The sequence below is a fragment of the Microcoleus sp. T3_A4 genome, assembly GCF_036700465.1.
Lineage (GTDB): Bacteria > Cyanobacteriota > Cyanobacteriia > Cyanobacteriales > Microcoleaceae > Microcoleus.
Map to the genome: position 1 here is coordinate 1 of NZ_JAUBOY010000050.1, position 50,838 is coordinate 50,838.

Sequence of the window (50,838 nt, forward strand, 5' to 3'; positions counted from 1 at the left end):
CGTGCTTGGATGGCTCCGACAGACCAACCCCACGAAAACTTCATCTTCCCTGAAGAAGTTCTGCCTCGCGGTAACGCTCTGTAATCAGCGCGAAATATCAAAATTTCCAACATTTTAAAAGGGTAAGATAAAGCAGTTTAGGCTTTACCCTTAATGCTCAAAAAGCTCCCGCCACCAGGCAGGAGCTTTTTGTTTCCAGGATTCGATCGAATTAGCGCCCTAAAAAAAGTTGATTTTGTACAAAAACCAACTCTGCCTGTAGCTAGAACAACTTGTGTCTTTATATCTGGCGAACTCTCCTATCTGGCAAGAAATCGATCGACCTTTCCCCGCCGCCAGAGTTGCCATGCGCCTAATAACCGCACAGCCCGGATTCTGAAGAAAATATAAACAAATGGCGGAAAGTGCGATCGTCCGCTTGCTGTAGAGATCGATCAAAGAGCTTGCAGCAGCAGTAAATTCCCCCAATCTTGCAAAAATATCAATTTCCATCCCCCCACTTCTAATTCCTTGTGTTATTCTAATAATTGTGAATACTAGAACGATACTCAGAACGCAAGTTCTTCTGGTAACGCTGGCAATGGCTAGCGCACAAATCATCACCTTAAATCTTGTATTTAGGTGATGTGCGTTCCAATATTAAGCCATTTAGCTAAACCTGGAGGTGATGCCCATGATAGAAAGTAGTAAACGCATGGGTCATCAGATTGGAAACTACCGGCTGTGCGCCGGGGCCGCTCACTAGCAGTCAGCCGTCGTCTCCAACGGGAAACGACTTCCACGGGGAACCAGGCTGAGCTAGGGATTCTCCCGGCAGTCAGGTTCTAATCTGAAGACCCGCTAGACCGCTCTCACCTCAAATAGTGTTAAATCTTAAGTATTAAAACTTGAGACAAAACGCTATTGGTGAGAGCGGATAGTTTTTGGTCAGGGTTTCTAAACGTTGGCAGTTAATCTGCCATTGCTAATCCCAAAGAAAAAAAATTATGGCTGAGCTAATTAATAATACTGAAATTCAAGAGCGCGCCAGTCAATTGTCAGGTTGGACAATTGAAGGTAAACAACTGCGCTCTACCCGTTTATTTAAAGATTTTATCGAAGCGATCGCCTTTGTAAATAAGTTGGTCGCTCCCTCAGAAGCCGCAGGACATCACCCCGACATAGAAATCTCCTACAACAAAGTTACAGTTAACTTAACAACCCACGATGCCGGAGGCTTAACTGAGAAAGACTTTGCGTTAGCCCAAGAGATTTCTGCGCTAGATTAAAAGAGTGCCCGTTGACCCAACAAGAGTCCTGCATCTAGCTACAGTCCCCGATCGCGGAAAGCTCGCAAATAAAAAATCAACTTGGGGTTAAAATCAGGTGTGAAAAAGTCGAGAGGCCAAACGTTCAATCTATAAAAGGCTATTCCCCATCATCCGAACATGATCGTATTTGAAAAGCCAGAGTTCAAGAACGAGTCGGCAGCAGAAAAAACCGATCTGATAGAAAAGCTTTTAGATATTGGCGCAGCTCTGTCGAGCGCCCAAGATTTGGGCGACTTGTTAAACTTAATTTTATCCAAAAGTAGGGAAATTACCTACAGCGATGCTGGCAGCGTTTACTTAGTAGATCACAGCGACGAAACATCTAAGCTGCTGTTCAAGGTAGCCCAAAATGCTTCTAAACCGAGCCTGTCATTTAAAGAGTTTGCTCTGCCGCTGACAGACAAAAGTTTGGCGGGATACGTGGCAATTACAGGTCAAAGTTTGAACCTGTCTGATGCCTACGACTTACCCCCCGGCGTACCCTATCGGCTAGATACCAGTTTTGACAGGGATATTGATTACCGCACTTGCTCGGTAATGGTACTGCCGATGCAAAACCGACAGGGGGAGACAATAGGTGTACTGCAACTAATCAACCGCAAAACAAAGGCAGATACGGTGCTGACAGCAGACAATGCCTGGGAATCGACGCAGCAGTATTCGGAGTGGGAAGAAAGGATAGTTCGCTCGCTCGCTTCTCAAGCAGCAATCTCGATCGAGCGCAATCAACTCCAAGACAGCATAGAACATTTGTTCGAGGGCTTCGTCAAAGCCTCGGTGCAAGTCATAGAAGCTAGAGACCCCTGTACCTACGGCCATTCAGAACGAGTAGCAGCCCTCACAGTACGCCTTTGTGAAGAAGTAAACACCGTCAGCAGCGGAGAACTGCGCTCTATTTACTTTAACAACCGCCAAATTCAAGAACTTCGCTACGCCGCCCTGCTGCACGATTTTGGCAAAATTGGAGTCCCCGAAGCAGTTTTGACCAAACAGAAAAAGCTCTACCCCGCACAGCTAGAAATCATTCGCCATCGCTTTGGCTTAGCTCAACGGACAATGGAAATGGAATGCGTCCAGTCTAAATATAAATACTTGCTGGAGCATTCAGCCTACCGAAAACACCCGACCCAGGAGCCAGAGTGCGCTCAGTGCCAGGAAATCGAACAGCTAGACACTAAGCTAGCAGAGGCAAAAACCAGATTAGCAGAATACTGGGAAGTGCTGCTAGAGGCAAACGAGCCTCACATTTTGGCAGCAGAACCCCTAGCTCAACTGCGAGAGATTTCTCGACAAACTTACAGAGATATAGATGGGGCAAAGAAACCCCTGCTGAACCCAGACGAGATCTTGCAATTGATGGTGTCGAGGGGCAACCTGACGCCGGAAGAACGCTCTGAAATAGAATCTCATGTAACTCACACTTACGAGTTTCTCAAACAAATTCCTTGGACAAAGGATTTGAAAAATGTTCCAGACATTGCCTACGGACATCACGAAAAACTCGACGGCACAGGCTATCCGCGAGGTTTAAACAAGTCAGAAATTCCAATTCAAGCACAATTGATGACGATCGCCGATATTTACGACGCCCTGACAGCAGGCGATCGCCCCTACAAGCGAGCTCTGCGAACAGAGGCAGCGATGAAAATTTTGCGGCAAGAAGCAGCTCACAACAAAATCAACGCTGATTTGTTAGAATTGTTCGATCATCGCCAAGTCTTTAGCGTCCTCGGGCACAGCTTGGAGGTTAAAGTCGAATCAGCCTAGACGAGTCGGGCGTGCTGTGCTAAAAAGTAAATAAGGCGATCGGGCGCTATCTAGTGTCAGTAGTCAAATCAATCCACAACCCAAGCAGGGTCGGGTTTTGACGCACTTGACTACAGGTTAAAAAACAGGCTCTCTGCAGCCGTCAGTCACATCTATATACTTGGTCAGCCCGAAAGAATCAAAAGAAAAAGTGAATTTTAGGTCTCTTTTTAGAGTATGCTAGTTGAGCAACAACTGACCACATAGAAGACTAGAAAAGTTTCTCTGTAATCGGTGTGAGGATGAGAGTGAATATGTCGAAATTTTTGTGGAGTTACCTATTAATCAGCCCAGCAGTCTTAGGAGCTACCCTAGTAGTTTCTTCGAGCGCGATGGCAGCAGACGCTCAGCAGGCTGCTGATGCGCTCCAGCCCGCTGCCGCCAAAGCTGAAACCGCTGAAACCTCAGAAGCGAAACTCAATGCTTTAGCTGCTGTTTCCGAAACAATCGCAGCCTCCGAGCCAGTAGAAGAAATTTCCCAAGTCGCTGGCAGCGAAACCCACGCAGCGATTGGAGATTCGGCCACGGCTGCAACTGAAAGTGCGATCGTCGGAGCCAACACAGCCCCTGCAGACGCAAATCCCCAAGCAGCATCACAACCTACAAGTGAATCTTTAGCCGCAGTTGAGCCAACAGTCGCTCAACCAGTAGAAAATTCTGCCCCGGCAGCCCAACTAGAAACTCCAGCCCCGGCAGCTACCGCTCTCCCAGAGCAAATCGGTGCAGTTCAATTAGAAACTCCAGCCCCGGCAGTGGCAGAGTCGGCAGAACAAAGTTTGCCACAACCGGCTGAATCTTTAGCCCAAACTGCCGCACCACAAGAGCAAAACCCAGCCGCCACATTAGAACAGCTTAACCAGTACAGCAGCGAAGGTGCTGCCGGCGGCGAAACTCAAGGTCAAGTTACCTCTGTTTCCCAACTTTCCGACGTGCGGCCCACAGACTGGGCCTTCCAAGCACTGCAATCCCTAGTCGAGCGCTACGGCTGTATTGCCGGTTATCCCGACGGAACTTTCCGCGGCAACCGGGCAATGACTCGCTACGAATTCGCAGCCGGTTTAAATGCTTGCTTAGACAAGGTGAGCGAGCTAATTAGAGGTGGCACTGGCAACTTCGCTACGAGAGATGACTTGGCAGCCCTCCAACGGCTCCAAGAAGAATTTGCAGCGGAACTGGCAACCCTGCGCGGTCGCGTCGATGCTCTGGAAGCTCGGACATCCGAACTCGAAGCCAACCAATTCTCCACCACTACTAAGCTGACTGGGGAAGCTATTTTCGCTCTCAGCGATGACTTTGGTGGCAACGTTGGCTTGTTTGGCACAGACAACAGAAGAGTAGGCAGCGACAACAACGAAGCTGTCTTCCAACAACGGGTGCGCCTGAATTTAAATACGAGCTTCACAGGCAGAGACTTACTGCTGACACGGCTTCAAGTCGGCAATGGTCGCAACTTCAACCTTGGTGCTACCAGCGAAGGCACTCAAACTTGGAATTTTGTCGGCAGAACCGACAACGTTGTTGCCCTGGATACCTTGCTGTACAAGTTCCCCGTCGGTCAGCGACTGAACGTTAGCCTGATAGCCAACGCTGGCGTTTGGGACGACATTATGCCGACTGTCAACCCTTATTTTGAAGACTTTGACGGCGGCAACGGGTCATTGAGCACCTTTGGACAGCGGAACCCGATTTATCGTTTGGGCGGTGGCTCAGGTATCGGCTTTGACTATGCCTTCGGTGGCAGGGGCTTGCTGGGCGGCGTGTTCGGCCCGACTTCTCTGTCATTTGGTTATTTGGCGTCAAATGCAGCCAGTCCAGCTAGGGGTGCAGGCTTGACGAACGGCGACTACGCGGCGATGGGTCAGTTGACTTTTACCCCCGGACGCAACTTGCAAGTTGCATTCAACTACAACCACGGTTACTTTAGCAGAGGTAACTTTGGGTTTGACAATGCTTTATCGAATGGGCCAGGCAGTCTCGGCGGTTTCACAGGTACCGGCGTGGCTAATTCTCTCAACGGTTTAAGCGAAGGCTTTGAGGGCTTCAATGCTCGCAAAGTTGTCAGCAACTCCTACGGGGCTCAGGCTTCGTTGCGGCTGAGCCCGAGATTTATCCTTGGTGGCTGGGCTGGTTTAACCAATGCCCGCATTCTCGGCATCGGCGATGCGAAAATCTGGAACTACGCTGTCACCTTGGCTTTGCCTGATTTAGGGAAAGAAGGCAACTTGCTAGGGCTCGTGGTAGGTCGTGAGCCTTACTTGGATAAACTTGAAGCTTCGAGGAGTTTGCGGAGCTTCCGCAACGATGATTCCTATCACGTTGAAGGTTTCTACAAGTTTCAGCTCTCGGACAACATTTCTGTTACTCCGGGCGTGATTTGGGTGACTAATCCTAATCAAGATGACCGTAATGATGACATCATCATTGGTACTCTGAGAACGACTTTCACCTTCTAAGAGCGGGTTAGAGGAGGCAGGTGGAGGGGGGTCATACCCTCTCTGCTGGCAACTCTAAAGGCCCAGTTTAGCCCTGCCTACTGCAGGGCTTTTTTGTTTACGGGACAAAGGGGCGCCGAGAATCTATTAAAAATTAAAAATTATTAGTCATAGACGCAGAAACCCGGTTTCTTGAGGTAATGCCGTCGTGGAAGCGGAGATAGAGTCGAAACTAGCAACTGGGTTTCACAGAAGCGAGAGTGCGGATCGTTCCAACGATGAAGTGATGAAAGTCGATTAAGTTCAGTGGAAAACCGGGGTATAATAAAAGGTAAAGTTAGGAGTTAGAATTGGGAGCTCAACATTGAGGAGAATTTTAACATCTGACTTCGGAGTTGATAATTCTGGTATTGGAAGCAATTATGGTAGAACTCTCCTGTAAAAGCGAATACGCAATCTTAGCTTTGCTGGAGCTTGCCGATTGCTACGAAGAAGGCGAGCCTCTGCAAATTCGCCAGATAGCGGCTCAGCAAAATATTCCCGATCGATATTTAGAGCAGTTGCTCGCTACTATGAGACGCTGCGGGCTGATTCGCAGCCAGCGAGGAGCTAAGGGAGGTTATATCTTGGCGAGGGAACCCTGGAAAATTACCCTCCTAGAAATTATCAACTGTCTCGAAGGCTCAGATTTCGATCGCTCTGAAAAAGACTCGCCTGCTCAAACTGTAGAAAGTGCGGTAATTTGGGAAGTTTGGCAAGAAGCTCGATCGATTGCCAACTCAGTTTTGCAAAAATACACGCTACAGGATCTGCGCGAAAAGCGCAATGGCAGACGGCAGCTCGATATCATGTATTACATCTAGTTAAGATTGCCAACTAGGAATTAACATTTACTTTCAACCACAAACTGACAAAGATTATGCGTATTGCTGGCGACATTACAGAATTGGTAGGGCGGACGCCCCTAGTGCAACTCAACCGCATTCCCCAAGCTGAAGGCTGCTTGGCTCGGATTGTGGTAAAACTCGAAGGCATGAATCCGGCAGCATCGGTGAAAGACCGCATCGGTGTCAATATGGTCAATCAAGCCGAGGCCGAAGGGCTGATCAGTCCAGGCAAAACGGTTTTAGTGGAACCAACTTCTGGCAATACCGGAATTGCTCTGGCAATGGTGGCGGCGGCTAAGGGCTACCAGTTGATTTTGACCATGCCGGATACGATGAGCACGGAACGCCGATCGATGTTGCGCGCTTACGGGGCCCAACTAGAACTGACTCCCGGAATTGAGGGCATGAGCGGCTGCATCCGCCGCGCTCAAGAGATTGTGGACAAAACTCCCAATGCGTATATGTTGCAGCAGTTTCGGAATCCAGCGAACCCGCAGGTTCACCGTTCGACCACGGCTGAGGAAATTTGGGAAGATACAGACGGCGAGGTGGATTTCCTGATTTCGGGAGTCGGCACGGGCGGTACGATTACGGGTGTCGCAGAGGTGATTAAGTCGCGGAAACCCGAGTTTAAGGCGATCGCCGTTGAGCCGGCCAATAGTCAGATACTGTCGGGCGGAAAGCCTGGGCCTCACAAAATTCAAGGTATCGGTGCTGGTTTTGTGCCGCCGGTGCTGAATGTCGATTCGATCGACGAAATTATAGTTGTTACGGATGACGAGGCGATCGCCTATGGCCGCCGCTTGGCCAGAGAAGAAGGACTTTTGTCCGGTATTTCCAGCGGTGCGGCACTATGTGCGGCGGTGAAAGTCGGCAAGCGCCCCGAAAATGCAGGGAAATTGATTGTGATGATTCAGCCTAGCTTCGGCGAACGCTATCTCAGCACTCCCTTGTTCCAAGATCCAGAACTCAATCTGGCGATGGCCATCAACTAGGCTAGCCTCCAGCCCAAGTAGCAGCAACACAGAGCATAGGGCGTACAGTGTACGCCCTGCTTTGCTTTTTAGTTTAAAGAATTGGCATAGGTTGTAAATCCCTCGATCGCGAATGATGCCGAATTTCTGAAGGCGCTTTTTTTTGAACTGCTTTTGGCGTGTTAGCGAAGCGGGCGTTGAGCTCTCTTGTGGCGAAGGAAGAGAAAAGAAAAGAAGCAGCTAACTGTTGGCGGGAGCAGGGCTATAGGAGTCCTCAATGTCGATCGGCTTACCACTTCCAAAGCCTCAATGTTTTTCTAAAATAGATTTATGATAAGTTGAAAACTGAGGTTTTTTACTGACAATTTTTGACATTTATATCAGATAAATAATTAAAAAATTAGCAAATAATGATATTTTTGTCAAGGACTTTTTCATAGCTCATCCAGATTTCAAGGAAATAACAGCGTGTCTTCCGTTATCAATCACTATAAAACCCTAAAGATTAGCCCAACCGCAACACAAGCCGAGATTAAACAAGCATACCGCCGTTTAGTCAAATTATTTCATCCAGACAGCCGCAGCGACACAGCGGGTCACGAAGAAATTGTCCGCCTCAATGCAGCCTATGAAATATTAGGAGACGCCCAGCACAGACAATCTTACGATCGCCAACTGTCCCAGGAAAGTGAACAGCAATCACCCAGCGCACCAAACGTCAGCCGCCAGCAAAAACAAACAGCAAGGGAGGCGGATGAACTAATGGAACAGTGGCTAATTAAAGTATACAAACCAGTCAATAGAATGCTCAACAGCATCTTGAAGCCACTTAAAAAAGAAATAGACGAATTGTCAGCAGATCCGTTTGATGACGAACTGATAGAAAAGTTTCAACTTTATATCGAAACCAGCCGCGAGTTCCTCAAAAAAGCTCATAACTTTCTTACATCAATGCCCAATCCATCTAATGTAGCCGGAGTTGCCGCCCATCTCTACTACTGTATCAATCAAGTCGGAGACGGCATAGAAGAATTGTATTTATTTACCCTCAATTATGACGATCGCCACTTGCACACCGGTCAAGAACTGTTTAGAATTGCCGCTAGACTGCGGCGGGAAGCGCAGGATGAATTAAAAATTAAAAGTTAAAAAAGCAGATTGTTCCCTCTTCCCTCTTCCTTATTCCTGACATCCGTTACATCCGTGGAGCGAATCCGTTGCCGAACTTCCTTCTTTCAAATTCCAAAAAGGACTTGAATTCGCTTGCGAATTTTAATAAAAGGAGTTTGTTCCAGAGAGTCACCATCTAACAATCCCAAATCTCTCAAAGCTTGCTGGCGTTCCGACAATTTTTGAGCAATCTGATCTGCTAAATTGGGTTGTTCTCTTAAAAGTTTTTGCAAATCGTGGCGTTCCACCACAAACAAAATTGCATCTTCGCTAGTTTTAACAGTCGCCGTTCTCGGAGTACCCAACAGCAAAGATATTTCCCCAAAAAACTCGCCCTCGTGAAGTGTAGCAATATACTGACCGGCTTTTTGAGAAAGAACTTCTACAGTCCCCGAAAGAATAATATAAAAAGAATCGCCAGGGTCATTCTCTTTACATACAACCTGTCCTGCTGGAAACAGTTGTCGGTAGCCGTATTCAATCAACTGTCGCAGTTCTAAATCCGTACACTGTTCAAAATAAGTTACTCGCCGCAACAAATCTCGCAGCGTCCAATTATTGGGGGATTTAGGTACTGAATTTTTAGGTTCAGAAAGGGTGGAATTAGATTGTAAATCTGCTGAATGTTTGGCATCCTGCGGAAAAACTTTCCCGTTGGAATTATCATCTTTGTTATTGTGAAAAAGTTGAGTTAACTCTTGCGGGTTTCGCAGCCACAAATCCCGTTGGGGAAAGGGAATTTCGATATTTCGGTGGCGCAATTCGTAATCTATTAAAAAATTTACCGCGCTTTTAATAGCATCGCTTTCCTGTGGCTGGTCAATCCAAACCAAAAGTTCAAAATTTAAAGCATTATCTCCAAAACCGTGAAACCATACTTTAGGAGAAGGATGGGACAGAACATTCGATTCCATCCGCGCCGCAATTAACAGCGCTTCCGTAACTATTACGGGGTCAGATCCGTAAGCAACGCCGATGGGGATATGGAGGCGACATCTGGGGTCTCTGTAACTCCAGTTAATAATATTAGTTTCGACAAACTTAATATTTGGTATGATTACAAATAGACCGTCAATTGTTTTAATAATGGTAGAGCGGATAGAAATTGTTTCTACTGTTCCTAATAACTTGTCTATTTCAATAAAGTCTCCGACTCTAATTTGGTGCTCGAATAGCAGGGTGAGCCCGCTGATAAAGTTACTGGCGAGATTTTGCAAGCCGAAGCCGAAACCAATGCCGACAACCCCAGCTAAGACGGTGAGAGAAGTGAGGTTGATGCCGGAACCTTGCAGGACGAATATACAGCCAATAGTGGCTAAAATATAGCTAATGATCGTAGAAATTGCTTCTCGACTGCCGCGATCCAATCTCATCCGAACTAGCACGCTGCGCTTGATTCCTTCACTGATAATCTTAGCTATAATCAAGGCAAATATAGCTAAGATTATCAGTTTGACGATCGCACTGATGGACAGATGAGTGTCCCCGATATAGAATAGCGGGGTTGTCATCGCACCCGATAAATGGTCAAAAAAGCGATCGGCTCGTGCAGTAATCGAATTCATTAATATTGGGTAATGGGTAATTGGTGATTAGTTTTGAGCGCAACTGAACTGCCAACGGCTAACTATTGCAGAGCTTAGGCGAAAAACTCGAACTGTGGAGTGTCCTGTGTGGCAAAAAAGTCGGTTCCCTTGGGAATAGCTCAGCTTCACCCACTCTCTCAAAGACTCGTAACTGATGGGTTAGTAACTGATGGCGAAAAACTATTTTGTAGCGGTATTTTCTGCCGGATATCTGTGTTGTGGCGTAAAATGGGCCCGGCAGCGCGATCGGCGACTTGTGGCCAATATTTGGAAAATTGGTAGAAATTCATTTACAGCACCCTCAAATAATCGAAAAATTCCAGCAAAAATTAGTTTATCCTTAAGAAGTAAGTCCTTTACAGAACTTAACAAGCTTACCCTACTTGACTTTTATGCAGTGCATCATCAATCGTCGGGCACAGTTTTCGGCGAGTCACCGGTACTGGCTGCCGGAGTTAAGCGAAGCCGAGAACTTTGAGCGGTTTGGTCCAACTGCCCGCGCACCGGGACACGGACACAATTACGTCCTTTACGTTTCCATGATAGGCGAACTCGACGAGTACGGCATGGTGCTCAACCTGTCTGATGTCAAGCACGTCATCAAGCGGGAAGTTATCAAGGATCTCGATTTTTCCTTTCTCAACGAAGCGTGGCCGGAATTTGAGCAGACTCTGCCAACTACCGAAAACATAGCACGGCAAATTTGGCTGCGGCTAGCCCCTCATTTACCTCTGAGCAAAATTCAATTGTTTGAACATCCCGAACTTTGGGCTGAATATTTAGGAAACGGAATGGAAGCTTATTTAACTTTGTCCACTCATTTTAGCGCCGCCCATCGGTTGGCTCGTCCCGATTTGAGCTTTGAAGAAAACTCGGAAGTTTACGGCAAATGTGCTCGTCCCAACGGTCACGGTCACAATTATCATTTAGAGGTGACTGTTAAAGGGGAAATTGATGCGCGGACTGGCATGATTGCTGATTTGGGAGCTTTGCAAAAAGCTATTGACGATTATGTTGTTGAACCGTTCGATCACACTTTTTTAAATAAGGATATTGCTTATTTTGAGAATGTTGTGCCGACTGCGGAGAATATTGCTGTTCGGATCGGGCAATTATTGCGATCGCCCGTTCGGGAATTGGGCGCAGAGTTGCACAAAATTAAGCTGATTGAAAGTCCGAATAATAGCTGTGAAATTTTCGGCGCTGATTTAGAAGAAGTGGCGGTTGAACATCAGCAGCCGGAAGCGGTTTTAGCTGGGGTTTAGAGTTAAAAATCGGGTCGGTTGGGGCGGGTTCACCCGGATAGTTGGCTAATTGTGCAGATTGGTGAAGCCACCCCTACCAGCCTAATGATGATTCCGAGAGTTATCCAACCGCATCAGGCCGGAGAATATATTCTTTCACCAAAGTTCCCCAGCCAGAATTACTGGCAGTTTTCCTGAAAAGTCAGACTCCGCGCGTATTTTGGAGATAGTAAGTCAGCATTCCTCATGTCAGCTATTCTAACTGCTGAGACGATGAGGTCGATCGCCCGATCGCTGACAATCAAGCACTAATTTCTCCTAAATGAGTTGACGTTTATGCGCGTCTCTAATCTAGCTCTCTTGACTCTGGCTGCCCTCGCATCCCACAATTTAACTGCTAATACTAGCGCCAATCCTGCTGCACATCCTATTTCTCCTGAGACACCGCAGGCTAGCAACTTTGTTGATGCGGTAAATAATACTGAATCGCGTCCGGCTGAGTCAATTAGTGAGCCTGAGACGATCACCCACGAACAATTTTCCCCAAATACTACCGCATCGCGTCCGGCTGAGTCAATTAGTGAGCCTGAGACGATCGCCCACGAACAATTTTTCCCAAATACTACCGCATCCCGTCGGGCTGAGCCAATTAGTGAGCCTGAGACGATCGCCTACGAACAATTTTCCCCGCGAATTGCTGTAAAATCGCCGACAGGTTTGCTGGTAGCGGCCGCTCAACCCGATGTATCTGCTACTGCAAAAACCAAGGCGAATACTCCTGCTGCATCCGGCGATGAACTAACAAAATCTTTACAAGAAACCTGGCTGTCTAAATTAATCGAAACTGGGGTTGAAAGCAATCCTCAAGTTCGCGATGTTTTCGCTTTTATTTCCCCGTCTGGTGCCAGTTCTGAATCTGGATATGGTTTTAATACTACCATAACTCTGCTGAATATTTTACTAATTCTTGGTACCGTATTTCCACCAGTAACAATTGCCTTTTTTTGGATGATGCGACGGCTGATCATCAAACAGTTGGTTGCTGATGCCAATAAACGATTGCAGGGCATTGGTGTATTGGAATCCGAACTCAGAAATTCTAGCCAACTGACTCAAAAGTTGAAGGATGAATTAGAAGCGCAAATGGGTGCAGCTAAACAATCCCTTGATTTTTTAACTAGAGAAACTGAACTTTCCAAATCTTCCGTCGAGCAAATTGAGACTCTCAAATCTCAATTTATCATGCACCTGCAAGTTTTGCTGAAAGAAGTTGACGAGAAAAAATATCAAATTGTTCAAGAAATTTCCCAAGTTCCCGCAGTTGTTGCCAAAGAAGCTCTCAAAATCGCACCTCAACCGGCCTTAAACAATTCCCAAAAATCGCAAACTGCACCTGCTAACGACGAAAAATTGATTGCTGACGATTATATCAAGCAAGCCGAAGGGCTTTATTTCCAAGGCAATTATGATGAAGCATTAGTTTGCTTGGAAAAAGCTGTTTTAGCGAATAAATTTTTGAATGAGGCTTGGTATTGGCGCGGAAATGTGTTAGTAAAATTGCAGCGCATGGAAGAAGCACTCGCCTGTTACGACCAAGCAATATTAATTAAACCGGATAACTACGAAGCATGGTATAGTAAAGCGAGTTTGCTGGCAAAATTGCAGAAGTACGAAGAGGCGATCGCCTGTTACGAACGAGCAAGTTCGAGCGAATCCCGAAAATACGCTTGTTGGCACAGTATAGCGGCTTTGTTGGGTCAATTGCAGCATTACGAAGAAGCGATCGCCAGTTACGATCGCGCCCTCGCTATCAAAGCAACCGACAGCGAAATTTGGCACAACCGAGGTGCGATGCTGGCCAAAGTACAGCAGTACGCAGCAGCAGTTGATTCTTACGATCGCGCTCTTGAACTCAATTCCAAGAGATATGAAACTTGGTACAATCGAGGCAATATGCTGTGGAGACTGCTCCGCTACAGTGATGCTATTGATTCTTACGATCGGGCGATCGGCATCCGGCCCGACAAATACGAAGTTTGGTACAATAGAGCCGCTGTGCTCGGAAAAATGCAGCGATATCAAGAATCGATCGAATCCTACGACAAAGCAATAGCGATTAAACCGCAGGATTTTGAAGTGTGGCACAACCGAGGTGCAGCTTTCGACAAACTGTCGCAGCATGAAGCAGCAATTGCCTCTTACGAATCCGCAATTACCCTTAATTCCGAGTGTTACGAAGCTTGGTTTTGTAAAGGTGAATCATTGGCAAAATTGCAGCGCCATGAAGAAGCGATCGCAGCTTATGAGAAAGCGATTGCTATTAAGCCAGACTCCTACGATGCTTGGCGTCATGTGGGGATAGCTTTGTCCGAATTAAAGCGGTATGAGGAAGCAATGGCAGCTTACGATCGAGCTATTGCCATCAAACCCGAAAATGCGGAAGCTTGGCGCGATCGAGGCGCACTTGTATCAGAATTAAAGCAGGATACAGAAGGATTTAGTGCCGGGGAAAAAGATACTCAAAAACAGCCACAATCCGATGATTCTTCGGACAGTTAGTTATATCAATTCCGGTTGCGCCGGAATAGTAAATTCGAGTTCACTGTTGACTGTTGACGGTTGACGGTTGACAGTCAACAGTCAACCGTCAACAGTCAACATCATAAGGAGTGTAACCGGAAATGATATTAGGTGTAGCCTACACCGCTACGTACACACCCGAATTTTCTTGTTGGTAATTGTGCGCGGTGATGGGCAATCGCAGAAACCCCGCGATTGCCCATCACCGCGCACAATTATGGATGAAGATACCCGAAATTATATCAAGCTGACAGCGACAAGACAGGAGACTCCTGCCGAATCGGAATCTCAATAATAAACTCTGTTCCCCCGCCTGGTGCAGAAATACACTCCAATCTTCCCCGGTGTTTTTCCACTACAATTTGCCAGCTAATCGACAGCCCAATCCCTGTGCCCTTACCGGGGGGTTTTGTCGTAAAAAACGGGTTAAATACGTGGCGACGAACCTCTTCCGAGATCCCTGGCCCATTGTCCACAATTCGGACAGCTAAGCAATTGCTGCTGGTTATTTCTGTGCTAATCCGAATCACGCTAGGATTCGCTTTAATTTCTTCTAGCGCTCTCTGCGTGTTCCACTCGTCAATAGCATCGATCGCATTTGCAAGTACATTCATAAATACCTGATTCATTTCTCCCCCATAACAGTCCACTTCGGGCAGGTTTGGGCAATAGTCCCGCACCACTTCTATCGAGGGGCGGTCTGAGTTAAATTTTAGTCGGCTCTGTAAAATCATCAGCGTGCTGTCCATGCCTTCGTGAAGGTTGACCGCTCTCATTTCATATCCTTCTTGCCGTGCGAAGAGGCGCAAAGATAAAACAATTTCGCGGATGCGATCGGCTCCTAAGTACATAGATTTGAACAATTTAGGCAAGTCGTCTTTGAGATAATTTAGCTCGCTTGCCACGATTTCTGCTTGTATATCTTGAGGCGGATGAGGATAGTGCTTTTCGTAGAGGTCAAGGATAGTGACCAAAGCTTTTGAATATTCCAGAGCATAGGAAAGATTTCCATAAATAAAATTAATTGGATTATTGATTTCATGAGCTACGCCAGCCACGAGTTGGCCTAGCCCGGACATTTTTTCGCTCTGAATGAGCTGGCTTTGCACGTGCTTGAGTTCGTGCAGGGAATTTTCGAGCTGTAGGGCTTTGTGCCGCTCTCGCGCTTCCGATGCTTGCAAAGCTGCTTCTGCAAGCTTGCGTTCAGCAGCCTCCTGCTTGAGGCGTTCATTCGTTTGGGAAAGTTCAGCGGTGCGCTGTTCTACTCGCGTCTCTAGCTCTTGTGCTAAAACTTGTAGGTCGGCTTGCGCTCGCTCGCGCTCGACAATTTGCGCCTGAAGCTTTTTAGTTAGATTTCGCAGATTCAGGTGCGTGATTGCGCGAGCTAAAACTTCTTCGTGTTGAAGGGGCTTAGTGATATAATCAACTCCCCCCACATTAAAGCCTTGGACTTTGCTTTCTGTATCGTCCAGCGCGGTCATAAAAATGACTGGGATATCTTTAGTTAAGTCATTCGCTTTCAGATTTTGACAGGTTTTAAATCCGTCCATTTCTGGCATCAGCACATCCAACAAAATTAAATCCGGCTGGGAATATTGCACTTTTTTGAGAGCGCTAGACCCACTGCGAGCTACCCAAACAGTGAAGCCAGATGCGGTCAAAAAATCCAATACTGAACCCAGATTAGTGGGCGTATCATCCACAATTAAAATGGTGCCTCTGTCTAAAGATTCCCTAGTCATTTTTAGTCCTCATCTAAACTGTTGAACAAATTCTACTAATTTGTCTTCTTCAAAGTTTTTGCTTAATTCAAGCAACTGATTGGCAAAAGGTGCATAACGCATATCTATTGCCTTCAGCTTGCTGGCTCGCTGCTCAATACTGAGGAGTTCACCTTTCATGGCTAAATCGAACAGTACTGCAACTTCTTCAGAAGGGGGAGCAATCAGTTGTTGGTCTTGGATTTGGGAAGGGAGTTCGGTGAAGATACCTTCTGAACTGAAAGTTGTTCGCTCCTCATAAATCCATTCTAAACTTAAATGGTTGCCCAAGCATTCTAATAACTTTTCTGCCCGAATTGGTTTGAGGAGAAAAGCGTTGCAACCAGCCTGGAAAATACTGTCGGGATCGCCAGATAAAATGCTAGCAGAAGTTCCGATCGCGATTACATCCTTCAATGGAGGGATTTTTCTGAGCCGCCTCACCGCTTCAAAGCCGTCCATGACTGGCATTACTAAGTCAATAATAATACAGTCCGGTTGAAATAACAGCGCTTTATTCACGCAGTCTTGACCGTCCGTTGCCTCCATTAATTCAAACCCAATGGGAGCTAAAAGATTAACGAGTACAGAACGATTTTCCCAGCGATCGTCAACGACTAAAATTTTCCGTCGCTCGCCTGAGAAACCCCTGATAATTTTTTCAGGTTCTTTTTGACACCCTTCCCAGCGTTCGGTAATAGGCAACTCTAACTCAAACCAGAAAATACTGCCTTTACCTAAAGAGCTTTGTACTTTCAGTTCGCCACCCATCATTTCCACTAATTGGCGACTAATTGGCAGTCCTAATCCTGTCCCCTCTATCTGGCGAACTGAACCGCTGGCTTGCTCAAAGGGCAAAAATATTTTTGAGAGCTCGTCCGGCGCGATGCCAATGCCTGTATCTTCTACTTGGAAAATAAATTTCGCTGTTAGGGATTGGGAATTGGCGATCGGTGATGACAAAGATTGCTGAATATCCAGTCTGTCTACTTTAAAACTAACGCCTCCTTTTTCGGTGAATTTTATGGCATTGCCGAGTAAGTTGATGAGAATTTGCCGCAACCTTTTTTCATCGGCTTGGACGCAAGTGGAAAGTTGAGTTAGCGGTTCGTAAATCAAAGAGATTCCCTTCTGGTGGGCGCGAATCTGGCAAATTTCAGTAATGCCTTGGAGAAAGTCTGACAGGTGAAACTCGGTGAGGTAGAGTTCCATTTTTCCGGCTTCGATTTTGGAGAGGTCTAAAACGTCATTGATCAGAGTTAGGAGGTGTTCGCCACACTGATGAATGATATTAATACCAGAAATTTGCTGACTGGTTAAATCTATGTCTCGTTTGAGGATTTGGGTATAACCTAAAATGCCGTTGAGTGGCGTGCGAAGTTCGTGGCTCATGTTGGCGAGAAATTGGCTCTTGGCGCGGTTTGCGGCTTCTGCTGCTTGCTCGGCTCGCTGTCTCTCTTGAACTTCTACTTCGAGGCGCGTATTTTTGGCTTTTAATTCCTCGGTTCGCTCTTCTACTTTGACTTCTAAAGTGTGATAGAGGTTGGCATTTTCTAAGGCGATCGCAGCTTGTCCCGATAGCATCCGCAACACTTCTACCCGCTTCGGCGTGAAAGCGCCAGCAATCACGTTGTTTTCTAGGTACAGGATGGCACTTAACTTACCTTGATATAGGATAGGCGCACACAAAATTGATTGTGGTTTGTGGTGGGTAATATAGGGGTCGGCGTTAAAGATTTCCTCGTTGCTGGCATCATTTAAAACCACATCTTTCTGAGTTCTGGTGACGTAATTAAGTACCGATATAGGCACTTGCCCAAAAGTTGATACTGGTAAAGATTCCAGCACTCGGACTTCATCTTTAGTCCCCGCCGCTTCTATAACAAGTTGACCCTGTTTTGAGAGAATAAGCGATCCAGTTTCAGCGCCTGCGTTTTCTATCAAAATTTTCATTAACTTGTTGAGCAAGTTAGGTAGAACAATTTCGCTAGAAATGGCACTCGATGCTTTCATTACAGTTGCCAAGTCTAGCAACTCTGGTTGACCGCCTGTAATGGTCAAAGGAGGAATTGTCATCGTAGGGTTGAAAGGGGTTTCGGTGAGCGCAGGCGATCGCGCTATTAATTGCGGGTATTTTTCTTCGAGATGTTTAACTTTAGCTATAGCTCCCCAGCGCATATAGGCATAATAAGCATCGGTCATGTAGGTGCGGGCAATCTTTTCTTTACCCCATGAAAAATAGAATTTAGCAGCGAGTTCGTGAGCTAGTGCTTCTTCGTTGATGTACTCGTTTTCTTTGGCAAGAGCGATCGCTTTGTCGTACATCTCCATCGCTTCTACTTTTTCGCCTAAAACCCGATGCCGTTCTGCTTCTACTAGATAGAATTTGTGTAGATGATTCATTGGGGCATGATGCGCCCATTTTTGCATTTTTTCTTGATTACTTTGTACGCGATCGCGAATTTTATGTTGCCCAGACGCGGAGCTAGGGGCATACACCGCCAAACCTACTAAAGAATCGTAAAAATGGAAGAGAGGAAGATGAGGTGTTGCGACTACTGCGTCCAAATACTTCTCTTGTATCTCAGTATTTTCCATCGCTTCTGAGTAATTCTCAAATAAATAACTAAGTATAATTTTATTTAAATATATGTAGGCAATTGCCGCTTTGTCGTTTGCTTGCTGGTGCAGGGGCAATCTTATCTGCTCATCGCAGGCTTCACCCTGGATACGGCAGGTGTTTTCACTTTTTCCGAGCAGATTTAAGGTAGCCTGCCAATAAATTTCGTGATAATTAAGCGCTGTTTTTTGCTTAATTTTATGAATAGCATTTCTGTTAATTTCCATTTCTCTTTCAAGGGCAGTCAGTTCTTTGCCGCTATAGTAAGAGAAATAAGAGTACACCAATATACCAAAAGCACCAAATTCTAAATCCCCCATTTCCAATCCGCTAGAGTAAGCTGATAGCAAAGGCTCTAATGTTTGTCTCAAATGCTCTTTCCAAGGTCGGATAAATATATTTACTATGACGACTGTTTTGGCTTTGATTTCTTGAGCATTTAACTTTGACAGCAGACTTAAAGCTAATTGACCAAACTGATAACCCGAATCAATATCTCCCACAACTCCGCAAAGCAGAAGACCATAATTGGCATAAGCAATGGGAGAAACAGAAGCATTACCATATTGGACGGATAAATCTACTTGTTTGCACACCGTCAACGGCAACAGTGTAGGAGCAGCAATATATGCAGGAGCAAAGATACTTGATAAAAGTTTGATGGCTGCGAGTTTATAGCGATCGGTCATTTGAGGCAGGTCAATTAAATCTTCAATTCGCGTTCCACTCAAAATTGCCGCAGTTTCGCCTAGTGCCTGCCCAATATCGGACGGTTTCGGCTCAGAGGGAAACTCGACCCCTAATAGCTTTAAAACTTGTAGCGCTGTATTAACCGCTTTTAGCAGCCTGTTCTGCCCTATGTAAGCCTGCATCTGGATTTCATACACTTTCACTTTGTCCAGCAGCGTTTTGGCGCAGTTTTGTACTATCTCAACGAATCTCTGCATTCCGTCAAAATCACCACTCAAATATGCTGATTCTGCTGCTTCCTCATGCAGCCTTAATGTCAGTTCATACCGATTCTCCCAGCTATCTACCGCTACCAGAGATAAACCTACTTGCAAATATTTGACGGCGGAATCGTGGGCTGTAGCAGCTTTCGCTTTCTGACCTGCAATCAGATTCAATTGGGCTAGTTCATATTTTTGGGATTCAGTTGTAAGTAAGTCAGTACCATAATTGAGTTGGTTAACTAAAGCGAAAATATTTTCTTTTCGGTTTTCAGGCGTTGTACTTTGCAGCAGCAGTTGACCGATTTTTAAGTGGGTTTCTTTTTTCTGCTCATCCGGAATCAAAGAATAGGCAGCTTGCTGCACGCGGTCATGTAGAAACTTGTAGTCAACTTTCACATCACTTAAGGTAAAACCGCCCGATTCTTCCTGACTAAATACGAGGGGAATTTTGTATTCATTGCTCAAAGGTAAAATCAACCCAGCTTGAAGTGCTGCCCACAATTGCGCTGCCGTGACTAAAGATGATTCCTGATTGACAATCCCCAGAACTTCTAAGTTAAAAGTGTTGCCAATACAAGCAGCAAATTTTAATACTTTTTGTGTATCTTCGGGCAATTTGCGTATGTTTCTAGCAATCAGTTCGACAACATTGTAATCGGTGATGCCGATCGCTTGAATTTGCTCGATATTCCATTGCCATGCGCCCGAGTATAAATCATAAGTCAACAAATCTTCTTGATAAAGAGTTTTGAGGAGTTGACTTAAGAAGAAAGGATTGCCCTGCGTTTTATTAAAAAGTAGAGACGCGAAATTTCGCGTCTTTACAGACAGGGCTTCCGAACCGCCAGATTCATTTAAAGTATCCGCAATTAATTCTTCAACATGAACCAGGTGTAATGGTTGAAGGACAATATTATTCACCGTCGCACCAGTTTGGCGAATCTTGTCAATTGTTTGAATCGTCGGATGAGTTGGAGAAACTTCGTTATCTCGATATGCCCCAATCAGCAATAAATACTTGCTATCAGAATCAGTTATTAGCAATTCAATTAATTTCAACGATGCCGAATCCGCCCACTGCAAGTCATCGAGGAAGATAACTAAGGGGTGGTCAATAGTCGTAAATACGCCAATGAATTGTTTAAAGACGCGACTGAAACGGTTTTGAGCTTCAGTTGCCCCTAGTTCTGCTACGGGTGGCTGTTTGCCAATAATTAATTCGACTTCAGGGATAACATCAATGATGACTTGTCCGTTATCGCCTAAAGCGGATAAAAGTTTTTCTTTCCTAGTTTGGATTTCTACTTCGCCTTCGGTTAGAAGTTGCTGAGTTAAGGATTGGAATGCTTGCATCAGGGAAACATAAGGAATATTGCGCTTGAACTGGTCAAATTTCCCCGCAATAAAATAGCCTCGTTGTCGCACAATGGGTTTGTGAACTTCATTGACCAAAACTGTTTTGCCTATCCCGGAATAACCGGAAACCAGCATTAATTCGCTGGTGCCACTGGCAACGCGATCGAAAGTTTCTAGAATTTTTTCAATTTCTTGGTCGCGACCGTAGAGCTTTTGCGGTATGTTTAATTGCCCTGCTTTATCCGCACTTCCAACAACAAAGTTGGAAATATATCCGCTAGCCTGTAGTTTGAGCAAGGAAGTTTCTAAGTCAAATTTTAGTCCTTCAGTGCTTTGGTAGCGGTCTTCAGCATTTTTAGCTAATAACTTCATCGCAATCGCTGAAATTTGTGGTGGGATTTCAGGATTTAGCTGGTGAGGGGGAATGGGTGTTTTGGCAATATGGCTGTGTACCAATTCCAGCGGGTCTGTGGAATTAAAGGGCAACTCGCCTGTGAGCATTTCATAGAAGGTAACGCCTAGTGAATAAAAATCAGTGCGGTAGTCAATTGACCGATTCATCCGGCCAGTTTGTTCTGGCGACATATAGGCGAGTGTGCCTTCGAGCAAATCTGGATGGCTGAGCGTCGAATTTTCTCGCTCCAGGCGCGAAGCGATGCTGAAGTCAATAATTTTAACTTTTTCAGTGGCTGGGTTGATGATAATATTTTGGGGCTTTACATCTTTATGAATAATGTTATGTTTATGGAGTTCGGCTAAGGCAGAGACAAGCTGGAGACCCAAAGAAAGAAATTGAATGATTGTGATTTTTTTCTCCTTCATCCAATCGTTGAGAGACTCGGAGCCGGAATCTTCTAATATCAGTGCTAAACCGTTTTTATAGGTTTCTAAACTAATGGCTTTGATAATCGCTTCTACGTTTAAGCTGTGCAGAATTTGATATTCGTGTCGCAAGCGGGTGATGTCAGAAAGAGTGGGATACTCAGCCTTTAGCGTCTTGACGATCACGCTGGAAAAGTCCGAATCCTTCCGAGCGCGATCGACTGAAGTTCTTATTCCGCTGTGAAGGGTTTCAACGAATTGATAGCCAGCTAAGTTGATAGTCATTGTTATTCTACAGATCGCAATGGAATGGAGCGTAAGGTTAAGGCCGGTTTTAAAACTTAATTATTGTTAGAGCTGATTGTAACATAGTAATTTACTCAACAAAAGTTAGCCCAGTTTTTGCCGGGACTTTTCTACAAAGCGTAGAGGAGCCAAGGGCAGCGAGTCAGAAAGGGTTTTTCTACATCCAAAAGTTTACTATGTTAGAAAGGCTATGCTTGCTTTTAGCGAACTATGCCGGTCTATCTAGGATGCACTAAAAATATTAAAACCTATTAAAACTTAATAAAGTGTAATTTATTAATTTATTGGCTTTTACTCTCCTTGGCTCCATCGGATTGCGCTCAAACGGATATCCTTTAATTATAATTTTGTATCAATCAGTAAAGAAAACTTAACAAGTTTAAAATAAATAAAAAAATAAATTCACAAAGCTTCAAATGAGTTTCAGGAATTATACCAAGTTTCTAAAAGAGTGCTACAGTTAGTAGATGTCTTTTTTGTAAGTTACTACCCAAATATAAAGAGCGCAAATGTCAGGAGTTGTCAAGATTCAAATGGGGGAAACAGAATCAGAACTGCAAGGTCTTCTCGCTCAGAGTTACGGCCAATGCCTACAGTTCGATGCAAAAGTTTGAGCGCGGTCAACAAGTTGCGCCGCTGGCTTTTCCCGATTTAGAAGTGAGCGTTGATTTTATATTGGGTTAGTATGAATAAGTAATGGCTGCTTACGATCGAGCGATCGCCATTAAGCCGGAGAATGCGGAAGCTTGGCGTGCTCGCGGCGCAGTTGTATCAGAATTAAAACAGGATACAGACAAAATTGACTCGGGGGAATCTGATATTACAAATGCCTCCGATAGCAAGGTCGAGCAACCTAAGTCAGCAGATTAGATGTAAGAATTGATGATTACATAGCACTTTTCAGTAAAATCAGGTACGCCTGGGAATTGGAATGCGATCGGGGCGTACATCACTTATTTGAGAATCGGTATAGTGGCTTAGGGGAAAATTGGGTGGGTGCGATCGGCACGGGTGACTCTGGTGAGACTAAATTGTGGTTAGGAACGCCCTGCGGCTTGAGTTGTTACAGCTATTAGCGAAAAAAATGAGCAATGAGGAGGCTCAGTCAAGTTTAAAGTCTAATCATCTAGGCATTATGCCGAATAATTTGTTTATTATAGAAAAGACGCTTTGGTTATAGATATAACTTCACTCTTGCATGATTGCCCCTAGTGAGTTTCAGCCCTACTTACAATCGGTTCTAGATACTTCACGGGAGGACACCAAGCGTGAGGTAAGCGATCGCTATATTCCAACGCTAGCAGAGTTACCCTTGCGGGTACAAACCGCTATATCATCTAAGCCAGACTCACAGGAACAACAACAGGAGAGGCGAGATAAGCCAGACTCACAGGAACAACAACAGGAGAGGCGAGAGCAGTTCGCAGTGCTAGAGGGATTGCGAAAGTATGCCACAGATCATGTGCTGTTAGTGGGTAAACCTGGTTCGGGGAAATCGACTTCGCTGCGGCGGTTGTTGTGGGAAGAAGCAAGACAGTGTTTAGAGGCGATCGAGGAGGGTAAGAGTGAGATTCCCCCCATACCTATACTGATTGAACTGCGCGGTCTTAAAGGTTCAGTGTTAGCAGCGATTCAAGAAAAGCTGAAGTGGTGGCTTTACCTTGATGAGACAACCTTGATAGCTTTCCTCCGTGATAGACGATTGTTCGTGTTCTTAGATGGGTTGAATGAATTACCTAACGAACAAGCTTGGCAAGCAGTAGATGAGTTTAGACAGGTATGTGTTGATTTAAAAGTTTCTTTAATCATTACAACACGGGAACTGGGTTCAGGATTGGTTCAGGGAAATGTTAAGAAGCTGGAAATGCTACCCCTGACTGAGCCTCAGATGCAGGAGTTTGTCCGCAAGCGTTTGCCGGAAACGGGTGAGGAACTGTGGCGGCAAATTCAAGGGAAGCTTCGGGAGTTGGCAGAAACGCCATTGCTACTGAAGATGTTATGTGATGTTTTTGAACAGAAGGGAAAGATTCCTAAAAACCGAGGCGATTTGTTCCGCAAAGAATTTGCGCGACGGTATGAGGAATTTAAGCCTGAAAGACTTCGCAATGTTTCTAAGGACTCGCGTCGCTTTGCGTTCGATCTATTAACCTACCTCGCCTTTACGATGGTTCAAGGGGAGCCGCATATCGATTCCTCCAAACCTAGTGTCTCCTGGATTGCTATTCCTAAAACTGAGGCAGAAAAAATACTAGCCACGTTGTTGGCAGGCGATCGCACACCAACTTTGGAGGATAGGACAAAAGCAAAAGAGTGGTTAGAGGATTTAGTGGAATGGCATTTACTCCAAGTAGCTAGTGACCCAACCCAAATAGAGTTTCACCATCAACTGTTTCAGGAATATTATGCGGCGGAGTGGCTAGCGCCACAGTTGGAAAAGTTGAGTGATGAGAAATTGCGATATTACTACTTGAATTATCTAAAGTGGACGGAACCGCTAGCAATGGCGATGTCGTTTGTGGACTCTGAGGCGTTAGCAGTGCGGATGGTGCAACTGGCACTGGAGGTAGATTTGTATTTGGGAGCAAGGTTAGCTGGGGAAGCTACCCTATCTCTACAACAAGCTACTGTAAACATCATTATTCAACAAGGTTTCCAGCCATCGCTTATAATCTGGCTTTTAGAACAAACTCAGTCGGAGTATGCGTTACCCTTCCTGTTTGATATTCATAAAAATGGATGTTCTGATACCCGTTGGCGTGCTACGCGAGCATTAGGTAACTTTAGAAATGTTGAAGTTTTAAAGTATTTGATTGAAGCATTGAAAGATCGGGATTCTTCTGTTCGTCAGAAAGCAGTGGAGTCATTGGGAAAATTAGGTAATTTAGAAGCCGTCCCCAACCTTTGTCAACTGCTAGATGATGAATATTTTTTAGTGCGTAGTTTTGTTATAGATGTTTTAGGAAAATTAGAAGGAAGAGCCGCGATTGATTGTTTGAAGAGTGCGCTCAAGCATGACGATTATACTGTAAAAACTAAGGCTGCTGAATTTCTAGGACAGCGCGTTCCTCAAGAAGTAATTGCATTACTGAATGAAGAGTTTAATAATGGCAATGCCGATACCAAAAGAGATACTCTACAGCTTCTAGGTGAAACAAAGAATGCCGCAGCTATTCCTATCTTGATCGGTGCTTTATCAGAGAGTGATTGGATCGTTCGCTCAGAAGCAGTTTCCCAAATAGGTTCACTAGGAATCTGGCTAGATTCCGATGTGTTAGAGGATGGTGTAACGGCTCTTATCCATATTCTGCAAAGCGATCCACAAAGCTCTGTTCGTTCTAGTGCTGCAATTTATTTAGGAGTGATGGGTCACATACGAGCAGTACCAGTTCTCATCGAGGCTTTATCTAAGGATGATCCGGGTGTACGTTCTTCTGCTGCTTATGCTTTGGGTCGGCTTCAGGATCGTTCAGCTATTAGCGAACTTATCCGATCTCTACAAGATGAGGATTATGTTTGTGAAGCAGCTATTAGATCATTACGCATCCTTAATGCAGTAGAATCATTGCCTGCTCTAAGAAAATTGTTGCAAAGGAAAGCAATTAAGGTTCGGGGGGAAGTAATATTCAGTCTTGGATTTCTAGGTGACTCTAAAGACTTACCCAATTTGTATAAAGCTTTGAAGGACAAAGAATTCTCTATCCGTCTTTATGCAGCTTACTCATTAACTAAATTAAATAATCGCAAGGGGTTACCTATCTTAGAAGATGCCCTAAAAACTGGAAATAAAGATGCTCGCGAGCGGGCGCTTGTTGGACTGAAAAACTTTCATGGAAAAGTGGGTTTTTCCAGTATTATTTCAACAGCATTCACAGATGATGAATACTCTATACGAAAGGAGGCAGTTGACTTTTTAGAAGCTTTTAAAGAGACTAAAGAAATAGTCAATGAACTCAAGAAGGCGCTTAACAACTTAAATGAAGATATTTGTAGAAACGCGATGGATGCTGCTAAGATATTAGGTAATGTTGAAATCCTATCTCGTTTGAGACAACTTGCAGAAACAATTACAGTTGTTGAAAGACCTTTGGAGGCGATCGCGGCTATCCAATCACGTTGCGGATTCTACAAAGATGAAATTGCACAATCTCCGCTACCAGTGATATCATGTCCGCAGTTAGCAGATTTTAATACACAAACCACATTAACTATTATGACTAATCAACCACCAATTATCAACTTCAATCAATCTAATCCGACTATCGGCGTTAATTACGCTGCTGACGGCAGCAATGTCAAATTTCAACAAAACGTTAAAAATGTAACCAATCAAGACCGCACTGAACTCGAAGGTCTTCTGATTCAACTAGCACAGACTTGCCCCATTACCACTGAAGCTGAGAAGCAGACCTTCATCCAAAAATTCTTAGAACGGAGCAAATCTACTCCTGGTTCCGTCAAAGTTCTCCTTGCAGGTGGTATCGAAGGGCTAAAAATTCTTCATCCCGCTGTGGGAATCCCTATTGAAATGTTACGTCGTCTCTACCAAGCTGTGGAAGAACGTCACAATCAACCATAACCAAAGAAGAATATAGAGGTTGGCGATCGCGTGAGGCATAGCCTTAGAAATGCACCGTTTATTAGGTTGCAACTTTAGGTGTACTTAATCCAATTGCCAACTGCTATAAGGCGATACCATAGCCTGCGATCGCACTCCTTGTCGCCCTCCTACGATTCCATCAACGATCGCACCCACTGAAAATTACCCTCGCTCAAGGGCGGAACAGGCTGCACTGAATAATCGAACGCAAAATCTAGAGTCGCCTCCAAATAAACTTGTCTCAAAATCTCAGATAAATTCACGACAGGTTCTTCATCTCCTGACAGATCTTTAACTTTATCGTCTTGAAAAAGCTTCAAAAGACAAACAACGCGCCGATCGCCTAGCAGCAAAATTGCGGCAAATGGGAATTAATCCTGATGAGGTGTGATGGTTTTTAGATTGTTAAAGGGGGTACGATCGCACTTTTTAAACAGCAGAAATATCAGAAGCCCCAAAAGGGCGATCGCTCCCCTCATCTATATCTCAATATTAAGATTTCCTTAGTTGCTGCCGTCGCGCACAGTAATCGGTGATACAATCAATAGCTTAGCTAGGGGTGCCCGAATATCCGGGCTGAGAAAACACCCTTAGAACCTGAGTCTGGGTAATACCAGCGGAGGGAAGCTGTTTATCAAGGAAATTAAATATGCGTACCGAATGGATCGCTAAGCGTCAGGGGCACACCAATGTATCTCAAATGCACTACGCCCGCCAAGGTGTAATTACTGAGGAAATGCACTTTGTTGCTAAGCGAGAGAATCTCCCGCCAGAACTGATCCGCGCCGAAGTAGCACGGGGACGGATGATTATTCCCGCTAATATCAATCACACGAATTTAGAACCGATGGCGATCGGCATTGCCTCTAAATGCAAAGTCAATGCTAATATCGGTGCATCTCCCAACTCTTCCAATATGGAAGAAGAAGTTGACAAGCTTAAACTAGCAGTGAAATACGGCGCTGATACCGTGATGGACTTGTCCACAGGCGGCGGGAATTTGGATGAAATTCGCACTACAATTATCAAAGCTTCACCAGTGCCGATCGGTACTGTACCAATTTACCAAGCTCTAGAAAGCGTTCACGGTAATATGGAAAGTCTGACGGCGAATGACTTTCTTCACATCATTGACAAACACGCTCAACAAGGTGTTGATTACCAAACAATTCACGCCGGAATTTTGATTGAGCATTTGCCGTTGGTGAGAAATCGGATTACGGGGATTGTCTCTCGTGGCGGCGGCATTTTGGCGCGGTGGATGCTGCATCACCACAAACAAAATCCCCTCTACACTCACTTTAACGACATCATTGAAATCTTCAAAAAATACGATGTTTCGTTTAGTTTGGGAGATTCTCTGCGCCCCGGTTGCACTCACGATGCGTCGGATGAAGCTCAATTAGCTGAACTCAAAACTTTGGGACAATTAACTCGCAAAGCTTGGGAACATGATGTGCAGGTAATGGTGGAAGGCCCGGGTCACGTGCCGATGGATCAAATTGAGTTTAATGTCAAGAAACAAATGGAGGAGTGTTCCGAAGCACCCTTCTATGTTTTGGGGCCGTTGGTGACAGATATTGCGCCTGGGTACGACCACATTACCTCAGCAATTGGGGCGGCGATGGCTGGTTGGTACGGTACTGCAATGCTGTGTTACGTGACGCCGAAGGAACACTTAGGATTGCCGAATGCTGAGGATGTCCGCAACGGGCTGATTGCTTACAAAATTGCGGCTCACGCTGCAGATATTGCGCGGGGCCGTCCGGGTGCGCGCGATCGCGATGACGAACTCTCGAAAGCGCGTTACAATTTCGATTGGAACCGTCAATTTGAGCTGTCATTAGATCCAGAACGGGCAAAGGAATATCACGACGAAACTTTGCCAGCGGATATCTACAAAACTGCTGAATTCTGTTCAATGTGCGGGCCTAAGTTCTGTCCGATGCAGACTAAGGTTGATGCCGATGCTTTGACGGAATTAGAGAAGTTTTTGGCTAGGGAACCTGTAGCGCAAAGCTAATTGGATTAATTTGTAGGGTGGGCATTGTCCACCTTACTTAATCGTAAAGCTGTTTCGTTTCTTGTGGGGCGGGCATCCGGCCCGCCCAAAACTAGGGTGCTGATGGCGCACCTTACTTAAGGTTATATTAAAAGCAGTTTCCTAAAAGGAGAATTGCGATGTCCCTTCAACTTCAAAGACGGCTTTTCACGGTGAAGGAATATCATTTGATCAGTGAGACAGGGATTCTTTCTGAATCTGAGGGCGTCGAACTCATTGAAGGAGAAATTATTCAAATGCCTGCTATTGGAACTCGTCACGCAACTGCTGTGAGACGACTTAACCGACTTTTTCACCGATTACCAGAAGATAGAGCTATTGTTCTGAATTACTTCTAGACCAACAGCTTCAACTACATTAATACTTACCAAGATATTTATTACCATGCTCTGCCTGGTAACGAGAAATTTTCAATTTGTAGGGTGCGTTAACGCCGTGTAACGCACCGCCAGCCTCATGCACCATTTTAGCTAAGTAAAAGATTTACCTAAAGATATTAGCTTGCGCTGTTGCTTGGCACTTTGAAAGAATGCGCCGATCGTTTAAGCTAATTGTGCGAATAGGATGGAGATTGCTTAGCTGAGTATTGATTTCAACTGTTTGAACTTTTCCGGCTGAGATTGCCTTCCCGGAAAGTGTATTTCCCTGAATTTTACCAGTGAAGCACGCAAAGTCTGATCGCGGCGCGTAGATTGCACCAACCACGCGATCGTTCTGGCGCTGAAACACAATATAGTTTTGAAGAACTTGGTTGGGCTGTGGCGAATCTCCGTAGAGGTAAATACCATCTGGCAAAGCAGCAACATTAGTCTTAGATGGATTTTGTTGTGCTTGAATCGGTTGTTGCTGAACGCCAACACCAATTAGTGTTAGAGGACAAATAAAGGCTGTTGCCAGTAGTTTCCATTTCCTTTTAATAGATGCAGGTAAAATCATTACTGCTTCTCCTTGCGCGTCATCTAACATATTAAAACAGTATTCTCTAGTTAATGTCTCACTCAGGTTATAATTTCCCTCTGCTAAAATCAGCCGATTGGTAGAGATTCTGAACCTGAAAGCTTGCGCTTGTTTAGCGCCGAAAACTTTATTTTCCCTTGTGCTCCAAGTACCTGAGCTGATTTTGATAGAATTAGAGTCGGCATAGTTTCTCATGCCACCCAATAAAACACCGCTCTAAGGTTGATGCCGATGCTTTGACCAAGAATTTCTAGATGGTACCCGCCACGTGATTTATCCGTGAAATCAATCCAAAATCTAAAATCTAAAATCCTCAAGCCCCCGCATTTATCCATGGGGTAAATGCTAAAATCTAAAATCTAAAATCTAAAATCGATTGACGGAATTAGAGAAGTTTTTGGCTAAGGAACCTGTAGTGCAAAGTTAGTTGTTAGGGTGGGCGGAAACACTCCGCCCACCCTTCCCAATTCACCAGGCGCTAACTTTTTGTTTGGTAGAGCACAAAACATTCTGGATAACTTCAAGAGCAACAGCTTTAACTACATTAATACTTACACTATTACCCAGTTGATGATAAGCTTTATCATCATTAGGATGCAGAATAAAACTATCGGCAAAACCTTGTAAGCGCGCCGCCTCGCGGGGAGTCATCCTGCGGACTCGGTTATGATAGTAAACGCCTAATCTATTAGCATCACTGGCAACAATTGTTACCGAGATTTTCTGCGGATCGAGAAATTTATAGACTTCAAAGGAAAAGTTACCGGATACAGGTTTGTATTGATTGTTGTTCCGTTGCAGGTACTTTTTTGTTACCAAGGAATCCAGCATTTTACCGAGATTGGGATGAGGAAAAAAAGTAGCTATTTGCTCTTTAGTTAATAGCTTGCCATCTTGGTCAGATCCAAATTCTTTATTGCGCCTTTTCAATATAAAAAGATTCATTAATTCAATTTCGTCTAAACTGCACTCGCCTCGCAAACCCAGTTCCCAAGAATGAATCGAATTGCCACCGCGATAGTCAATTAGCCGCCTACCGTGCAAGCGACTGAAATCATTGTTAACTATTTGCTTCAATGCCTTAACAAATTCTGGCGAACAATCATATTTTGGATCGGGATTGTCTTCCAAAATATCTGCAACTGTGACAGGTTGACTTAACGGGGAAAATAACGATAGCTGTTGATGACTAGAGGAATGCGAATCTTTTGGGCCTAAGTCAGAAATTAACGCAAATTGGGGCGAAGCATTTAAAAGTCCTACTAGGTAAACTCGGACACGGTTCTGAGGTAAGCTAAAGTTAGAGCTGTTGAGCAAGAAATAATCGAAGCTGTAACCTCGGCTTTTGATTTCGCCCTTAATAGTTTCGAGGGTTCTGCCGCCGTCGTGGCTGACAAGCCCCCGCACGTTCTCGAAAATAAATGCTTGAGGTTTAAAGGTATCAATTAACCTTGCAATCTCAAAAAATAGGGTGCCTCTGGTGTCTCCAAATCCCTCTTTTTTGCCAGCATAGGAGAAAGATTGGCAGGGAAATCCCGCTAGTAAAATTTCATGTTCAGGCAGTTGGTCAATTAATCGGATGTCGCCTAAAGGTGTGTCGGCAAAGTTTTTCTGGTAAACTAATTGAGCGTCGGGATTGATTTCGCTGCTTAATACGCATTTTGTTTCCAGATTCAAGGAACGAGCGGCGGATTCAAACGCTAATCTCATGCCGCCTATTCCTGAGAATAAGTCAATAAAACGGATGGTTTTCATAGCCTTAAACTGGCTGGTTAAGATTGATATCTTGCACCATTGTTAACATGAGCCAGAGCCTCTGGATCTTCGTTACCAGGTTCTACCTGGTAACGAGAGAACCTGGTAACGAGAGACGAGAGAAACGAGAGGAGTTTTTGGGGTTGGCTTCTAGCCCAGCGCACAAGAAAGAGTTTCAAGAAATAGGATTGTCACAATTAGATGCGCGCCCGGTTATTTTTTGCTACTAATCCATTCCTTAAGATCCTGAATGGTAAAAATGGCTTGAAAATCCAATCCCGCCTCGCGATATAATTCCCCTCCACCTTGCTCTCTATCAATCAGAGACAAAATACGATCGACCTTATAACCAGCCGCCCGCAACCTTTCCACCGCCTGCATCGCCGACTTACCCGTCGTCACCACATCCTCCAAAACCGCCACATTCGTGCCCTCTGGCAACAGCGGCCCCTCAATATACGCCATTGTCCCGTGTCCCTTCGTCTCCTTTCTGACAATTAAAGCTGGTATAGGTCGATCGCCCAAAGCCGAAACCACGCTCACAGCAGTTACAATCGGGTCAGCACCCAAAGTCAAACCGCCCACAGCTTGCACATCCGACGACAGCATCGACAACAGCAAACGTCCCGTTGCCAAAGCACCTTCAGCGTGCAGCGTCACCGGTTTACAGTTAATGTAATAAGAACTTTTCTGTCCCGAAGACAGCACAAAATCGCCTTCGCGATAGGCAAACTCGCACAACAAATCTAAAAGTCGATCGCGTAACACCTTTAAATCCGCAGCATTCATAAGTCACACCGTGTAAAAAACACAAATAATCCGCCGATAATCAGTTTATAGTGGAATCGGAATTAATTAAGGAGGCTGAAATATATGAGTCAAAAGTTAAAAAGCCTGAGCGGCGCGTTGATTCTCGCTGTCGCCTCTGCCGCACTGGCATCAGTCAAACCAGCTCAAGCACAAACAGAGCGATTTCACCCGATTGCCGACGACTTCAACCGACAATTCTTTGAAGCTTCAGGAGACTTTTACCACAACGTCAGCTTGCAAGGTTACTTGGGCGACTATTTAGGCATCGGTTCCCCCAGCGGCGTCGTTGCCTTTCCCGAAAAAGAAATCGAGCGGGATGCTAGTCGCGTCAACGGCTTCTACCGACGAGTAATGCAGCGGCAAGTTTCCAGCGACCCGATTCTGCGCGTGCCAGATGCCGTCAATCCCTTCGATGCCTCAATCATGGCACTGCCTGCAGCTTGCCAGCTAGGACCTCAACCAAGCGGCTGTTTCCCCACTCCCGCCGGACTCCAAGATCAGTTTACACTTCCAACGCAGCAGCAAAATTCACCGAGTGATCAAGGGCCCGTTAGAGGACTTTATCAAATATCGCCCCCTGGCCAAAATTAATCGATCGACAGTTGCGAGTTTTGAGCCGAGGCGGGTTTACTAAATCTCGGCTTTGTTGTATTCGAGAGAAAGCCTCAACCCGCCCCAAAAGCTCATGTTTTGGCAATCCTTTCGGTAAACCCGCAACTGGCTTTTTTTAACTATCGCCGTTATTTCACAGGACTAAATATTATCCAATATTTATCAAACAATGCTGCCATCAGGCATGATTGTTCCTTTCAAAATAGCTTCACCCAAATTAGCTCCCGCCAAGTTCGCTCCCCTGAGATTTGCCCCGGTCAAATTAGCCCCTCTCAAATCAGCTTTGCCAAGGTTTGTCCACCGGAAATCTGCCGCGCTCAACTGTGCAAAACAGAGATTTGCCCGGAAAAGATATGCTCCCGTGAAGTGAGCTTCTCCGAGGTTAGCTTTAGAGAAATTAGCTGCATAGCAATGTGCTTCAATCAATTCGGCTTGAGTGAGATTAGCTTGACTGAGATTAGCACAGTTGAGGTTCGCGCCGATCGCATTAACTCCAGACATCACCGCACCGATTAAATTCGCATCACCGAAATCGGTTTGTTGGAGATTAGCAGCGGTGAGGTCAGCCCCAATTAAATTAGCACCGCTCAAATCAGCTCCCCTGATGTCAGCCGCTTGCAGGTTGGTTCCCGTTAAATTAGCTTTAATTAAATTAGATTCCAGCAGTTGCGCTCCCGCAAGATTTGCTAAACTAAAATTAGATTCTGCCAGGTTTGCCGCAATTAATTTAGCCTTAAACAAATCTGTTTTAAAAAGGTTCGAGCGCCAAAGATGTGCACCTCTGAGATTTGCTTCCGCGAGGTTAGCTTCGCTGAGATCCGGTTCTATATTTGGGTTGAGACTTCTCCATTTAATCCAAGTGACTGCACCTTTTTTTAACAGCGCTAAATGCTGTGTATTTGCCATAATTGCATCTCCTTTAACGGCTATTCCTTGCGACCAAAAATTGCTGGATTTTCTCGACCCGTCACGCTTTCCACCGCCGCAATTGCTGCCTGGGAACCTGCTATAATATCTCGTTCTGCGCCGCCGAGGTAAAGCCGTCCGAAACTACCTACAGCCTGAACCTCTAAGATGTTAATAGATGCGCCTTTTTCTGCTTCATTAGCCGCCAGCGCTGCATAGGCCGCCGGTTCTACTTCCAAGACGTAAAGCGTTTGTCCCGCCAGCAGCAACTGTCCGCGCCGGGTGCGGTTGATTAATTGTGTTTGGTGGGCATCAATATTGCGAATAATTTGACTGGAAATCACTCGCGGTTTGATACATTCTTCTCTGCGGACTCCGATGAATTCTAGAATTGCTTTACCTGCGGCCCGCGTTTCCCCCTGTTGACTCGAGTGTACTTCCAGAAGGCCGTACAAGCGTTCGACTATCTGCACTCCTGGGCGCACGGAGGCAGATTTGAGGGCGACATCGGTAATTCGGTTAATTTCGATACCGGGCGAGATTTCTATCCACAGCGACGCATCCCCTGGCAGCGGCAAGAATCCGGCGGCGACTGTGCCGATGTATGCTGCGTGCTGTGGCTGCAAGTTGTCTAGAAATACGTAGCTGCGTAACTCTATACCCAAAAGTTTTGATCTCCGTCGATCGACTTCCAACAGTTGTCTGTGCAATATCTGAGTTTACCTTTTTTTGTAAACAACACCTTGTCTATTGTCGGGACTGCCGGAGTGCCTCATAACCGAGTGAGGTGCCAGACCCCCTATTTCTAGTACCGGAGTGCCTCCGCGAACAATATTTCATTTTGTGTGCCTGCTAAAAATTGGATATCAATCTGTAGTTATAGGTGGAACATAACCATCTTTACTGCTAGAGATGGATTTAACTTTAAAAGCCCATTGATATAGTTTTGATAGTTAAAGATTTTAGCCAACAGAGAGCATTTGAATTATGAAACGTTCTGATTTATCCAAAGCAATCGGTGCAGGTATTATAGCTGCTGGTTTAGCCCTAGCACCAGCTCATCTCCCTGCTTCAGCTCAGACAGATACAACGGGCGGTACTACTTCCGGTACTAACAGCACTACAACCACCACAACTCCTCGCTCCGATGTCTACAATGCTGAGACCGATCGCGATTTTGATTGGGGATGGTTGGGACTGCTAGGCTTGTCTGGTTTGTTGGGTTTGATTCCCCGCAAACGCGAAGAAAATGTCCGCTATACCACTACAACGAGCGATCGCGAGCCCGCTGCGCGCACTGACTACCGCTAAGAATTGAGTCTTAGTGCTGTGGGCATTATGCAGGGACAGGATGTTTTAACCTGTCCGACGATCCCGAATAATCATCAAAAAACCTCCATCTGTGAGGTTTTTTTGTTTGAGATGATGCGCGATGGAACGACGATTAAATTGGTTACATCTGACCTATTGCACCATTTTTCTGAACAGGCTTTCCGCCCGCTTCCACAAAGAGTGAATTTTCTTGTGGGCCGTTGCTCCTAGCCAGTCAATAAAATCATTATTGAGAATGGTGCAATATCTCAGATATAACCGGACTTAAAATTATTAACTTCTTCCTTTCTTCTTCCCTTCCTCCTACCCTACCCTTCGGGAACGGCTTCGCCGAACGCGTTCTTTGCGTCTTCGCGGTTCGTTAAATAAAGACTTTTCCGACACAAAAACACTTTAAATAAGGTTTTTGCCCGATCGATCGAGTACCTCCCAAATCGCCTGCACCAACTTGTCGGGGTCTAAAGGCTTAGCAATGTGGCGCCAGAACCCAGCAGCCATGGCCTGCTGATAGTCAATCTCTCCAGCATAAGCCGTGAGGGCGATCGCCGGAACCAGTCCCCCTTGGTCAGGCGCCAGAGCCCGAACCTGCCGCATCAACATATAACCGTCAGTGTCGGGCATTCCAATATCGCTCAACAGCAAATCCGGCACCGACTGGGTTAAAACCGCCAAGGCCTCGGCGGCATTAGCAACTGCTGTAACACTTGCCCCACACTCCTCAAGCAGAAAAACCACTAAATCTAGGGCATCGGCCTCATCATCCACCGCTAACACCCTGATACCGCTCAAATTGAAGGATTCGTCCCGCGACGCAGTTCCCGCAGGGCTGGTCTGAGATGGCACGGGCATCAGAGGTATCCTGACGGTCAAGGTTGCACCTTTTCCTTCGCCGGGACTGTCGGATTTTACCGTGCCACCGTGGAGTTCGACGAGATGGCGGACGATCGCCAATCCTAAACCCAATCCGCCAAACTTGCGCGTCATCGAGCTGTCAGCTTGCCGGAAGTAGTCGAATACATAGGGAAGAAAATCAGGTTCGATACCTTTTCCCGTATCAGTTACAGTAATTTGGGCCTTGGTGTCCACCCGATCGAGAACGACTTCAATTTTGCCTCCCGGCGGGGTGAACTTGACGGCATTTGAGAGCAAATTCCAGACTACCTGCTGAAGCCTGCCCGCATCGCCCAAAACCGAGCCGAGATTCGGTGCAAATTGAGTGCTGATTTGAATCGACTTAACTTCCGCGGCCAGACGCACCGTTTCAATGGCGGCGCTGATTACCCCAGCTAAATCCACAGGTGCAATATTCAAGCTAACCTTACCTTGGAGAATCCCCGACACATCGAGCAAATCTTCGATAAGCTGGGTTTGCAGTTTGGCGTTGCGCTCGATCGTCTCTAAGGCATAACGCTGCTTTTGGGGTGTCAGAACGTTCGATTGCAGCAGCTTCGCCCAGCCCATAATCGGGTTTAAGGGAGTCCGCAATTCGTGGGACAAAACAGCCAAAAATTCGTCTTTGACGCGGTTAGCCTGTTCTGCCTCTTCCCGCGCTGCCTTTTCCCGCGCTAGAAGGCGTTCCCGTTCCGCTTCTGCAACTTTGCGATCGGTAATGTCAGTGTTTGTGCCGCACCAGCGCAGCACCTTGCCTTGATCGTCGCGAATCGGCACGGCGCGGGAGAGAAACCAGCGGTACGATCCGTCTTGGCCGCGCAAGGGGAAAGTATCTTCCCAGAGTTCGGCTGTTTCAAGGCAGCGCCTAAATTTTTCGACAACGCGATCGACGTGTTCTGGGTGGTGTACCTTTTGCCAGCCCCAGCCCTGCATTTCCTCTAGGGTGGTGCCCGTGTAGTCAAACCACCGCTGGTTATACCAGAAAATCCCCCCAGCAGCATCTGTCATCCAGGCCAACTGAGCGATGTTGTCAGCTAGAGCGCGGAACCTAGCCTCGCTTTCGTGCAGCTCATGCAGGGCTCGCGCGTGCAGGATTACCGTCCAGAGGCGAGCCACCACTTCTTGCATCAGCCAAACTTCATCGGGCCGCCAGTGCCGAACCACCCTTGATGTCACCACCAAAAGAGCCACCCAGCGGCCTTCCTGAAGGCAGGGAACATCGACCAAAGCGCGAATCGACACGGCACCGTAGTTATCGAATAAATGCGCTGTATAGGGGTAATTAGCGATATCTGAGATGACAAGGGTTTGACCTGCCATAGACAGAGCTTTCAGTTCTGGCGTCTTAAAGTCTGAGATTTGATAGGTGCCGACGGTGCTTGCCAGGTCGGACTGGTGCCAGTCTTGGTGGACAATTGCCCGATCGGCTTCTAAATCGATTTCGTGCCAGATGCAGCGATCGACCTTTAAATATTCTCCCAGACTGTTCATCGCTTCCGACAACATTTCTGCGGGGTTGAAGCGCTGCCGCAAGCGAACTTCGAGATCAGAGAGAAACTGCTCGTTAAGTTGGGCTTGTTTGCGATCGTGAATATCGGTGTTTGTGCCGATCCACTCGACAATCTGGCCGGCTGCGTCGCGAATTGGCACGGCGCGGGACAAATGCCAGCGTTCCATCTGGTCTACTGCCCGCCGCAGGCGCAGCTCCATTTGATAAACTTCTCCGCTGATTAGACATTCTTCCCAGCGGGCCCAAGATTCTGCCAAATCCGAGGGCGGGACTAGCGATTCCCAATTGCTTTGAGCGGCTTCCTCGTAAGACATGCCCAGATATTCCAACCATTGTTGTTGATTGGTAAAGCGAATTTCCCTGGCTGAGCTTACGTTCCAAATCAGGTGAGGCAACGACTCAGCCAGAAAGCGGAAGCGGCGGTCGCTTTCTGCTAAGCTTTCTTCGGCTCGTTTGCGATCGTCAATATCAATGCCGATACCAGCCCATTGCACCACCTTTCCCTTCCTGTCTTTGACGGGCACAAGTCGCGCTAGATGCCAGCGGTAATTACCATCAAACCTGCGTACCCGACACTCGAATTCGTAGGCTTCCCCTGCTGCAATCGCAGGAGTGCGCGTGCCGACAACTGCTGGCAGATCATCAGGATGAAATAATTCCAGCACCGGCGCAGGCAGCGGCAATTGTGCTGGGCTCATGCCCGTATAGGTTTTCCAGTGTTGGTTGGCAAACTCTAACCTGCCGTCGGCGGTGTTGATCCACATTAATTCCGGGACGCCATCGGCGAGGGTGCGATAGAGATTTTCGCTGTGCCGCAGTGCTTCTTCTATTTGCCGGCGCTCGGTTTTGTCCTGCATAATTTTCAGGAAACCTTGCACTTCGCCGTCTGCGTCGCGCAGGGGCATCACCAGCCCGCTGCCCCACAAGCGGCTGCCGTCTTTGCGGACGTGCCAGCGCTCGTTTTCTCCTTTTCCCTGAATCAGGGCGCTGTGCATTTCTGCTTCCGGCATTCGGGCTGCTGAGTCTTCTGGGGTGAAGATGATGCGTCCGTGTTCCCCGACGATTTCAGCTTCGGAATAGCCCAGCAATCTCTGGGCCCCTGCGTTCCAACTGGTAACGTGTCCGCCGATGTCGAGGGTGAAGATAGCGTAGTCTTTGGCGCTGTCGAGAATCAACTGCAGGTGGGTTTCACGATCGCACAGTGCTGCTTCTGCTTGTTTGCGCTGGGTAATGTCGCTGGTGAAGCCGACTATTTTGGTCGCTTCACCTTGCTGGTTGCGGATCAAACAGCCGCGCTCCGAAACATCGATCCAGCGCCCGTCTTGGTGCCGGACTCGGTACTCGATTTCATAGCGATCCGGAATATTAAAGATTGATTGCCCCCCGGCTTGGATGCGTGCCACATCGACGGGATGGATGCGTTCTCTCCACCACTCTGCTGTTGCCGGTGCATCCTCTGGGTTGACACCGACGATCGAGAACAGTCCCTCGGAACGGTAAACTGAGTTTGCTGCCAAATCCCACTCAAACACCATGCCGTTGATCGCCCTTGTAGCTAATTGGAAACGGTTGTAGCTTTCTTGCAAGGCGAGTTCGGCCATTTTGCGAGCGGTAATTTCCTGTACCACGATATGAATCCCGACAATCTCTCCGCCCCTGTCTCTGAGCGGCCACCAATTCTGGAGCCAAGTGCGAACGACAGTAGGTTGAGCCCTAGTTTTACCCGTGAGTTCAAAATTCCGGATCGGTTCTCCGGTGTCTAGAAGGTGGCCCAACAAAGGTTCGGCTGTGTCTGCCCAGTCGGGGACAATTTCGCGCAGGGTGCGGCCGATGTGCGCTTCGACGGCCAGGCCGTTCATTTGGGCAAACCGCTGGTTGATCCGCACGAACCGCAAATCTGTGTCTAAAACGGCCAAACCCACGGGAGTTGTTTGGTAGAGCGACTCTATCTCTACAAGTTGACGGCGCACGGTTTGCTCACTCTGTTGCAGCGCGAGTTGGGCCTTTTTGCGATCGGTAGCATCAAATAATACTCCGATAAACCGCACTGCTTCGCCTGCCGCGTCGTAGAGATAGCGCCCGAACGCGCTCAACCAGCGGATTTCTCCGTTGTCGGCTCGGATGATCCGGTATTCGGGGGAGTAGAGCGATCGTGTTTCCCGAGCTGTTTTGGCTGCTTGCATGACGTGCTTTAAGTCGTCTGGATGCACACACTTTTGCCACACAGCCGCGCTTGCTTCGCCGCCTGGTACCGGTTCGCAGCCCAAAATGCTGAAATGGGTCGCCGACCAAATTACTCGGTTTGTTCGCACGTCAAAATCCCAGGTTGCCATGCCTGAGCCTTCGATGGCGACGCTCAAACGTTCTTCGCTTTGTTTCAAGGCAATTTCAGTTTGTTTGCGCTCGCTGATATCTGTGAGGGAACCCACGGCGCGCACGGGATTGCCTGATTCGTCCCAAATTGCTCGCGCTCTGGCTAAAACCCATTTGTAGCGCCCGTCCCCACAACGGATGCGGTACTCGCAGCAGTAATGTGATGTTTCTCGATTTAAGTGCTGCTGCCAATTGCTTTGCATCATCTCCAAATCATCGGGATGAACCCAGCTCAAATATTGGCTGAAGTCCTTGACTTCTTCCGGGCCACGTTCCAAAATCTCTAAAAAGCGATCGCTCAAAACAGGGCAATTTGTTTGCAGGTTGTGATCCCAAATGCCGTCGTTGTTGCCCTGCAAGGCTAATTGCCAGCGTTCTTCGCTTTCTCGCAAAGCTTCTTTGGTTTGATGGGCGCGATCGATTTGTACGGCGGCAACGGCAAAGTCTGCTAGGGCGATGGCGATCTGCAAGTCTTCGGCATCGAATTGCCGATCGGCATCGTGAGATACAATCCATATTGCCCCCAGCGATTGATTTTCTGCTTCCAGTGGCACGACTAATGCTTCGGCGATCGGCAATTCTAGCTGCTGTAAGTCGGTAAAATATTGTTCGGGAGCGAAGTAAAGCTGAGGAGTTTGGCGATTGAGCGGGGTTCCCGACAAACGCAATTTGCGGGGTGTGTTTGTATCTTCTGCTGCTTCCCACGCGCCCGCCAATGCCTCCCACCGAAATATTTGTTCGGAACTGGCATTTTCTTCTAGTAAGCAGACTCCGACGCTTCCTGCGTCGCACAAATCTTTAGCGATCGCCACCAGTGTTTTGAGCAGCCTGTGGGGTGAGGTTGCCAATTGTCGGGCAAGCGTTTGCAGCGCTCGGTTTTCTGCTTTGTGATCGTGCGATCGAGGAATGCGGCGCGACAGTTCCTCGGCGATCGGAATGTCGGTTAAATTAGTTTGTGGGGTTGGCCAAGCTTCCATCAATTAGTGGTATCTATGTCTTTCGGTCTGAGCTGGCGAGCGTACATCAGCGCCCTCTTAAAGCATCTGCTATAAATTATAGCATCTACGGAGAGACAGCATCATTTCTCTACTAGATATCTAGGGAATTTATTTTTAGTTTTCAGGTTAATTGATTGCCTTGCTTACTTTTACTATTGTCGCCACAATATGCACAATTTTATTCCACAATCGCGCTTTTTTCCCTATCTAAGTTGGACAGAAATTCAGTCTATGCTGGATAAGGAAAACACGGTGATAATTCAGCCGCTAGGTGCGATCGAACAACACGGCCCCCATTTGCCTTTAATTGTAGATGCGGCAATTAGCGCGGCGGTGACAGGCAAAGCGCTGGCAAAGTTAGAGGCAAATATTCCCGCGTATGCTTTGCCACCTTTGTACTATGGCAAGTCGAACGAACACTGCCATTTTCCCGGTACAATTATGCTCAGTGCTCAGACTGTTTTAGCAGTAATCAGTGAAATTGCGGACAGTATTTATCAAGCTGGATTTAGAAAATTAGTGTTAATGAATGGTCACGGCGGACAGCCACAGGTAATGGAAATTGCGGCGCGGGATATTCATCAAAAATATCAGGATCTTTCTGTTTTTCCGCTGTTTGTTTGGGGCGTTCCGAATGTGGCTGCTGAATTATTAACTGCGAAGGAATTGGAGTTCGGAATTCACGCGGGCGATGCAGAAACGAGTTTGATGTTGTCAATTTTGCCCGAACAGGTGAAAATGGAACTGGCTGTTTGCGAGTACCCGCAGGGTTTACCAACAGACAGTTTGCTGAGTATGGAAGGGAATTTACCTTTTGCTTGGCTGACGCGAGAGTTGACTGAAAGTGGTGTGTTGGGCGATGCGACGGCGGCGACGAAAGAAAAGGGATCTCGGATTCTCGAATCTCTCTCTGACGGCTGGGCACAAGTTATCAAAGATGTTTACAAATTTCGCCAGCCGCGTAGTAATTAAAAATTAAGAATTAAAAATCAAAAATTGTTCTAATTCGTGTCAAAATGAGTCTAAGAAATTTTTTGAGTTGGAAAACTAACGATGAGTGTAAATTCTAAATTGCAGCGCGCATTTGAGCAAGGTCGCGCCCTGAAAATTATCAGCGGTTTAAATAATTTTGATGCCGCCAACGTTGCTGCTGTCGTCAAAGCAGCGGATCTCGGCGGTGCTTCCTTTGTCGATATTGCTGCCGATCGAGATTTGGTATTGATGGCAAAACAGTTGACAAATTTGCCAATTTGTGTATCTGCTGTGGAACCGGAAAAGTTTGTGCCTGCGGTAGAAGCTGGCGCTGATTTGATTGAAATTGGTAACTTTGATGCTTTCTACGCAGTAGGCCGCCGCTTTGAAGCTGAGGAAGTTTTGCAGTTGACTCGCGAAACTCGATCGCTATTTGCGAACATCACTCTTTCTGTGACAGTTCCGCACATTTTGGCACTCGACAAACAAGTGCAGTTAGCAATTGAATTAGTCAAAGCTGGCGCTAACATCATCCAAACCGAAGGTGGCACCAGCGCTCAACCAATTCACGCCGGCACCTTGGGATTAATTGAAAAAGCAGCGCCTACTTTGGCCGCAGCCTTTGAAATTTCCCGCGCCGTATCCGTCCCCGTACTCTGCGCTTCCGGTATCTCCAGCGTCACCGCACCCCTCGCTATTGGAGCCGGTGCTGCGGGTGTTGGTGTCGGTTCTGCTGTCAGCCAACTTAATAGCGAAGTGGCGATGATTGCGGCTGTTCGCAGTTTGGTTGAAGCTTTGGCTTTGGTTTCGCGCTCGCACTTGCCAGCTTCCATTTAATTAAGAAGGAAGAAGGAAGAAGGAAGAAGGAAGAAGGAAGTTCGGCAACGGATTCGCTCGACGGATGTAACGGATGTCAGGAAGAAGGAAGAAGGAAGTTCGGCAACGGATTCGCTCGACGGATGTAACGGATGTAACGGATGTCAGTCCGATGGAAGTCGGAAGAAGGAAGAGGGGAGAAGGAAGAAGGAAGATTTTTCCCATCCCCCACTCTCCCCATCGCCCACTCTCCCACTCTTCCCCTCTCCCACTCTTCCCCTCTTCCCATCTTCCCATCCCCCACTCTTCCTTAATAATTGATAAACCACACGGCATAATCATCTAATAACTGATTGTTGCGGGAGATTACATCAACTGATTCTAACTCTGATAAAGGCAACATAAACTTTTGGTGATCGCTGACGCGCTGCACTTCCACAAATATGCCTTCTTCCTGAAGCACCAAATCCTCCAACTGATTAATTGTGAATCTATCAGTATAAGAAGGTTGAGTTTTTTTGAGCCGTGCATATTCTTTTTTGCTGCCCGAACCCATTGTATATTCTTCTTCCCATTCAAACTCTTCTATGCCGGTAACGTGGCAGGGGAGTTGAATATTTTGCTTGATGTAATCTAGATATTTGAGTGAATTTTTTAGGTTGAAATCAATATTTTTTGACCCCAAAATTTTACTGATTTTAGTTTCAAATTGCTTGGTATTAAATGGCATATTTTTATCGAGATGCGCTAACATTTCTGGATCGAACCCCGCTCTCAATTCGGATAATTCCTCCAGCAGGCTCTGAAAGTCGTTGACCGGTTTCGGTCTTCTGCCTGCTACAATGGTTTCATCAAGCTGAACTGGAGGAAGTTCGGATTGTGAAGGAAGGGATTGGCTTTGCTTTGGGCGATCGTCCACTTTAGACTTGTTAACTTTAGGCTGGTTAAGTTTAGGCTTGTTAAATTTAGGCATCGCTCGGTCTCGCTGGCTCGGTTTATCAATAAAGTATATCTTGGCAGAAGTACATTCGTGTCTGATAGGAGGAAGCTATTATGCAACTACTGAAATCACCTGATGAATCGCCAGTCTATCAAGGACAATTCGGCGAATTTACGATTACTCAAAATGATCGCACGGGAGTATTGATTTACCGTGCCGGATTGGGGGTGGCGGCGCTGTGTTTTGCGGTCGGCACTACTCTGGTGCTACAACAGGGCGACAACCCGATGGCAATCCAAGCTGTAACGCCTGTTTTTGCTTGTTTCTGGATAGCTTTAGGCGTCAGCTTGGCAACTATTCACATTTACATGATTGCGCTGCATCGAACACTACAGGCGTTTTGGGCGATCGGCGGCGCGGCAGCATTGTTTGTCGCCCTACAAAGCAGCCAACCTCTAGCTTTAGCAGTGTACGAACATCCCGCCACCTTGTGGGGAATTGGCTTTACTTTTGCCGCCTTAAATGGCATTTATTTTAAGGAAGCATTCTGCTTTAATCGCCTCGAAACTAAGTTTTTGACTCCGGGAGTTCCTCTGTTAATTTTAGGACATATTTTTGGATTTTTGTCAGCCGAAAATGAACAATTTTTGCTGGCAGTTTGGGCGGCTTTGTTTATCATCTTTGCTGTACGTAAGTTTTTTCAACCGATGCCGCAGGATATTGGGGATAAAAGCGTTTTTGAGTATCTGAAACACCAATAATTTGGGAATGGGGGATTGGGAAGGGGGCATGGGGCATTGGGAAATTCTATCACTTTCCCACTATTTCCCTCTTCCCCAGTCTCGCCGAATCTGCCTCCATACCTGAAAACATCTAGATCGAGTTAAAATGAGAATTCGTCTAATCCGTCGTCGAGAAATGTGGGTAATTACCAGGGAAGGTTGGGTAATTGCAAGCACGGGATTGATAATTTTAATGCTCTTAATTCTCACAAATATCCATCCGTTTTTGGCTGTAAATGCGCCGATTAAAGCAGATATATTGGTTGTCGAAGGCTGGTTGCCGGATTATGCGATCGAAAGTGCGATCGCCGAATTCAAAAAAGGCGAATACCGCCAATTAATTACCACAGGAGTTCCTTTAAGTAAAGGCTTCTATCTTGCTGAATATAAAAATTATGCCGAACTAACTGCCGCGACTTTTATTGCGCTAGGATTTGATACAAACCAAGTAGTAGCAGTACCAGCAGCGAGTGTTGTCAAACACCGCACTGCTGCTTCGGCGATCGCACTTCGCGATTGGCTGGCTGCTTCTGCCATAAAAGTTGAATCAATTAATCTTTATTCCTTTGGCCCTCACGCCCGCAGAAGTTGGATTGTTTTCAAAGAAGTCCTGAATCCTGACATTAAAGTCGGGATTATAGCTGCTGAATCGCAAGATTACAACCCACAAGAATGGTGGAAATCGAGCGAAGGTTTTCGGACTGTGATCGGAGAAATTATTGCTTATATTTACGCCCGTTTCGTTGATTGGAAAACCTAGCCAGTAATTGTCAACTTCCCTCTTAATTCTCTTCGCGTTATTAGCGCCTTCGCGGTTCGTAAAAAAATATATAACAGTTTTAAATCTGTGGAAATACAGGACACGGCAGTGCCATTTCTTTACCCGGACATCTGTGAAAATACAGGACACGGCAGTGCCATTTCCCTACCCAAGGAATACAGGACAGGGCCGTGCCGTTTCCCTACTATATTCATTCCACCCAAGATGATAAAATTATTCTCAGATAAGTTGAGGGTAACTCGTTGCTAGAAGAACGCGCTTACTGGTTGGCATGGTCGCAAATTAACGGTATCGGGCCGATTTTGTTGCAGAGATTGCACCAAAATTTCAAGAGTTTGGCAGAAGCTTGGATGGCAAAACCAGTAGATTTAATGCGAATCGAAGGGTTCGGCAAGCAGATAATTGAAACCATTGTGCAAGAACGAACCAAACTTAATCCTGAAGAAGTTCTCGAAAAACATCTTATAAAAAATCCCTGTTTTTGGACGCCCGCCGATCCAGATTATCCCCGCTTATTATTGGAAATTCCCAATCCGCCACCAGTGTTGTATTATCGTGGTAATGTCGATCGCAAAGAGAATCAAGGAATTACACCGACAGTGGCAATGGTTGGTACTCGCAGCCCTTCGGAATACGGCAGAAGGTGGACTCGCAAAATTAGTACGGCTTTGGCTAGAAGCGGTTTTACTGTGGTTTCGGGATTGGCGGCTGGTATTGATACAGAGGCTCATACAGGCTGTTTGGAGGCGGGAGGAAGGACTTTCGCAGTAGTGGGGACGGGAGTAGATATTGTATATCCTAAACAAAATGAGAGGTTGTGCGATCGCATTTTGCAGCAGGGATTGGTAATTAGTGAATATCCGGCGGGGACTCAACCGAATAGAACTAATTTTCCGCGCCGAAATCGCATAATTGCTGGCTTAAGCCGCGCTACAATTGTGATAGAAGCTCCGCACAAATCGGGTGCTTTAATTACTGCTTATCAAGCGAATGATTTTTGCCGGGATGTGTATGTTTTGACGGGCAGATTGGATGATGAGCGTTCCTTTGGATGTTTGGAGTTGCTGAGTAAAGGCGCTCATCCGATTCTACCTGGTAGCGATCGACTGTTAAGCGAAGACAGGTTGCTGGAAATGCTCGGAGCTATGCCAAAATTGGATAGAGCCGAGCAGTTGTCGCTATTTCCCCCAAATCCGACGGTTGAGAAGCAAGGGCCGCCGTTGGAGCCGGAATTGGCTAAGGTGTTAAGTGCGATCGTATCTGGGCCGATTTCTTTTGATACAATTGTGGAAGCAGCGGGATTAGAAGCGGGAAGAGTTTCTAGTATACTTTTGCAGTTGGAATTGTTGGGATTAGTTTCGCAGTTACCAGGAATGCGATATCAGCGGTGCTGATTTGTAAGTAATACGGTTTAGGGCATTGGTGTCAACTTAAGTCTAAAACCCTCTTTATCTCTCGTTTACCGCCGAGGCCAGATCCCCCTAAATCCCCCTTAATAAGGGGGACTTTGAGAAGATTCTTGTCCCCCCCTCCGGCGGGGGGCTAGGGGGGATCGAGCGAACTATTAGAACAATTGTTTGATCCGAAATCGCTCTTAAATCAATCCGAAATTAACGGCACTAATACTGCTAGCCGAAACACCACTGATAGAAGCTAAAATCTCCCCTGTTTGGGCCAACCGGATTAATGTTGCACCGCTATCTTGAGCAATCGCCAATTGCGAGAAACTCAACCCGTTACCCAATACTAACAAATCTTTACCGACTTCAAAATCAGTAATCGTATCAGTACCGGAATTGGTAGAGAGTAAGAACTTATCTACTCCCCTTCCTCCTATCAAACTATCAATTCCTAAACCGCCCGTGAGCAAATCATCTCCCTTACCTCCGTAGAGAATATCATTACCATCATCGCCATTCAAAATGTCAGCACCGCGATTGCCAAATAAAACATCATCACCGCTACTTCCCAGGATTGTATCGCTACCTTTGCCACCGAAAACCGAGTCATTTCCAATGCCGCCATCAAGGGAATCATTGCCCCTCATCCCCATCAACACATTATTCGCGCTGTCGCCAGTCAGGATATCGTCGCCATTTGTACCGAGAATTGCATTGGGGGAATTGCTGCCCAAATCAGCATCGCCGCTGACAACAGGAGTTGCAATCCCAGTCGGCAATACTACAGCTTCAATTCTGCTATCTAAAGCAGTACCAGTATTGTCCGCAACTAGCTGGGAAATTGGTTTATTTCCTGAACCAACTGATTTGAAGTCTTGAGTGGTTGGGCCCAAGGCTACTTGTTGGAGGCGGGCAAGTGATTCAGGAATTGATGTTGCTGTTGGGTTGGAGACAGCCGCATCAATGCGTTGATTGGCTGTTGCCATTACTGTCGCGGATTGCGATGTAATTTGGCTGAGTTGTTGACTGTTGAAACTGGGGTCTATTTGCTGGATTTTAGCGGCAGTTTGCTGAATGATTGGTTCTAAGACTGCGGCATTACTGAGGTTTAAGACTGTACCTGATTGAATTTGAGCCGTAATTGAACTGACAACAGCTTTGACAATATCGGTATTGACTGCACTGGAAGCACCGTCAATCAAAGCGCTGGTTTGAGTGATGAAGTTTTGGACTTTCACCATTGCGGATAAGACTTGAACTCCGCCCGGTATGTTGTTGTTGGTAGCTTCTATTGGATCGAAGCTAGTTAGGTCAACTTCAGCGGGGAGAGAAAGGGCTGCTTTGACTAAAGATTGGGCTTCTTCTGGTTCAATTCCTTTGTCGATTAAGTCGGCGACTAAGCTGGTTAGGAGGGTGACGACACTCGCATCTGGGGGTGCGGTGACTGGTGTTTCTAGGGGTAAGCCGGTGGCGGTGTCAATGCCTCCAATCGCAACTAGATTGCCTTCTGAGGGATCGATTTCTCCGTTTTTGTTGGTGTCTAATGTCTCGAAGGGGATGTTGAGATTGAATTTACCGGCGGAATCGGTTGTGGTGGATGGTTCGTTGGTGTCGAGGACGGCGTTTTTGTTGGCGTCTAGGAAGAGAGTTGCACCGGAGATATAACCGTCAATCACTACGCCGGTGCTGCTAAATTGCAGCAACATACCCTTACCCCCATATGGATCCATCGGGTCACCCGTATATGGACCCGTCTCGTCGTCGCTGACACTAAGACCCGCCCTGTCTGTTGCTGTTAACTTAATCCTGAGCTCCTGCGCTATGGGACTTGTGCCACTGAGTGTACGGGTAGCTGGATTGAAGGTGAGCCAACTTGGCAGGGGACTGCCGTCCATCAGAGTTGCTGTGTAGGTAAGCGTGTCACCTCGATCGGGGTCTGTGAACGTGTTCTGCGGAAATTGGTACTCGAATGTAAAGGGGTTATTGCTTACTATGGCTCCGTGATGCCAAGGGGTTGTAGTCGGGCCGTAATTGATGACAGGCGGGTTGTTGGGGTCGTTGTCCGCGATCGTCACAGTAGCAGTAGAGGGCTCGCCTACCTTTTGGGGGTAGGCAGTATTTTCTAAGGTGATAACTACTTTTTCGTCGCCTTCTACTAGGCTGTCATCGCCGACATTGACAACCATGTTGACGCTGCGTTTACCCGCTGGAATGGTGACAAAGTTGTAGTTGTTGGACAGGTTACTGGGTAACGGCTTAGGGGGCTCGGAATCTGAAACCAATTCATAATCTTGAGGGCCAAAAGGATATGAACCTGGTAGAGCAAGGTTGTTTTGATTACTATATGATCCATCTGACACATCGAACCCCTTGAACCTGTAGTAGACATCCAGCGGACCAGCTAGGCTGCCACCAGTACGAGTAATAGTGAATTTTCCGGGATTCGGGGTCGTGGGTTGATCCCAACGTGTTTCTGCCGCATTAGCATCCGTAGCGCTGATGGTGACGGTTGGTTGCAAATTGCGATTGTTGACTGTAAAAGGTTGTCCTTCGACAAACGGTGAACCCGCCCAAGCACTGTCGATCGCCTGTACACTCCAGTGATACTCCTTACCAGGAATTAAGTAATCTGGCTTTAGCAGCCAACTGCCACCCCAGTAGTCTGAGTTGATATTCCCCAACTGCACTACTTGCCGAGTTCCGTCATCAAGGGACATTGGACCAACTACATAGTTAATAATGTCAGCAGTCTCAAGGCCTTTGTTATTAACTTGAACTGTATCGACAGTCCAAACTCGCAGATTGTACCTTAAACCCTGATTTGGAGTTTGAGAGTCCATCGGGTTCCCCGATCCTCCGGCTGACTGCCACGTTAACTTGACTCCTTCGTTGGAATTGTTTGTGTCTGCATATAGAGCTTGAGGTGCAGAGGGTCGTGTGTTCGCTTTAGGGGTATTGTTGTGGTAAATTTTGACAAATTTGTCGGTGCCAGATGAATTATCTGTCGTGAATGCAATATCCAGTCTGCCGTCCTTGTCGTAGTCTCCCCAAGAAGCACCAGAGCTGAAATTCTTAGGCAGCCCTGCGTCATTGATGGGTTTAAAAGAGCCACCAAAGTCATCTTGTTGGTAAACTTTGGGGGAATCAGAATTAGCCGGTTGTGTTAGTAGGATATCCAGCTTGCCATTGTTGTCGTAATCCCCCCAAGCAGCAGTATTAGAACCAGGAACCCCTACAGCCGTTTCCTGAAAGGTATAACCAGTAGTAGCCGAGTTGTTGTAGCTCTGCTGAAGCAATCTTGTAGGACCAGATCGCCAATAATTACTTGGCCACTCGCGTGCAGCACCTGTAAGCAAGATATCCAGTCGTCCATCGTTGTCGGGGTCTCCCCAAGCGCCGTAAGTAATAGGTTCGCTGGCGTTTCGATTTTGTGGCAGTGCATTGCTCTCTTCGGTAAAGCCATTGCCAGTGTTGCGATACAATTTTGCGATGTAGATGTAATTTGAGCTGTTGCTGACGTTGGTTTTTGGAACGGTGTCGCCTGTCAGTAAAATATCGAGTTTGCCATCCTTGTTGTAGTCTCCCCAGGCGGCGTTGCCATTAACACCGGGCAAGTTAGCCCCAATCTCCTCCTCAAAGGTAATGCTGTAGTTCAAGATACTGCCGTCGTTAAAGCCAGTGGGGTCGTTGCGGAACACTTTGGCGATATAACCCGCACCCGTATCACCAGTGAGTACGAGATCCGGTCTACCATCGTTGTTGTAGTCTCCCCAAGCTCCGGAACCGTTCAAAATACCAGGTAGCTTTGCCCTGCTGTCTCGACTAAATCTAGGAAAGGCGAAGTTGTCTGGCAAAGGATATTGCAGAGTGTCAGCAGTTGTTTCGTCCGCCTTTTGGTTCCGGTATAGCTGGGTGATGGGGGTGTAGCGCGAACCAGTGGTGTAGATATCTTGTTGAGGGGTTTCAGTTGCGCCTGTGAGCAAGATATCGAGGTCACCATCCTTGTCGGGGTCTCCCCAGGTAGCAGAAGGCTGGGAAATATCTCCCTTCCCATTATTGTTCCGAACTATACCTCCGTAAACGGTAGGCAGCCCTATATCATTGGGTTGAAAGCTACCGTTTTTGTTGCTGTAGACTTTGGGCTTGTATGCTGTTACCTCAGAAGAAGTTAAGGGGTTTGGTGAACTCTGTTGTTCCATCACCAAAAGATCCAAATCGCCGTCATTGTCGAAGTCTCCCCAAGCATTAGGGCCGACAAAACCAGGTATCGTCAGATCGGCGAATTCGTTGGTGAATACTGGGTGGTCATCCGCTTCCCCCTCATGCCGAGCATTAGAGTCCGTTATTCCCAAGGGAGTTTCGTTAGAACTCGGTAATCCGATCGGGAATATGTTTGGGTTGCCTGTTCCTGTAGTGACTGGTGTTGGTGTCGGTGTGGGCGTACCAATTGTTGGCGTCGGAGTTGGTGTCGGTGTGGGCGTACCAATTGTTGGCGTCGGAGTTGGTGTCGGTGTGGGCGTACCAATTGTTGGCGTCGG

At 46.5% G+C, this 50,838-nt stretch carries 35 protein-coding genes and 1 riboswitch; of the genes, 21 read left to right on the forward strand and 14 right to left on the reverse strand.

The genetic code is table 11. The annotated features are described in order from the left end of the window. Positions 1-219 precede the first annotated feature (219 nt). On the reverse strand, positions 220-600 hold the full coding sequence (locus QUA07_RS24005; RefSeq protein WP_333330068.1) for a hypothetical protein: 381 nt from the start codon (positions 598-600) through the stop codon (positions 220-222). Between the two features lie 386 nt (positions 601-986). Here QUA07_RS24005 and QUA07_RS24010 point away from each other — a divergent pair, with 386 nt between their 5' ends. From QUA07_RS24010 to QUA07_RS24035, 6 genes are all read left to right on the forward strand, one after another. Beyond that, on the forward strand, positions 987-1,268 hold the full coding sequence (locus tag QUA07_RS24010; protein WP_333330071.1) for a 4a-hydroxytetrahydrobiopterin dehydratase: 282 nt from the start codon (positions 987-989) through the stop codon (positions 1,266-1,268). Between the two features lie 159 nt (positions 1,269-1,427). Next, positions 1,428-3,077, forward strand: coding sequence for an HD domain-containing phosphohydrolase (locus tag QUA07_RS24015; RefSeq protein WP_333330073.1), 1,650 nt, complete (start codon positions 1,428-1,430; stop codon positions 3,075-3,077). Between the two features lie 293 nt (positions 3,078-3,370). Further along, the gene (locus QUA07_RS24020) at positions 3,371-5,569 is read left to right on the forward strand and encodes an iron uptake porin (RefSeq protein WP_333330076.1); all 2,199 of its coding nucleotides are present in this window, start codon (positions 3,371-3,373) and stop codon (positions 5,567-5,569) included. Between the two features lie 401 nt (positions 5,570-5,970). Then, the gene (locus tag QUA07_RS24025; protein ID WP_333330078.1) at positions 5,971-6,411 is read left to right on the forward strand and encodes an Rrf2 family transcriptional regulator; all 441 of its coding nucleotides are present in this window, start codon (positions 5,971-5,973) and stop codon (positions 6,409-6,411) included. Between the two features lie 56 nt (positions 6,412-6,467). Next, positions 6,468-7,430, forward strand: coding sequence for a cysteine synthase A (gene cysK / locus QUA07_RS24030; protein WP_333330081.1), 963 nt, complete (start codon positions 6,468-6,470; stop codon positions 7,428-7,430). A gap of 447 nt (positions 7,431-7,877) precedes the next feature. After that, on the forward strand, positions 7,878-8,558 hold the full coding sequence (locus QUA07_RS24035) for a J domain-containing protein (protein WP_333330083.1): 681 nt from the start codon (positions 7,878-7,880) through the stop codon (positions 8,556-8,558). Between the two features lie 86 nt (positions 8,559-8,644). On the opposite strand, the gene QUA07_RS24040 is transcribed toward QUA07_RS24035, so the two are convergent. Beyond that, positions 8,645-10,144: a cyclic nucleotide-binding domain-containing protein gene (locus QUA07_RS24040; RefSeq protein ID WP_333330086.1), complete on the reverse strand. Its 1,500-nt coding sequence runs from the start codon at positions 10,142-10,144 to the stop codon at positions 8,645-8,647. Between the two features lie 108 nt (positions 10,145-10,252). Here QUA07_RS24040 and QUA07_RS24045 point away from each other — a divergent pair, with 108 nt between their 5' ends. Continuing rightward, the gene (locus tag QUA07_RS24045) at positions 10,253-10,447 is read left to right on the forward strand and encodes a hypothetical protein (protein ID WP_333330089.1); all 195 of its coding nucleotides are present in this window, start codon (positions 10,253-10,255) and stop codon (positions 10,445-10,447) included. A gap of 110 nt (positions 10,448-10,557) precedes the next feature. Further along, a complete protein-coding gene (locus QUA07_RS24050) occupies positions 10,558-11,430 on the forward strand; it encodes a 6-carboxytetrahydropterin synthase (RefSeq protein ID WP_333330091.1) in 873 nt (290 codons plus the stop codon). A 158-nt stretch (positions 11,431-11,588) separates the two neighbouring features. Here QUA07_RS24050 and QUA07_RS24055 read toward each other — a convergent pair whose 3' ends face one another. Beyond that, complete coding sequence (locus tag QUA07_RS24055) at positions 11,589-11,714, reverse strand: hypothetical protein (RefSeq protein ID WP_333330094.1); 126 nt, start codon at positions 11,712-11,714, stop codon at positions 11,589-11,591. 31 nt (positions 11,715-11,745) lie between these two features. Between QUA07_RS24055 and QUA07_RS24060 the strand changes: the two genes are divergently transcribed. Continuing rightward, on the forward strand, positions 11,746-13,968 hold the full coding sequence (locus QUA07_RS24060; RefSeq protein WP_333330097.1) for a tetratricopeptide repeat protein: 2,223 nt from the start codon (positions 11,746-11,748) through the stop codon (positions 13,966-13,968). Positions 13,969-14,231: 263 nt separating this feature from the next. On the opposite strand, the gene QUA07_RS24065 is transcribed toward QUA07_RS24060, so the two are convergent. Together QUA07_RS24065 and QUA07_RS24070 are read right to left on the reverse strand one after the other, a co-directional pair. After that, positions 14,232-15,731 carry a response regulator gene (locus QUA07_RS24065; RefSeq protein ID WP_333330100.1) on the reverse strand — a complete coding sequence of 500 codons (1,500 nt, stop codon included), beginning with the start codon at positions 15,729-15,731 and terminating at the stop codon, positions 14,232-14,234. 9 nt (positions 15,732-15,740) lie between these two features. After that, entirely contained in the window at positions 15,741-21,785 is a 6,045-nt protein-coding gene (locus tag QUA07_RS24070; RefSeq protein ID WP_333330102.1) for an AAA family ATPase, read from the reverse strand. Positions 21,786-22,502: 717 nt separating this feature from the next. On the opposite strand from QUA07_RS24070, the gene QUA07_RS24075 reads away from it, so the two are divergent. Beyond that, the gene (locus QUA07_RS24075; RefSeq protein ID WP_333330105.1) at positions 22,503-22,676 is read left to right on the forward strand and encodes a hypothetical protein; all 174 of its coding nucleotides are present in this window, start codon (positions 22,503-22,505) and stop codon (positions 22,674-22,676) included. Positions 22,677-23,232: 556 nt separating this feature from the next. Continuing rightward, the gene (locus tag QUA07_RS24080) at positions 23,233-26,382 is read left to right on the forward strand and encodes a HEAT repeat domain-containing protein (RefSeq protein WP_333330108.1); all 3,150 of its coding nucleotides are present in this window, start codon (positions 23,233-23,235) and stop codon (positions 26,380-26,382) included. Positions 26,383-26,531: 149 nt separating this feature from the next. Here QUA07_RS24080 and QUA07_RS24085 read toward each other — a convergent pair whose 3' ends face one another. Then, complete coding sequence (locus QUA07_RS24085; RefSeq protein ID WP_333330111.1) at positions 26,532-26,756, reverse strand: DUF4058 family protein; 225 nt, start codon at positions 26,754-26,756, stop codon at positions 26,532-26,534. Between the two features lie 192 nt (positions 26,757-26,948). Continuing rightward, positions 26,949-27,045, forward strand: a riboswitch (TPP riboswitch). 7 nt (positions 27,046-27,052) lie between these two features. On the opposite strand from QUA07_RS24085, the gene thiC reads away from it, so the two are divergent. Continuing rightward, positions 27,053-28,426: a phosphomethylpyrimidine synthase ThiC gene (thiC, locus tag QUA07_RS24090; RefSeq protein ID WP_333084275.1), complete on the forward strand. Its 1,374-nt coding sequence runs from the start codon at positions 27,053-27,055 to the stop codon at positions 28,424-28,426. A 158-nt stretch (positions 28,427-28,584) separates the two neighbouring features. Beyond that, positions 28,585-28,803, forward strand: coding sequence for a hypothetical protein (locus tag QUA07_RS24095; protein ID WP_333330114.1), 219 nt, complete (start codon positions 28,585-28,587; stop codon positions 28,801-28,803). A gap of 145 nt (positions 28,804-28,948) precedes the next feature. Here the strand turns inward: QUA07_RS24095 and QUA07_RS24100 are convergent, their stop codons facing one another. The 3 genes from QUA07_RS24100 to pyrE form a co-directional block, all read right to left on the reverse strand. Next, positions 28,949-29,431, reverse strand: a complete 483-nt coding sequence (locus tag QUA07_RS24100; RefSeq protein WP_333330116.1) for a hypothetical protein — start codon at positions 29,429-29,431, stop codon at positions 28,949-28,951. Positions 29,432-29,890: 459 nt separating this feature from the next. Beyond that, positions 29,891-31,177, reverse strand: coding sequence for a DNA (cytosine-5-)-methyltransferase (gene dcm / locus QUA07_RS24105; protein WP_333330119.1), 1,287 nt, complete (start codon positions 31,175-31,177; stop codon positions 29,891-29,893). A 213-nt stretch (positions 31,178-31,390) separates the two neighbouring features. Further along, a complete protein-coding gene (gene pyrE, locus QUA07_RS24110) occupies positions 31,391-31,966 on the reverse strand; it encodes an orotate phosphoribosyltransferase (RefSeq protein ID WP_333330122.1) in 576 nt (191 codons plus the stop codon). An 84-nt stretch (positions 31,967-32,050) separates the two neighbouring features. Here pyrE and QUA07_RS24115 point away from each other — a divergent pair, with 84 nt between their 5' ends. Further along, positions 32,051-32,578, forward strand: coding sequence for a hypothetical protein (locus QUA07_RS24115; RefSeq protein ID WP_333330124.1), 528 nt, complete (start codon positions 32,051-32,053; stop codon positions 32,576-32,578). Between the two features lie 183 nt (positions 32,579-32,761). Here QUA07_RS24115 and QUA07_RS24120 read toward each other — a convergent pair whose 3' ends face one another. Continuing rightward, a complete protein-coding gene (locus QUA07_RS24120; protein WP_333330127.1) occupies positions 32,762-33,505 on the reverse strand; it encodes a pentapeptide repeat-containing protein in 744 nt (247 codons plus the stop codon). Positions 33,506-33,525: 20 nt separating this feature from the next. After that, the gene (locus QUA07_RS24125) at positions 33,526-34,170 is read right to left on the reverse strand and encodes a hypothetical protein (RefSeq protein WP_333084286.1); all 645 of its coding nucleotides are present in this window, start codon (positions 34,168-34,170) and stop codon (positions 33,526-33,528) included. A gap of 322 nt (positions 34,171-34,492) precedes the next feature. On the opposite strand from QUA07_RS24125, the gene QUA07_RS24130 reads away from it, so the two are divergent. Beyond that, positions 34,493-34,816, forward strand: a complete 324-nt coding sequence (locus tag QUA07_RS24130; RefSeq protein WP_190661580.1) for a WGxxGxxG family protein — start codon at positions 34,493-34,495, stop codon at positions 34,814-34,816. A 414-nt stretch (positions 34,817-35,230) separates the two neighbouring features. Here QUA07_RS24130 and QUA07_RS24135 read toward each other — a convergent pair whose 3' ends face one another. Then, entirely contained in the window at positions 35,231-40,588 is a 5,358-nt protein-coding gene (locus QUA07_RS24135) for a PAS domain S-box protein (protein WP_333330130.1), read from the reverse strand. 189 nt (positions 40,589-40,777) lie between these two features. Between QUA07_RS24135 and QUA07_RS24140 the strand changes: the two genes are divergently transcribed. The 3 genes from QUA07_RS24140 to QUA07_RS24150 all read left to right on the forward strand — a co-directional run bounded on the left by QUA07_RS24140 (position 40,778) and on the right by QUA07_RS24150 (position 42,743). Continuing rightward, a complete protein-coding gene (locus tag QUA07_RS24140; RefSeq protein WP_333330133.1) occupies positions 40,778-41,581 on the forward strand; it encodes a creatininase family protein in 804 nt (267 codons plus the stop codon). An 81-nt stretch (positions 41,582-41,662) separates the two neighbouring features. Further along, positions 41,663-42,418: a DUF561 domain-containing protein gene (locus QUA07_RS24145; RefSeq protein ID WP_333330136.1), complete on the forward strand. Its 756-nt coding sequence runs from the start codon at positions 41,663-41,665 to the stop codon at positions 42,416-42,418. 73 nt (positions 42,419-42,491) lie between these two features. Next, complete coding sequence (locus tag QUA07_RS24150; protein ID WP_333330139.1) at positions 42,492-42,743, forward strand: hypothetical protein; 252 nt, start codon at positions 42,492-42,494, stop codon at positions 42,741-42,743. Here QUA07_RS24150 and QUA07_RS24155 read toward each other — a convergent pair. Beyond that, positions 42,708-43,370 carry a calcium-binding protein gene (locus QUA07_RS24155; protein ID WP_333330142.1) on the reverse strand — a complete coding sequence of 221 codons (663 nt, stop codon included), beginning with the start codon at positions 43,368-43,370 and terminating at the stop codon, positions 42,708-42,710. The genes QUA07_RS24150 and QUA07_RS24155 overlap by 36 nt on opposite strands. Before the next feature lie 80 nt (positions 43,371-43,450). Here QUA07_RS24155 and QUA07_RS24160 point away from each other — a divergent pair, with 80 nt between their 5' ends. The 3 genes from QUA07_RS24160 to dprA all read left to right on the forward strand — a co-directional run bounded on the left by QUA07_RS24160 (position 43,451) and on the right by dprA (position 46,294). Beyond that, entirely contained in the window at positions 43,451-44,098 is a 648-nt protein-coding gene (locus QUA07_RS24160) for a DUF2301 domain-containing membrane protein (RefSeq protein ID WP_333330145.1), read from the forward strand. A 127-nt stretch (positions 44,099-44,225) separates the two neighbouring features. After that, positions 44,226-44,879 carry a YdcF family protein gene (locus QUA07_RS24165; RefSeq protein WP_333330148.1) on the forward strand — a complete coding sequence of 218 codons (654 nt, stop codon included), beginning with the start codon at positions 44,226-44,228 and terminating at the stop codon, positions 44,877-44,879. 263 nt (positions 44,880-45,142) lie between these two features. Then, positions 45,143-46,294 (forward strand): DNA-processing protein DprA, encoded by a 1,152-nt coding sequence (gene dprA, locus QUA07_RS24170; RefSeq protein ID WP_333330151.1) that lies wholly within the window; start codon positions 45,143-45,145, stop codon positions 46,292-46,294. 200 nt (positions 46,295-46,494) lie between these two features. On the opposite strand, the gene QUA07_RS24175 is transcribed toward dprA, so the two are convergent. Continuing rightward, positions 46,495-50,838: FG-GAP-like repeat-containing protein (locus tag QUA07_RS24175; RefSeq protein ID WP_333330153.1), on the reverse strand; the 4,344-nt coding region annotated here is incomplete at its 5' end.

Bases quoted from the DNA above. Each gene is read 5' to 3' on its own strand.
- QUA07_RS24015 (WP_333330073.1), top strand. From the start codon at position 1,428: ATGATCGTATTTGAAAAGCCAGAGTTCAAGAACGAGTCGGCAGCAGAA.
- QUA07_RS24115 (WP_333330124.1), top strand. From the start codon at position 32,051: ATGAGTCAAAAGTTAAAAAGCCTGAGCGGCGCGTTGATTCTCGCTGTC.
- QUA07_RS24120 (WP_333330127.1), bottom strand. From the start codon at position 33,505: ATGGCAAATACACAGCATTTAGCGCTGTTAAAAAAAGGTGCAGTCACT.
- dcm (WP_333330119.1), bottom strand. From the start codon at position 31,177: ATGAAAACCATCCGTTTTATTGACTTATTCTCAGGAATAGGCGGCATG.
- QUA07_RS24060 (WP_333330097.1), top strand. From the start codon at position 11,746: ATGCGCGTCTCTAATCTAGCTCTCTTGACTCTGGCTGCCCTCGCATCC.
- thiC (WP_333084275.1), top strand. From the start codon at position 27,053: ATGCGTACCGAATGGATCGCTAAGCGTCAGGGGCACACCAATGTATCT.
- QUA07_RS24100 (WP_333330116.1), bottom strand. From the start codon at position 29,431: ATGTTAGATGACGCGCAAGGAGAAGCAGTAATGATTTTACCTGCATCT.
- QUA07_RS24145 (WP_333330136.1), top strand. From the start codon at position 41,663: ATGAGTGTAAATTCTAAATTGCAGCGCGCATTTGAGCAAGGTCGCGCC.
- QUA07_RS24135 (WP_333330130.1), bottom strand. From the start codon at position 40,588: ATGGAAGCTTGGCCAACCCCACAAACTAATTTAACCGACATTCCGATC.
- QUA07_RS24070 (WP_333330102.1), bottom strand. From the start codon at position 21,785: ATGACTATCAACTTAGCTGGCTATCAATTCGTTGAAACCCTTCACAGC.
- QUA07_RS24075 (WP_333330105.1), top strand. From the start codon at position 22,503: ATGGCTGCTTACGATCGAGCGATCGCCATTAAGCCGGAGAATGCGGAA.
- QUA07_RS24150 (WP_333330139.1), top strand. From the start codon at position 42,492: ATGTCAGGAAGAAGGAAGAAGGAAGTTCGGCAACGGATTCGCTCGACG.
- QUA07_RS24005 (WP_333330068.1), bottom strand. From the start codon at position 600: ATGATTTGTGCGCTAGCCATTGCCAGCGTTACCAGAAGAACTTGCGTT.
- QUA07_RS24010 (WP_333330071.1), top strand. From the start codon at position 987: ATGGCTGAGCTAATTAATAATACTGAAATTCAAGAGCGCGCCAGTCAA.
- QUA07_RS24140 (WP_333330133.1), top strand. From the start codon at position 40,778: ATGCACAATTTTATTCCACAATCGCGCTTTTTTCCCTATCTAAGTTGG.
- QUA07_RS24025 (WP_333330078.1), top strand. From the start codon at position 5,971: ATGGTAGAACTCTCCTGTAAAAGCGAATACGCAATCTTAGCTTTGCTG.
- QUA07_RS24165 (WP_333330148.1), top strand. From the start codon at position 44,226: ATGAGAATTCGTCTAATCCGTCGTCGAGAAATGTGGGTAATTACCAGG.
- QUA07_RS24155 (WP_333330142.1), bottom strand. From the start codon at position 43,370: ATGCCTAAATTTAACAAGCCTAAACTTAACCAGCCTAAAGTTAACAAG.
- QUA07_RS24020 (WP_333330076.1), top strand. From the start codon at position 3,371: ATGTCGAAATTTTTGTGGAGTTACCTATTAATCAGCCCAGCAGTCTTA.
- QUA07_RS24040 (WP_333330086.1), bottom strand. From the start codon at position 10,144: ATGAATTCGATTACTGCACGAGCCGATCGCTTTTTTGACCATTTATCG.
- pyrE (WP_333330122.1), bottom strand. From the start codon at position 31,966: ATGAATGCTGCGGATTTAAAGGTGTTACGCGATCGACTTTTAGATTTG.
- QUA07_RS24130 (WP_190661580.1), top strand. From the start codon at position 34,493: ATGAAACGTTCTGATTTATCCAAAGCAATCGGTGCAGGTATTATAGCT.
- QUA07_RS24050 (WP_333330091.1), top strand. From the start codon at position 10,558: ATGCAGTGCATCATCAATCGTCGGGCACAGTTTTCGGCGAGTCACCGG.
- QUA07_RS24065 (WP_333330100.1), bottom strand. From the start codon at position 15,731: ATGACTAGGGAATCTTTAGACAGAGGCACCATTTTAATTGTGGATGAT.
- QUA07_RS24095 (WP_333330114.1), top strand. From the start codon at position 28,585: ATGTCCCTTCAACTTCAAAGACGGCTTTTCACGGTGAAGGAATATCAT.
- QUA07_RS24160 (WP_333330145.1), top strand. From the start codon at position 43,451: ATGCAACTACTGAAATCACCTGATGAATCGCCAGTCTATCAAGGACAA.
- cysK (WP_333330081.1), top strand. From the start codon at position 6,468: ATGCGTATTGCTGGCGACATTACAGAATTGGTAGGGCGGACGCCCCTA.